A 57,671-nucleotide genomic window follows, 5' to 3' on the forward strand; every position below is an offset into this window, starting at 1 on the left:
AAAAGTTTTTTGGAATCCGAAAATTCCGACTCAATGAATTACTGAATTAACTTGTTATAGTCACTCAGTGCAACATTGATATATGAGATATCAATCCTGCGCGAGTGCCCACACAGATTGTCTGATTACATTTTTAAAGAGCGTTGCAACTTGAACCGTGGCTCCCGTTGCTGAGGCTGCGCATTCTACGCTTTCCTCGTTTCCCGTCAACCCTTTTTTTGAGTTTACTTTTTCTTAAAAAGTAGAGACTTAAGTAAAGGATTTTCCGAGTGTCGATGTTTTGCTCAACGTCCGTTTTGGAAACCGCTGTGCCCCGCCGACAGGAAGCGCATTATAGGGAGGTAATTTCTCAGCGCAAGAGATTATTTCAAAATAATGCCCAAGCGTCTTTTTTTTGACCAAAGGTAGGAAAGATTACGTAATTCGTGCTTAGATCACAGGCGAAGAGTCAAAAATCGGCTATTTATGATACATACCTCTACATCTTTGGTAACGAAACGTGGTTTTATTACGAAAACCAATTACCTCACTATGTAGTAACCATATTCGTAAATGATTAAAGGAAGAAGCCATGAGTTCTGTTTTTCACCTTGGTTTAGATAAAGAGATGCTGCAAGGCGCTAATGTTGCAATCGTTCCTGGCGACCCAGAGCGTGTTAAGCGTATTGCTGAGTTAATGGATAACCCAACCCCGCTGGCCAGCACTCGTGAATTTACCAGTTACTTGGGCTTTCTAGATGGTAAGCCAGTTGTCATCTGCTCTACCGGTATCGGTGGTCCTTCTACTTCTATCGCAGTAGAAGAGTTGGCACAGCTGGGTGTGAATACCTTCCTGCGTGTCGGCACTACTGGTGCAATTCAAGACTACGTGAATGTAGGCGACGTGATTGTTACCAGCGGCTCAGTTCGTCTGGACGGCGCTAGCCAGCACTTCGCCCCTCTGGAGTTCCCTGCTGTTGCTGACTTCGCCTGTACCACTGCATTGGTTAACGCAGCAAACGATCTGGGTCACCAGCCTCACGTTGGTGTAACCGCTTCTTCCGATACCTTCTACCCAGGTCAGGAGCGTTACGACACCGTATCTGGTCGCGTAACCCGCCGCTTCCAGGGCTCTATGAAAGAGTGGCAGGAGATGGGCGTTCTGAACTATGAGATGGAATCTGCAACTCTGCTGACCCAGTGTGCCAGCCAGAAGCTGTACGCAGGTTGTGTTGCTGGCGTTATTGTTAACCGTACCCAGCAAGAGATCCCTGACGAAGCCACCATGAAAGCCACCGAGACTTCTGCGGTATCCATCGTAGTTGAAGCGGCGCGCCGTATGGTTGCTGAAAGCTAATCGCATTTTCCCTGCGATATAAAAACGCCGGCAATCGCCGGCGTTTTTTATTGGTGATCTTATCTTGAACGGTTAACCCTGTACGGCCGCTTCAAGACTGGCCTTATGCTCTGCAACCCACTGTTTGTCGATTGGGCCCCAATTGGTTACTCGGTAATGGCCATCATTATGACGCACCCCATCTTCCACAAACTCCAAATCAACTCCTAACCCAGGAAGTGCTTTGATGATGTCTTGCAAGGTTCGCCGCGGCCATCCCAAGGATTTCATCAATTCAGGCACACTGGCTTTTTCATGATGCTCAATGGCATGGAGCAACAACAAACGTCGACTGAACGTCGGATTCAACATAGTGTGTCCTTTTATGCTTTGGCGTATTCAAATACAGCCTAACAAGATTTAATGCTCAAAAAACAGATAGTTTTGCCAGCTCTTCATTCTCAGCAAGATTTTTCGAATAACCGAAACGTGGGTGAAGCTATCGGAGTAAACGGCAATCTCTGCATTGGCACCGTCGGGTAATTGGTACTCGCTAATGTCTTCGAGTAGCTCCACAGTAACGAAAGCTCGGCCCCGCTGATTAAACTGCGCCGTGGTATAGAGTGCACCTTGCGCCTGTACTTGACCCTCACCAATGTTGGGAGTGACCTCTCTAACGCGAGCCTTAAATACTCGGCCAGGGATCGCTTCCATCATCACTTCGGCATCAAAGCCGCCGCGAATGCGCAGTAGCGATTTCTGGTTAAAGGCACCCACAAACATGGAGTCTTTACGATTGATGAACACCATCACGGGACGCAGTGGCAGAGGAACCGCCATCATCCCAGGACGCAGCGCTAACTGAGATACGTAACCATCGGTTGGCGCTCGCACCACGGTTTCCGACAAGTCGTACTCCGCCTGCTGAAGATCCGCTTTGGCAGCTTTAAGATTTGCCTCGGCCGCTAAGTAGAGCTGCTCCTTGGTATCCAGATCTGCTTTAGTAAAAGCGCCACCTTTGGCGTAACCGGCCTTGTATCGCTCAAAATCCCCTTGGGTTCGAACTCGCTCCGCAGTCGCGGTTGCCACCAACGCCTGCTTCTCATCCACCGACTGACGATAGCGAGTGTCATCAATACGGAACAACACATCGCCCTTTTTCATCATCTGGTTGGGCGTTGCCAGCACTTCGGTCACGGTACCTTTTACCGATGGAACAATTGGCGTAGTGATAAATACCTGACGCGCCAATGGCGTAAACGGATGGTTGTAGTTCATCAGCAACATTAGCGCACCGATGATCACCACACCGCCAAGCACCGCAGTAGGAACCGTCCACTTGGTGAGGGGAATCTTAAAGATCTTAAAGATGGCCACGCACAGGGCGGTGTAAGTCAGAATAAGCAGCAGATCCATTAGTGCTCTCCTCCCTGATTCTTAAGTTGTGCCAGCTGTCGCTCGAGTTCTGCGACACGCTGCTCTAAGGCGTGCTCGTCTCGTTCAACCTGTTCCAGCTTTTGCTTTTGCATTCCCCAGCCACGATCCGGGCGATACAGGGTGGCCCAGATCCAAAGAAATGGCCACAAGGCATGCAGGGTAAATAGGCTTACCCAGCCGGTGACATGGATGGCGTCTTGGTGGGGATGGTCGCGCTTTTTGGCGATTTCATAGGGGATATCGTGGATGGCGATAATGCCGTAAAACAGCACTAAACCGACGAAGCAAAGCAGGCCTAACGCCACATAATCTAGAAACATCTGCACTCCTTGCAGGCCTATGGTTTTTTAACCATATCACAAACGGGTGTCATCGCACTTGTGCAGGTGCAAGACCTGAGCTAAATAGCCTTGCCAAAATTTCCGAGACGGTTTAATAAATCTGTCTTGGAACGTCCATAAAACTGTATAACTGCCTCAGCTAAAAAGTGGGCAGCGCAACATTGATTAGATCAGAGAGAATGTTATGAACACAATTGAAGGATTTCAGCCTAGCCCGCGTTTCTTCGATGATACGCATTTTCCCCGCGGCTTCGCTCGCTCAGGGCACTTCAGCATCAGTGAAGTTAGTATTTTAGAGCAGTACGGCCGCCGCCTTAAAGCCCTTGCCGAAGGCAGTGCCCAGCCCTGCAGTGACGCCGAAACGCTGTTTGTGGCCATGGCCAAAGGTCAACGCCCGGCGGAGTCAAAGGTCGAACATGCCTGGACCAAGTACATCGCCAAAAGCCAACGCCGCAAGCTGTTTACCATGAGCTCCAAATGCGCCAGCACCAGCAAAGATGACGAGGATGAAGCCCCCGCAGACAGCGACGACCTCATCGAACTTGACTGAGTTTGCATAAAGAAAAAGCCAGCTGATGCTGGCTTTTCTGTTACTGACGTTAGCAAGGCATCAGATGATGCGCTGGCCTCGAGCAAGCTGACGGCGCAAGTAGGCGATCTGACCTTGGTGGTTAAGATCCTTCGGACAGGTGTCCTGACAGCCAAGTAGCGTCATGCAGCCAAAGGCGCCATCTTCATTGCCGATAATGTGGTAGAAATCTTCGATATCACGGGCATCGCGATCGTCTTTGGCAAAACGGGCGACTTTGTTAAACCCAACGGCTCCTACGAAGGTTTCCCGCATCTGAGCGGTGGCACACGCGGCTACGCAGCAGCCGCACTCAATGCAGCGTTCAGACTCGTAGATCTCATCCGCCAGCTCCGGCTCCATCTTGGCTTCGATGCTGTGCATGTCTTTGGCTTCGCCACTTGGGATCAACCAAGCCTGTACTCGCTCCGACAGTTCGCGCATGAACTTACCGGTGTTCACCGACAGATCGCCAATCAGTTCAAAGCCAGGCAGAGGCATCAAGGTGATGACACCGGATTCGAAGTTCTTAGTCAGAGTTCGGCAAGCCAGAGTTGGAACGCCATCGATCACCATGGCGCAGCTGCCACAGATGCCGGCCCGACAGACAAAATCGAACTGCAGACTTGGATCTTGCTTTTCACGCAATAGGTTTAGCGCAATGAACACCGTCATTCCCGGCGCTTCTTCCAACTGGTACTCCTGAACAAAAGGTTTTTTCTCCGGCACCTGTGGGTCATAACGAAAAATGCGGAAGGTTAACTGGCGACTCATGACTCTTCTCCAAGACGCTGGTTTTTAGGCTGTAGATTGGCTGGCAGTTCATAGCTCATCAACTGCTGCTGACGCTCAAAACGGTTTTCGAACTGCGCATTGGTTTGCTCCACCTGGGCCAAGCGAGCCTCGGTGTCAGGATGAGCGATGGCATTGTCCTCACCATAGCCTCGGTAGCCAGGAGGCAGTTCCATCTCGTTAACGTCGAGCTGTTCGTACTCAAGCTCGATGTCATCATTGCGCCAAAATGCCAGCGAACGCTTAAGCCAATCGCGATCATTACGCTGTGGATAATCTTCACGGGAATGAGCGCCGCGGCTTTCAGTGCGGGCTTCAGCCGCAACCGCCACCGACAGAGCCACTTTGAGCATCTTCTTAATGCGAATCGCCGCCACCAACTCTGGGTTAGCGTGACGTTTCTGGTTGGACACCTTGATGTTCTGCGCTCGCTGATTGAGTTCACGTAGCTCAGAGACTGCCAGTGCCAGTTCATCACCGGTGCGGAAAATCCCCACCTTATCCATCATGATCGCTTCCATCTGCTCTCGCAGTTCAAAGGCACTCTCGCCCTCACTGCGACTGAGCATGGCGTCAATGTCATCGCACTGCTCACCAATTTTGGCTTTGGCCAGTGTCACTTCTCCCATCGGGTATTGCTCACAGGCATCGGCGACGTACTCACCAACGATCATGCCCGCCACCACGGTTTCTGCCAGTGAGTTACCGCCGAGGCGGTTAAAGCCGTGCATGTCCCAACAGGCGGCTTCGCCCACCGAGAACAAGCCTTTGAGGTTCGGGGCTTCGCCTTGCTCGTTGGTGCGAACACCGCCCATGGAGTAGTGCTGAGTCGGGCGCACTGGAATCCACTCTTCGGCGGGGTCGATACCGAGGAAGTACTGACAGATCTCCTGCACTTCACGCAGGTTCTTTTCGATGTGTTCACGACCAAGCAGGGTGATGTCCAGCCACAGATGCGGACCATAAGGGCTATCCACCCCTTTGCCTTTGCGCATGTGTTCCGTCATGCGGCGCGACACCACGTCGCGAGAAGCCAGCTCTTTCTTCTCTGGCTCATAATCCGGCATAAAGCGGTGGCCATCTTTATCACGCAGCAAACCGCCATCACCACGACAGCCTTCAGTCGTCAAAATGCCCACAGGCACAATCGCCGTTGGGTGGAATTGAATCGCTTCTGGGTTACCCAGCGCTACTTTACCGGTTTCCAGAGCGATGCCCTGGCCAGTGCCTTCGCAGATAATGGCGTTGGTAGACACCGACCACAGTCGGCCATAACCGCCGGTCGCAATGGTGGTAGTGCGAGACAAATAGGCGACCAGCTCGCCAGTCACCAGATCTCGAACCACCGCGCCATGACAGCGTTCGCCATCTTCAATGAGGGCAATGGCTTCTTTGCGTTCATGAACCGGAATGCCCAAACTGATGGCTTTGTTATCCATGGCATACAGCATGGAGTGGCCAGTGCCATCGGCGGTGTAGCAGGTGCGCCACTTCTTGGTGCCGCCAAAGTCACGGGCGGTGATCAGGCCGTGCGCTTCTTTGGACTCGGTAATGGTGACAGTTTCAGCATTGACGATCGCCTTGCGATCCCCTTGCTTGACTCGGCTCCATGGCACGCCCCAGGCACTGGCCTGACGTACCGCTTTAGGTGCCACATGGGCAAACATGCGCGCCACTTTCTGATCGCAGCCCCAGTCGGAGCCCTTCACGGTATCTTGAAAGTGAACGTCTTCGTTGTCACCCATGCCTTTAATGCTGTTTCCCAAGCTGGCCTGCATGCCACCTTGGGCTGCAGCCGAGTGAGAACGTTTGGCTGGAATTAACGATAAAATTAGGGTGTCTAAGCCACGTTCTTTACAGGCAATGGCAACCCGCAAGCCAGCCAGCCCACCACCAATCACCAAGGCGTCGGTATAGATTGTTTTCATTATTATGGTTTCCTTTAGTTGGGGCTGTATGGCGTCATAGGCAGCGTCAGTGAGTTGCCGATCACCAACCACGCCACCAAGCTAGTTGCACCGATGATCAGTAACCAAACACCAACACCTAGGGCCACTTTCTGAGTCGATTCGCGATTGAACTTATCGCCAAACCACTTCATGCAAACGCGATACACCCCAATCACGGCGTGCAATACCACAGCGGGCAGCAACAGCAGGTAGAGCCAGCCAAAGCCTTGCTCAACGATGCGATACGCAGATTGATTCGGGCCAATGGCCGTCGGATCAAACAAAATGCCCAGCAGATGCACGGGTACAAGGAAGAACAGTGCAAAGCCGGTGATTAGCTGCACCAGCCACAAGCGCGTATCCAGATGCGGGTAACGCACCGCCTGATTGCGCAGCGCTTGCCACTGTTTATGTTGTTGTGGGAAACGACGGATGGCGGTGATGGCGTGGATCAGCAACAACGCAAACAGCGTCAATGCCACCAACACAGTTAGCCCGGGATAACCGTGCCCAGTTGGGTCAAGAAAACCCGCTTCAAGGAAACGAACAACGGCATAGAAGGCGTCTTTGCCAAACAGGATGCTGGACTCAAAATGGAGATGACAGAACAAAAATGCCGCCAGCGCCATGCCTGACAGCCCTTGCCAGCGGTCTAATCGAGCTGCTCGGCAGCCGCTTACACCTTTCGTGGACATAGTGGAACCTATAGTTATTGTAGGGGTAGAGGAGGTTTGTAAACATAAGGTTGAAAGTTAAAATCGTTAAGGGGCAAAACCGCAACTATTGATCAAGATCAACCTGCAAAATTCACCACCTGAGAGATCAATCACAAAACTCTCGAACCCCAAACGAATTCCAATCAATGGGTTAAGTAAATTAACCAATTGTATCCGCCGCAGGTGCAGCTTAATGCGGAGTCGCTTACAATAATCGCTATTCCTTAAGCTTCACTATTACCGAGCACACTATGCCTTGGATTCAAATCCGCATTAACACCACCGGCGAGCAGGCCGAAACCATTGGCGATCACCTCACCGAAACCGGTGCGGTTTCCGTTACCTTTGTCGACGCTCAGGACACCCCGGTTTTCGAACCACTGCCGGGGGAAACTCGTCTTTGGGGCGACACCGACGTGATAGGCCTGTATGACGCCATCACCGACATGAAGTTGATCGTTAACCTACTGGAAGCTCAGCCCGAACTTGGCCCTGGCTTCACCCATAAGGTGGAAGCTCTGGAAGACAAAGACTGGGAACGCGAGTGGATGGATAACTTCAAGCCGATGCAGTTTGGTAAGCGCTTGTGGATCTGCCCAAGCTGGCACGAAGCTCCTGAGCCGGAAGCGGTGAACGTCCTTCTGGATCCAGGTTTGGCATTCGGCACCGGCACCCACCCAACAACCGCCTTGTGCCTCGAATGGCTAGACAGCCTCGACATGAGCGAAAGCCAAGTAGTTGATTTTGGATGTGGCTCCGGCATCTTGGCGGTGGCAGCTTTAAAGCTAGGCGCCAAACACTGTGTGGGCATTGACATCGACCCACAAGCCCTGACCGCCAGCCGCGACAACGCCGGTCGCAATGGCATCGAAGAGAGCCGTTTCGAACTGTTCCTACCAAAGGATCAGCCTACCGACGTTCAAGCGGATGTACTGATTGCCAACATTCTGGCTGGACCTCTACGCGAACTGGCCCCGGTTATCGCCTCCTTAGTAAAACCCGGTGGTAAACTGGCTCTGTCTGGTCTGCTGCTGGAACAAAATGAGGAGCTGCGCGAAATCTACAGCCAATGGTTTGATCTAGACGACACTGCCACGATGGAAGATTGGTGCCGGATCACAGGCGTTAAGCGATAACGGTCAAATTTTCAGCAAAATAATGGCTTGAGGGAAAGGTGAGTACTCACTCACCTTGACTCGCCTGAATTCATTGGAGGTTAATGGCTGATGTCAAGCAAAAAAATTGCATCTCGGTCATTTATTAACCTTCCCACCACCAACAAAAAAGAGTAATATGCGCTCCCTCGTGAACGACGAGGAGATTATTAATCATGCACATTGGACCCTATCAACTGGATAACCAGCTGATCGTGGCGCCTATGGCAGGCGTTACTGATCTTCCCTTCCGCACCCTGTGCCTGCGTTTAGGCGCCGGTCTTGCGGTGTCAGAGATGTTGTCTTCCAATCCTAAGGTTTGGGATACCGATAAGTCTCGGGCTCGTATGGACCACAGCGGTGAAGATGGTATTCGTTCAGTACAGATTGCTGGCGCAGATCCTGAATTGATGGCTGAGGCCGCCCGCTTTAATGCGGAGCGTGGTGCTCAGATCATCGATATCAACATGGGCTGCCCAGCAAAAAAAGTGAATAAGAAGTTGGCTGGATCCGCGCTGATGCGGGAACCGGATAGAGTGAAACGGATTTTGGATGCCGTGGTGGAAGCCGTCGACATTCCTGTCACTCTGAAGATCCGCACCGGTTGGGATCCAGAGCATCGAAATGGCGTTGATATCGCTCGCATTGCCGAGCAACACGGTATTACGGCACTTGCTGTGCACGGTCGCACGCGACAATGCATGTACAAAGGCAATGCCGAATACGACACCATTGCTGCCATTAAGCAAGCGGTGTCGATACCTGTAATCGCCAATGGCGATATCGACAGTCCGGAGAAAGCGCGTCAAGTTTTGGACGCCACTGGAGCCGATGCGATCATGATTGGTCGTGCTGCTCAAGGGCGCCCTTGGCTGTTTCGAGAAGTTGACCACTTTCTACGTACCGGCACCCACATGGCCGCTCCGAGTCAGGAAGAAATACGGAGCATTATGTTGGAGCATTTGAACACCCTGCACCGTTTTTATGGCGACGAGCGTGGTCTTCGCATCGCCAGAAAACACGTAGGTTGGTATCTGACGCACCAGCAGCAGGATGCCGTACGTCGCGATTTCAATCGCTTAGAAAGTGCAGGACAACAGGTCGAAGCGCTGACGCGTTTTTTTGACCAGGTTTAACAAATTTATTTGAAGAGCAAGGCAGTATGTTTGATCAGCAGAACTCCCATCCAGAAGCCCAACTAACAGTAGGCCAAATCGAGACCCCTAACGGCACCGTTAAGCCTCAGCTGTTACGTGATTCCGTAAAGCGCGCCGTAAGCAACTACTTTGCGCAATTAGACGGTCAGGAAGCTTCTGAAGTGTATGAGATGGTATTGTGCGAAGTGGAGCAGCCTCTGCTGGACATCATCATGCAGTACACTCGCGGCAACCAAACCCGCGCAGCTAACATCATGGGCATCAACCGCGGTACCCTACGTAAGAAGCTGAAGAAGTACGGCATGAACTAAGAGCTCTGCTCTAAAGTGATTTTTCAAAAGCCTTTGAGCACCTTGTTCAAAGGCTTTTTTCGTATTTCCCCCTATACCTACCCCATTTTCCGTCCGCTTAGGTTTACATTTGCAAACCTATTGTCTTTGCCTAATTGACTGCAACCACTGGCGAATTCGTTACAATCTCGGCCCTCACAATTGGAAGTGACGTCACTCAAGTGACCGACAAGGAGAGTTTGCAATGACGGTGTATGCCACACTCTGTACTTTGGCCGCGGTGGCCATGTTGATCGCGTTTATCAACAGTAAAATTGGTCGAATGCAGATGACCATCGCCATTACCGCTGGCGCGCTGATGCTATCACTGTTGATGATTATCGCCGGTAAAGCGCAGTGGTTCTCTCTCAGTGAACGTGCCGCCGATGCCATCGAGCGCATCAATTTTGAAACCTTCCTACTCAATGGCATGCTTGGCTTTCTTCTCTTCGCCGGTGGTCTTGGCATTAAACTGCCAAACCTTAGGGCGCAAAAGTGGGAAATTGCCACGCTGGCGCTGCTGGGCACCTTAGTTTCCACGGCCATTATCGGCATTGCGCTGTGGCTGTTCTTCCAGCTTATCGGCATCGACTTTGCGCTGATCTACTGCCTATTGTTTGGCTCTCTTATCTCACCCACCGACCCCATAGCGGTGCTCGCCATCGTTAAAAAGATGAAGGCTCCCGAACAGATCAGCATTCAAATTGAAGGTGAATCCCTGTTTAACGACGGTTTCGGCTTGGTGCTGTTTGTCACTCTATTCGCCATCGCTTTTACCGGAGCTGAGCCCACCTTCATCGGCATCAGCTCCCTGTTTCTCCATGAAGCCATTGGCGGCATCATCTACGGTCTGGCCATGGGACTATTGTTTCACGGTCTCATCAGTGCCACCGACGATCACTCCATGGAACTGCTACTCACTTTGGGCATACCTACTGGCGGCTACGTGTTGGCCAGTGCCTTGGGCGTCTCTGGCCCACTGGCGATGGTGGTATCGGGCATCTTGATAGGTAACTGGACCCGGCACACCGGCATGTCACCGGAAACCAAAGACCACCTGGATAATTTCTGGGAGTTGGTGGATGAGTTCCTAAACAGCGTGCTATTCCTGCTTATCGGTTTGGTCATGCTGACGTTCTCTTTCCATCAAGAGGACTGGGTGCTAATGGTGGTTGCCATCCCCGTGGTATTAGCTGCCCGCTACCTGAGCGTGAAACTCTGCTATCTCGGCTTTAATCGCTTTCGTCACTACAACCCGATGTCGGTGAAGGTTCTGACATGGGGCGGACTGCGAGGCGGGCTGGCGCTGGCCATGGCGATGTCTATACCTTCCGGTGTCATGGTGGTCGCCAGCAAGGGCATAGACGTCAAAGAGATCATCTTAGTGATGACCTATTCGGTCGTGGTATTTTCCATCTTGGTTCAAGGCTCAACCATTACCCCGCTTCTTAATAAAGCCAACCGACTGGAACCGGAACAAAGCCCTGAATAGCCCCCAGTAACGAACAAGCCACCCGAAGGTGGCTTGTTGTCGTTCTGTGGTTCAATGGTAATCAGGACGCCACTTTTTGCCAGCTCTGATGCCAGCGCATCAGAGCGTCACAGGGTTTGGGCTTACACAGTAAAAACCCTTGCATCAACATATCGGGGTAATGCCGTTCTAGGTAATCCAGATCCGACATCTCTTCGATGCCCTCTGCCACTAAGATGATATCTAATGACTCGGCGATGGTTGCCAGCGAACGCACCACCACCTGACTAAACGAGTCTTGGCTGATGTTATTTATCAAACTGCGGTCTATTTTCACCTCGGTAAACGGAAGCGCTCTTAACTGATGCAAGTTGGTGTAACCGGTGCCAAAATCATCCATAGAGACACCAAAGCCATGAATGCGAAGTCGATTCAGTGCCTCCAACTGCTCGCAACTTTTCAGGGCAAACTCTTCAGTTATCTCAATCACCACTTGCTCAGTCTTAACGCCAAAGCTGGCCAGCAATGCTTCTATCTCCCTGACGTAGTGCACATTGGTAAGCTGACTCGGCGACAGGTTTACACTGAGCTTTAAATCAGAGCCAAATTGACTGCACAGCACAGGAAGATCTTCCAACGCGCGAGTCAGTAACTGTTTCGTCAGTTGATTGATCAAATTGCTATTGATCGCCGTAGGTATGAAGTGCCCAGGCAAAATGGTATCGGTTTTACCCGGCTCTGAGATACGAGCCAACACCTCAATAGAGCTCACCTTGGAATGCTGAGCGGAGACCTTTGGCTGGTAATAGGGGAAGATTCGATGTTCAGACAAGGCTTGCTCAAGCGCTTTTCGCGACATCGGCTTAAAGTGAGTGAAATTGCGCTCTTCCAGCTGCTGCAAACGCACAATGGCATGACGCAGCTTTTCACTGGTTATCGGCTTACTGATGTTGCCGATAAAGCAAACCTTGTGTTTTCTCGCCAACTCCGCCGCCAACTCTAAAACGCGTTGTTCCATCTCTGAAACCAAGCATACGCCCCCTCGATACCCCATCTGCCCCAACTCTCGAATCACATCCATACCATCAAAATCCGGCATGTTCAGATCCGTAAAGACAATTTCAGGTGATTCAGAAGCCTGCTTCAAATACTCCAGTGCTTGCCGAGGCTTTGAAAAACTCATCACTTGATGAAAGCCAAGCTCAGGCAGCAACAGCTCCATGGCCATCAAAATAGCCACAGAGTCATCAATCACAACGGCAACTCGTTTGCCCTTCATTGTTTGCCACTCCCTAGCAATACAACACAGTGGCAATAAGGGTAGTCACTGTATCCAGAGAGTCATTGCCCACAATTACGTAATTTGTCCCATCAATCAAAAACGAACTTCACTCGATAGAATCAAGGCTTGAACGGCAATGACTGAGCCCAAAAATACCGTCTTAGCAGCGCTTTTTGAAAAGCTCAGGCATCAAACCGCTATTAACGGATCGCTGATGACCAACACCACCACTGGCTGGCAGAGCAACGGGGAGATCACTGATTGTTTCTAGCCAAAGCGTCACCTAGTGTAGGTGGGGACACTCTGGCCTGACACCAATGATGACGCCAGACGACTTAACTTTGACACTCAAATGGACTTGATTATGACCAAAGTAAAATTTGCCCTACTCGGCTTAGGGTTAGCCCTCGGCCTATCAAGCGCTCAGGCTCGCATTCCCGCTCCTTGTGACTGCCAAGGGTGGCTGACTGAGCTCAATCGCTGCGAAGCGGGCCAATCCACCAACGTTTCCGATTGTCGCTTCTACTATGACGGCTGGCGTGATTGTCAAACCGACCCTTACTGCGAAAGCCGCTTCTAACAACAAACGGCCCGGGAAGCACATAAGCTCCCCACCTCATTAAGTTTACACTTGTCCCCGGCTCGGTAGGCGGTTCGCCGAGCTGTTCTTTTTTATCCACTCTTTTTGCTGCTAGCTATCACAGCCTACCTAGGTTTGCCGTTATAATAGGCGTCATCTTAATTTTTGGAATCCCGCCATGAGTGCCGAAATTCCTTTGATGGCCGGTTGCGACCACATCGAACTCTATAAAGTGCTTAAAGCCCAAGCGTGGGTTGGCTCAGGCAGTGACGCCAAGCTGATGATTGCCGAAGGTCTGGTTGAGGTAAATGGCGAAATAGAAACTCGCAAACGCCGCAAGCTGATTGTCGGTGATCAGGTAGACTTTAACGGTGAGTCCGTCACCGTTGCTGCCGCTGATGACAACGCCAGCCCAAAACCGAACAAACCCAAAGCGCCGAAGAAGAAGGCTCGCCCTTCGATTCAGTTTTAACATTACGAGTGTCTATTATGAGTTTTCCAAAAGATCCTACCGGTGAGCTGCTAGAGCTAATGCAAGGTGAAGGGATCGACCTGTCCCAGCCTTACATGCTGGACTTCTATGTACTTTTCAATGATGAGCAGCAGGGGCGCTTAGCTGCAGATCGCATCGCCAAAGAGTACCCAGACAGTGGCCTATTCCTGAATCAGGGCGAACAGAACCAATTATGGGAGCTGCGCTTGGTAAAAGAGATGGTGCCTGAACATGGCAGTATCACGGAAATTGAAACCACCCTGCAGGCCCTGAGCAAAAAATTCAAAGGTAAATTGGATGGCTGGGGCATGCTAGAGCCTGAAGACGACGATGTCGATGACGGTTTGGACCATCTACCTGGATAGTAATACCTATAAAAAAACGCGCCAATTAGGCGCGTTTTTTTATCTGGAATGGCAACAGATTAAGCGTCAGTTTTGGGCTTTTTCTTGCCAAAGGGAACATCACCCACATCTTTCAAAACAAAGGCGGTTTTCTTCACCTTTGCGGGCTTAGCTGGCTTCTTACGTAGGGACTTTTTGGCTGGCACTTTATTGGCGCTCTGCTTAGGTTTAGCCGCAGTTTTTGGCTTAAAGCCCTTAAACTTAGCTTCCATTCCCTCGATGGCATCGAAGCTCAGCTTACGACCAAGAAAGCCTTGAAGATCTTCAGCCGCTTTCCAGTCCTTAGGGCCCACGAGGGAGATCGCTTCGCCGGTTGCCCCAGCTCGTCCAGTTCGGCCAACTCGGTGGATGTATTCCTCGGAGTGCTTAGGCAGATCGAAATTAATCACCAATGACACCTGACTGATGTCCAAGCCGCGACTCGCCACATCGGTGGTGATCAACAGCTGCGCTTTGCCCGCAGCAAACTCCTCCATGATGCGATTTCGAGCCGCTTGGTTCAGATCGCCAGACAGCGCTAAGGTAGTAAAGCCTTTGTCCGCCAACAGTGTGGCTAAGCGCTCAGTATCGGCGCGAGTGGCCGTGAACAACATCGCTTGTTTGAACGCTTTGTTCTCAAGCAGATTCAGCAACTGCTCCTGCTTGTGATCCAGATGATCCGACAACATAAAGCTGTGGCTGATATTGTCATGCATCTGATGCTCAGCATCGATACGAACCCGAGCTGGCGCGCTCAGCAGATCTTGGCCAAACTCATTCACCATCGCGCTGTCCAAGGTGGCCGAGAACATCAGCGTCTGGCGACGGCGATGATCGGCTGCCTTATGAATTTTGGTTAGCTGCTCAGCAAAGCCCAGATCCAACATGCGATCGGCCTCATCCAGAATCAGCACCTCTAGTCCCTTCAGCTCCAAGTGACCATGTTCAAGGTGATCCGCTAGGCGCCCGGGGGTGGCAATCACAAACTGCGGATCTTTGTTCAAAGCTTTGCTTTGAACATTAAAATCTTCACCACCAAGGATCAACACGCCCTTGATGTTGGTGCCGGAGATCAAGCTTCTCAACTGACCATACACCTGTTTTGCCAGCTCACGGGTAGGCGACAACACCACCACGCGAGGATCACGTTTAGAAAACGCTTTTTGGCTCATCACCCTTTGCACTGCTGGCAACAGATACGCCAAGGTCTTTCCGGACCCCGTTTTCGAGGAAGCCAATAGATCTTTTCCGGCAATCACTACGGGAATCGCTTGCTGCTGAATATCCGTAGCTCCTTGGAATCCTTGATGATCCATTCGTTCCACTAAGCGCTTATCTAAGCCCAGTTCTTTAAATTGCAAAAGGGGTCTCTCCGACAGTAAATTTGAAAGGCCACAGTATACACTAATCCCGCAACCAATCAGGATTTGATCTGATTCGTGCATCGAGGTAATTGCCCTCCCCTAACGACCGAAAGCGGATCGACCTTGTTTCTCTACCTGAGCACTTCCGAGTACCAAACCAAGCTAAAGGATGTCGCTGTCATGAGGACAATTATTGCCGCCAAAAAGTTGCCACTTAAATTGCCCACTGATTTAAGTAATTAATAAATGTGACGCTTTCACTAGTGGCATTAGTTTTGCCTGACCTGAGTCGACATCTTGACAGCCGTAATCACCACAGGGGATTGTGGTATCGACTCAAATGGAGATGAGAGAGGATTTAGGATGCAGCTTAGCCAAGTAACCGTACTTTACTATGACTATGATCAGCCGCTATTTATGCGCCAAGCCACCATCGAAGCCAATCAGGAAGACAAAGGCTCTCGAGTTCACCTTCCTGGGGAGTTTGAACAGGGAAAGGTGATCATTGCCGTGATTCAAGGCGACGCCAAAATACTGAGCCACGCCGGTGAGCGGGTGCAACATTAAGAGGTGGGGCATGAATGCCCCAACCATTAAAGGCGAGTAACCTTAAATACCAGCTCGTCCAGAGACTCCACTCCGTTTTTAACAAACTTAGGGTTGTCTTCCAGCACCTGATGGCGCACTAAAAGTTCCACATCAAACAGCCCCTCCGATAGTGATTCCACTTCCGCTGCCGAAACGCTAAATGGAGGACCGGCCACCTGAGATTGCGGGTAATCTAAGGTAATCAATAAGCCTTGGGTACCGGAAGGAAGCAGCGATGCCAGATGGCGCCAGTACTGCTGACGCATCTCCGTTGGCAAGGCGATCAGCGCCGCGCGATCGTACACTGCAGCAACGGGGCCTACGGCCGCTTGATCGAGCTGAAAGAAATCCCCCTGCCACAATCGGAACTGCTCACCCACATAACTGGGCAGAGGTTTAGAGGCTTGTGGTTGTAGCGGCAGGTCATTTTCACGAATGAAATCCTGAAGCGCAGTGTCACTGAGCTCCGCCCCCACAATCTCATGGCCTTCGCCAGCCAACCACAGCATGTCTGACGACTTGCCACAAAGGGGAACCAACACGGTACCAGAGTGATGGCCGATCTGCTGCCAATGCTGCTGAAGATAGGGATTAACCTGAGGTTGATGGAACCCAATCAGATTGCGCTCCCACTTATCATGCCAAAAAGAGGCTTCCATATAGTGGCTGTCCATTGATGATTTTCGATGGCCGCCATGGTAGCACTTTTCACTCATTTTGTGATCGAGGTGGCAGTTGCCAAGCTGCCGCCATGATGGGAAACGATCAAATTGGGCGCGGTAAACGCGCCCAAATTAAGTTAAACCGTGAAGAGCAACTTAGCTCCACTCTTGATCCAGTACCTTACGAACCTTCTCAAGCCACTTGCAATTATCACAACTGCAGGCTCGGCGAGACAGGTGCGCCGGCGTCAGTTGAGCTTCCACGTAATCGCAGGCCAAGGTCAGCTCTCGACGAAAATCACGTAAAGGTTTGGCCTCGTTCGCTACTAACTCATCGTTGTGATTCAACCACTTACATTCCATCCCTTGATGGCAGTAGGTGCAACGCTCATCCACAGGGTTATAAAACGCTGCATGCGGACAAAAGCGAACATCCATATTATCCCGCATCTTATTGCGCGGATATTTTAGTAATTCGATAAGTTCGGCGACTTCAGGCACCGCTTCGGTTACGGCCATTAGAAGTACTCCCATGTTAAACTGCTAACCTGATCATCACATAACGGCCTGTAAATCCCTTGATTTAGATCAAAGAAACCTTGGCTTTAATGTGGCGGAAAAGCCAATTAAGTTTTGACCTGATCAGGCATTTGCAAATAGAAGGTTAAAAGCACGGATGCAATATGGGCAAACACGCTGAATTACAGCACTTTTATATCTCTGAGGAGCAATCGGTTTATCTGCTGAAGCAGGACGATGCTCAAAAGCTCAAACAGTGGCTGCGCCTGTGTGAAAAGCAGCTCTACCGTGTCGGCTATCGGCAAATCCGATTCATTGGCAAGGGAATGTATGGGTTTGTGTTTGCCGGTATCGACAGCCAGGGACACCCTCTGGTGTTTAAGTTCTCCCGAATTACTCTGCCAACTCACTTACAAGCCCGTTTAGAGGAGGAAGCTTGGATTCTGGGGAAACTCAATCACAGCAATATCCCGGGGCTTATCCGCTACCAACAGCTAAAACTGCAAGGGATCATGGTGATGGAGTTAGCACCGGGCCGAGACTTGGCACAGCTGTCTCTAAAATGCGGTCCACTGCCGATCAACTGGACCGTTGCCATCGCCAAGCAGCTGGCAGAGCTGCTGCGCTACCTGCGTCACGATCTTGCCCACCCCGTAGTCCACGGCGACATCAAACCCTCAAATCTGGTGTTTGACCCAATCTGCCACAAGCTGTCCTTGATCGATTGGGGCTCGGCGGTGTTTGCCCAATTGGACGCCAGCGGCGAGCCCATCGCCAATCACGGTTTGGGTGTTGGTGCCAAGCCTCTGGCCAGCAACGCTCGCATGGGGGATCTCTACTTCATTGGCGATGAGCAGCTTCAAGGGCAGCGCTCCTCGCCCCGTTTTGACGAACAAGGAGTTGCCGCCACCCTCTACGCACTGGCCTGCGGCGCGCCGAGTCGTTTCAGTCACCAAGCGATTCCCGCCGCCAGCCTGGGTTTACCCAAACCCCTTGCGGACACCTTGGATGCCATGCTCAGTAAGGATGTCCAAAGCCAGCATCAGGCCGGGCAGCACTTCATCAACGAACTGACCAAGCACCCGTGGCACCCCATCACGGCCCAAGCGCCCGCAACGACGTCCAGCTTACCCATCTGGGTGCATCAATACGGCATGGCCATCGATACCGTTGCCTACAGCTCCAGACGATCATTCCTAAAGCAACATCAGCAGCCAACGCCCTACGCCGCCCTTCAGGATCGACAAGCGGATCGCTATTATCGCGACGATCTCATCGGCATGGGAGACACCGAGAAAGCCTTTGTCATCGCGGTCAGTCGCCTCGGGGAGTTTCCAGTGCTTGGGGGGTTGGCGCTTCACTGGCACAACTTTGGGGTGGCCATCGACTCCAGCCTGAATCTATTTGATCCGACATTGAAAGGCCCCTTCACTCACGCCGTAAACAACTTGGTTAAATTGGCGCAAGCTCTGCCCCACAATGGCATTTTTAAAGCCTGCTTTTTTAATGCTCGCAGCACGCTTCATTTAGAGCGAGAAAACGCCAGCGTCGCTTTTGAGGTGCCACTGGGGCTGCCTTTGGATTTTGAGATGGCACCAACTCCAGAGATGGAGAATAAAAGCCGATTGCACAGTTATTTTGAAGATGGTGACGACCCAGATGAGTCCCTGAAGCTGCCGCAACCCATATTAGATGAACTGGCCAAACTCAACGACATTCACCACACCGGCTGCATCATCTTTGAGGTACTAGAGACGCACTTGAAGCTGCACAACTACCTGAGGTTATTAAACACCGACCGAGAGGCCGATTTTCAACAATGTCTCGACCGTATCGTCGGACACATTCCGAAGATTCGCGGGTTAGGGGTGTCTGGCTTTATGAAATTACCCTATAAAAATACCCGTCACTTTGCCTTTAAGGCCCGGCAAGATAAGTGTTATCTGACGCCGCCGAAACGGCGCCTACAACTCACTAAAGACCCAAGATGAAGGTGGCAAATCCAAAATAGATAAGTACCCCAGTGGCATCGACAATGGTGGTAACCAAAGGGCCAGAGGCGGTGGCTGGGTCAAGCTTTACTCGGCTCAAGATAAACGGCAGACACAGGCCAATCAAAGAGCCCGCCACTACTACGGAGATCATCGCTAGGGCCACGACGATGGCAATCTCAAAGCCGCCACGGAATAGCCCAAGGGCAAACACCGCCACCGCCATGGTGATCCCAAGGGCACCGGCCACCATGCATTCTCGACCCAATACCTTGGCCCAGTCCTTCATGGCCACCTCACCGGTGGCCAGAGCCCGAACCATCAGGGCCGCCGACTGAGACCCCGCATTACCGCCACTGCCCACCAGCAGAGGCATAAAGAACACCAGCGCCACGTACTTGGCGATGGTATCTTCAAAATAGGCGATACCGGCACCACTTAACAGGCTGCCGAATACCAACAATACCAACCAAAATACCCGCTTACGATACAACTCCCATCCGCTGACCTGGTTCATGGGCGCATCCAGTTTGGCAACCGAAGCACTCTTCTGAGCATCCTCTGTGGCCTCTTCAACGGCGGCATCCATGGCGTCATCGTAGGTCACAATGCCCACCAGTCGCTGTTCACTGTCCATCACCGGCAGCGCCAACAGATCGTAGTGGCGAATCTTTTTCGTCACCTCTTCCTGATCGTCATCCACCTTGGCGCTCACCACTTCGGTACGCATCAGGTCTTCAATCAGTCGATCGGGGTTGGCCAAGATCAGCTCTCGCAGCGACACCGTTCCTATCAGATGGCGATCACCATCAATCACATAGGTTTGGTAGATGGTCTCTTTATCCGGCGCTTCCAGACGCAGACGTTTCAGAGCCTTGCGCACCTCCCAATGGCCGCGCAGCGTAGCATAGTCTGAGGTCATTAGCGCGCCCGCAGTCTCTTCCGGATAGCTGGCCAATCGGCGCACGTCTTCGCGCTCGGCCTGGGCCAAGCCGGGTAGCAGGGCATGCTGATCTTCTTTGCTCAGGCGATTAAACAGATCGGCCCGTTCGTCGGCTTCCATCTGAGAAAACAGCGCTGCCAGATCATTACGGGTCATCACCCGAGCGATCTCAGCTTGGGCATTAGGTTCAAGATAACCAAACAGGTTGGCGTGATCGGGCAAGGACAACAACGACATGAATCGCACGGCTTGTTCAGCAGTGAACTCATGAATCGCTTGCGCAATGTCTGCGGCGTGGGCAATCTCTAAAGTGGCGCGTGCGGCTTGCTTATCGCCCGCAACAACGGCCTGCTCCAAAGTCGCAAAAAGGGTGGCTTTTTGCATGCTTCGTCTCCAATGTCGTCGGCGAAGCTGATGGAGGCAAAAGGCTTATCGCTGAGTGGCTTCGACGACGGTAAATCTAGTGTACGTTATGAGGTTCGTTTCGTCCCGCCTGGGACTACTCGGGTTGGGGTCCATATGAGATTACTCAATAAATTAGGCGCGCCGATTGTAGGTTTAAAACCCAACGACATCAAGAAAATAGACCGACTAAAATCGGTTGATTCCAACTCCCCTTCATTTGGCTGTATCGCAATGGCTCTCAGCCTAGCGTAACTCTCGAGTCAGCCAGCCATGAATTAGCTGTAACAACTGCTCGTTGCCGGAACGACTCTGGTAGCTAAGGTAATGTTTTACTTGACGATAATTGTTCTTATTGGCACGTTTTGCTTGCTGGCGACGCAGCAATCTGTCGGCTCTGGCCAGTGGATGATCCCAATCGGAAACCACCTCCAAAACTGGACAGGAAAACTGAGTGATAAATTCCGCCAAGCTTTGACCATTACGCTGATAGCCACCAATCAGAATGATGGCCTTGGGCATGGAAATGCGGTCTTGCTCCAGTAGGTCTTTGACTTGGGTGACGCTGTCTCCTTGCAGAAACCAGATCGAATCGCCGTTGAGCATCTGTTGCTCTTCTTCATTCAGCGTCGATAAGTCCAGTACCTGCCAACCGTAATCCGGCAGTTTTTGCTGCAGCTGTTCCGTCAGTGTGGGGTAAGTCTGAACACCACGGCTAATGGCAGCCACCTCCCCTAAGGTGCCCGGTTCATTGCTCGGATAAACCGTTGCCGCCCAGCTAAGGGGAGACAAACACAGCAGTAACAGCAATCTGATTAACATAGCGCCTTGAGGTATCAACAACAGTCGGCGACAGGGTAAGAAAATGTCTGAACCCTTGTCAAAGGGTCGATAAACAAACAGGGTGCTTGTCAAAGCCAAAGGGAGCTTTAAAATAACCATAGTGCGAGTCGATAAATTGGAATCGCCATCCCCCTAAGTTTGCTGACAAAAGGTCGCCCTATGAACAAATTCAGCGACGGAATTGCCGGCTGGCAACACCGTTTTCGCATCATCAAGCCTTCAGGATCGGGCTTGATCCTTCTGCTGTTGATGGTGCCGCTGCTGCTACTGATGTTGCCGTTAGTCTTGATTCTAAGCCTGTTGTTCTGGGCTCTGAATACCGCATGGCGTTATCAGCGCCCTGGCCGCACCCAATCCATGCGACCGACAGACAAAACGGATGGGGTGATCATTGAAGGGGAAGTGCTGGACTCCAAAAGCGAGTGATTCCACACAACCAACGAACCATAAAAATGGCGACCCTAGGGTCGCCATTTTTGCATTTCATTACGCTTACTCAGGAGTCACTACGATAAATCGTACTGCATCCAACTCCAATTGAGCTCGCTCTAAGTGAGCGCTGACCATGGAGATCTGTTCACGAATGGCATCCAGCTCAGAATCACGAATGTTCGGATTCACCGCTTTTAAGGCCTGAAGGCGTGCCAACTCACCACCAAGTTGCTGCTCCATCTCGGCTTTCGCCTGTGCCACGATGGCATCTCGCTGAGCCATGGCGACGTCATCACCCTGCTTCAGCAATGGGTGCAGCACGCTCTGGCTGGCATTCACCAACTTGCTGGCAGTATGACGGTTTACCGGCATCAACTGGCGGTTGAAACTATCGAAGGTGACGTTTGGCGCCAGATCCTTACCGGTCTTATCCATCAGCACTCGTACTGTGGTTGGCGGCAGGAAACGGCCCATCTGCACTTCCGCAGGTGCCAGCGCCTCAACGATGAAGATCATCTCAAGGAACATGGTGCCCGCAGGCAGCGCCTTATTCTTGAGTAGTGCGACCGAGGTGCTACCAGTATCGCCGCTGGTGATGAGGTCGATACCAGAGCTGACCAGCGGATGCGCTGGTGTCATGAACTGGAAATCTTCGCGGGACAGTGCGGTGCCGCGATCGAAGGTCACCGAGGCACCCTCTTCCGAAAGTCCTGGGTAGCTTGGGAACAGCATGTGCTCCGTTGGCTTAAGCACCACGGCGTTCTCGCCTTTGTCCTCTTGAGACACTCCAATTACGTCCCACAACTTCAGCATGAAACTGATGAAATCGGTGTCGTCATCGGCTTGCTCAAGCTCGGCAACCAGCTTATCTGCAGCCGCGCCGCCATTGGAGTTGATCTCCAGCAGCTTGTCACGGCCAGCTTCCGCTTTGGCGGTGTGCTCTGCATTGCGGGCTGCGGTCTCTTCGATGATTGCGTCTAGCTCACCCTCTTCCGCTTCACCAGCCAGCACAGTACGAATGCGCTCGCCAAACTCAGCGTGTAGCAGGTGACCCGATGGGCAGGTATCGGTGAAGGCGTTCATGCCATCGTGATACCAGCGCAGCAGCGGCTGCTGAGCGGTGTCTTCCAGAACCGGTACGTGAATCTGTACGGTTTGAGTCTGGCCAATACGGTCCAAACGACCAATTCGCTGCTCCAGCAGATCCGGATTCATCGGCAGATCGAACATGATCAGGTGATGGGCAAACTGGAAGTTACGACCTTCAGAACCGATCTCAGAACAGATCAGTACCTGAGCGCCGCCCTCTTGCTGAGCAAAGAATGCCGCCGCTTTGTCACGCTCCAGAATCGACATGCCCTCGTGGAACACCGATGCCAGAATGCCTTCGCGGGTGCGCAGCGCCTCTTCCAATTGCAGTGCGGTGTGAGCCTTAGAGGCGATCACCAACACCTTCTTACTGCGATGGGATTTTAAGAACTCCATCATCCAGTTCACCCGAGGGTCGAACTGCCACCAACTGGCGTTGCCGCTCTCACCTTCAAACTCTTGGTAGAGGTTTTCTGGGTAAAGCTGGTTCATCAGCTTCACATCTTGATTCTTACTGGTGCCCAGCATCGCATTTACGCGCATGGCAGTCGCGTACTGCTTCGGCATCGGCATCGGATAGGTGTTGAGTTCTCGGCCACAGAAACCGGACACACCGCTGCGGGTATTACGGAACAGCACTCGACCGGTGCCGTGGCGATCCAACAGCTCTTTCACCAAGGCCTGACAAGCAGCACTGCGAGCGTCGCTGTCATCGGCTTGAATATGAGCCAACTCGTTGCTGATGTCGCTCTCTGATAACAGCTCAGTCAGCGCCGTTTGCTCCTCACCACTGAGGCTACGCTCGGCCAGCAACGCATCGGCAGCAGCAGCCACACGTTGGTAGCTCTGCTCCTCTTCGAGGAAGGCGTTGTAATCGTAGAAACGGTCTGGGTCCAGCAGACGCAGACGGGCAAAGTGGCTCTGGTGGCCCAACTGATCCGGAGTCGCCGTTAGCAGCAATACCCCAGGAATCTCTTCCGCCAGTCCTTCAACCACCTGATAAGCACGACTTGGCGCATCTTCGCTCCACTCTAAGTGATGGGCTTCGTCCACCACCAGCAGATCCCAAGGGGCTTCTACCGCTTGCTCATAACGGCGCTTTTTACGCAGCAGATCCAGCGAGCAGATCACCAACTGTTCCGTCTCAAACGGATTATCACAATCGGCTAAGGCTTCGATGCAGCGCTCTTCATCGAACAGAGAGAAGCGCAGATTGAAGCGGCGCAGCATCTCAACCAACCACTGATGCTGCAGCGTTTCCGGCACCAGAATTAGGATGCGCTCCGCTTTGCCTGACAACAGCTGTTGGTGAATGATGTGACCGGCTTCGATGGTTTTCCCTAGGCCCACTTCGTCCGCCAGCAATACTCGCGGCGCATGGCGGTTACCCACCTCGTTCGCGATGTACAACTGGTGCGGAATCAATCCGGCACGAGGGCCCTGCAGGGCGCGCAGGGGATTTTTCTGCATGGCAAAACGCTGACGCTGACTTAGGAAGCGCGTAACGAAATACTCCATGCGATCAATTTGACCGGCAAACAAACGGTCTTGCGGCTTATTAAAACGGATCTGATGGTCCAGCATGGTTTCACGCAATATGCCCACCTCATTGGTGTCACTGCGTAGGCCTTCGTAGCTGACCAAACCGTCATTTTCATGAATCGATTCCACTTCCAAGGTCCAACCTTCATGGCTGGTGATGGTATCTCCTTGGTTGAAAATCACTCGGGTGAGCGGGGCGTCTTCGCGGGCGAAGAGGCGATTATCCCCAGTTGCAGGGAAAAGTACGGACACCATGCGGCCTTCAATGGCTACCACAGTCCCCAATCCAAGGTCAGATTCAGCATCGCTAATCCAACGTTGTCCGAGAGCAAAAGACATCGATTCAACGACTCCTAAATTCGGCAAGACGGCTCAAAAGGGGGCGTATATTACCGGAACTGACTCCTTGATTCACCCTGATTTTTTGCTGGATAAAGGTTAAGCGATCTGCCATGTTAGTGGAGAAGCATATCGCTGCGGTATAGCGAATGGCCTCACCTTTGAATCCCTAAAGCATAGTGGAGGTGCCATGGTTAAGGAGCAGAAAAAACGCTTCGTGCTGGATACCAACGTGTTATTACACGAACCCCTAGCCATCTACTCCTTTAAGGAACACGACGTGGTGATTCCCATGACGGTTCTGGAAGAGTTAGATCAGATCAAAGACCGCAAAAAAGACGTAAGTCGCGACGCCCGCGTCGCCATCCGCACCCTAGAAAACTGTGTCGGAGACGCCCCTCCTGACCTGCTACTTCAGGGAGTTCCGTTAAATCACCCCAACGCCCCGGATGAATCTTTAGGAAAACTGGCCATTTTCCCCGACCACCAAGTTACCTTCGCCAACCCCGTCAACCTTCCCGGTGACAACAACGACAACCGCATCATCAACGCCGCCCTTTATCTGCAACAGCAAAGTTCAGAACAGATCGTTTTGGTTACCAAAGACATCAACATGCGCCTCAAAGCCAAAGGCGCCGGTTTGGAAAAGGTGGAGGACTACCGAACCGATCAGTTGGTGGACGACATCCAGTTCCTCGCCAAGGGCTTTTGTGAGCTTGAAGGGGATATCTGGTCACAGGTCTCTAAAGTCAGCTCTGAAAAAGTGGGCCGCGACACCTACCACACCCTGATGCGAAATGAACTTGAAGAGGAGAGCTTCTACCAAAATCAATTCGTCATCGACCAAGGGGACGACTTTTGTGCCCAAGTAAAATCCGTTAACGATCGCCAGTTGGTGCTCAAAGATCTCAGTCGTGACCGATTGATGAGTTATCACGCCTGGGGCATTCACCCAAAAAACATCTATCAAGGCATGGCGATGCAAGCGTTGATGGATCCTGAAATCGATATGGTGATCCTCACCGGACCAGCGGGCTCTGGGAAAACGTTGCTGTCTCTGGCCGCCGCACTAGAGCAGGTGGTGGAACAGCGCTTGTACGACAAAGTCATCGTTACCCGTAACACCCCGGAAATTGCCGAGTCCATTGGTTTTCTCCCCGGCACCGAAGAGGAGAAGATGGCACCATGGTTGGCAGCGGTGACCGACACCCTCGAAGTGCTGCACAAGCAAGATGAGAGCCCAGCTGGCAGCCTGCAATACATCATGGACAAAGCCAACATTCAGTTTAAATCCATCAACTTCATGCGCGGGCGCTCCATCCAAAACGCCTTTGTGCTGCTGGATGAGTGTCAAAACCTCACCCCTTCGCAACTAAAAACCATCATCACTCGGATGGGCGAAGGCACCAAGCTGGTCTGCTCTGGCAACCTAGCGCAGATCGATTCCACCTACCTAACTGCGGTCACATCTGGCCTCACCTACATCGTTGAGCGTTTTAAAGAGTTCGATGGCAGCGCCAACGTTTACCTCAACGGCGTGGTGCGTTCACGCCTAGCGAAATTTGCCGAACAAGAGCTGTAATTTTCCACTGAACGCACTGGGATGAAGAAATCGAATTGAGAATCATTTCACACCATCCCAGTGCAAAGCTTAGCGACAGCCATCGCCTCTGGTACACTGTGCATTCGACCAAATAGCAGGCTGTTTTTGTGAAAGTTCCCATTCTCAATAATTACAACAAAGCGATCTTTTACACCTACCTGAGTGTGGTGGTGCTGGCCTTGATCACCTCAGCGGTGGCGTTTGATCGTCAAAAACAGCAGCTACTGGATCAAAAAGTTGGCCAAGTTCAGCGTCATGCCCAACAGGTTGAACTGCTGCTCGATGGCAGTATTCGTGCAGTTCAAGCACTCAAGCGCTACGCCGAGATTCAGCTTCGCAGCAGCAATGCCAATACCTTGGAACAACTGCCTTCAGCCAGCCAATACTCCACCAATGAACAGGGGTTTGGTCTACGCCCCGATTACCGAGTTGCGCGCCACAGCTTCGAGGAGACCGGCTACATCGCTGGGTTTGGCTCACTGGAAGGGCGTTCACCGCTGTTTTATCGGGAGCTGGATGCCCTGTACCAGATGTCGCTGAACTTCCCAGTGACTAAGCAGATGGCGCCGAAAAGCGCCAGCATCTACTACCTATCAACTCAAGGGATGATGTCGATCTTCCCTTGGCCCGGCCCCAATTTCCGCTTTGAGCCTCATCAACTCAAAGACCCTCTGTTTGCCATGGCACTGCCGGAAAACAACCCGGACCGCACCCTGTTTTGGTCAGACGCCCACCGCAACGAAAACAACAAACTGGCGACGACCCTTGGGGTACCTCTCTACATTGGAGATACCTTCTTAGCCGCCATCTACATGGAACTGCGGTTATCCACCCTGACCGAGCAAATTGAGCGCTATTTCGATCAACCCGGAACCGTGCTGCTGCTGGATCGCACCAACAACGTGCTCTCCTACCCAGACATGCACAAAGATGAGCTGCCTCACACCTATCACCTCAGTCAGCGGATTCCAGCCCAACTGCATAATGTGCCCATCGACCAGTTGCTCGACTCCAACCACTCTCGGCTGATCAACGGCTATTACGTTCGCGCCATCTCCTTGAGTAACGCCCCTTGGTCACTGCTGTATTTGCAGCCAGAACAAGAGGTGGTCGCCGATGCCTGGGAGAAGCTGGAGTCCACCTTCCTGATCGTCGTCATCGCCCTGTCGCTGCTGGTCACCATCGCCCACTGGCTAACTCGCCGCGCCTTTGTGAGCCCAGCATCCAAATTGCTGGCTCACCTTGAGAACTGCGCCAATGAACCCACTCCACCGCCAGCTGAGGTATCTGCGGGTTGGGAGGCTTGGTTTGAACTGATCTCTCGTACCTTTGAAGAGAACCGTCAGTACACCCAGCACTTAGCAGAACAAAACCGCCGCTTGGACAAATTGGTGGCCAGACGTACCGAACGCTTGCGAGAAGCCAACGATCGCCGCGAACGCGACTACGCCCTGATGCGATCGCTGATTGATGCCATGCCCGACGCCATCCTATTTAAAGATGTCGACGGTCGCCTATTAGGCTGTAACCGTGCCGCCGAAGAGATGCTGGGTCGCAAAGAGGCGGAGCTGATGTCTAAGACCGCTGCCAGCATGGCCGAGGACTTCCCCATCGATCAGGCCGACATCGACCGGCTGCAGTGGGAGGATATGCAGGTTCTGGAGAATCAGGAGCCCCTGCGTTACCAGCAAACCCAACACCTGCGGGGCGAAACTCTGCTGTTTAACGTGTTTAAGCTGCCGTTCTACAGCAGCCGCGGCGAACTGCTGGGCATGATCGCCGTATGGCGAGACATCACCCGAGAAGCGGAGCAGCAGAAGCTGATTCAATCGGAAGAGCGCTACCACCTGGCGATGGACTCGGTAGAAGATGGCGTCTGGGACTGGTATCTGGATGCCAACGAGCTCATCTGCAACCCAGCTTACTACACCATGCTCGGCTACAAAGCGAACGAGTTTCCGCTGCTGATCGAAACCTACTACCGGTTGATGCATCCAGACGATCGCCAGCGGGTGGAATCCTACATCGACTCCTACTTAGATGACGCCACCGCCACCTTCAACGTGGAGTTTCGCATGAAGGGCGATGACGGCCGCTACCGCTGGATTCTCTCCCGTGGCCGCTTGGTGGAACGGGACGACGACGGCGAACCGAAACGTCTGCTGGGCACTCACAAAGACATCACCCAACAGAAAGAGAACGAAGTCATTCTGCTGGAAGCTAAGCAAGATGCCGAGCTGGCCAACGTCACCAAGAGTGAATTTTTGGCCAACATGAGCCACGAGATCCGCACCCCGATGAACGCCATCATCGGCATGATGCATCTGGCGCTGCGCACCGAACTGAATCAGAAACAGCGAGACTACCTCGACAAGGCCAAATTCAGCGCCGAGTCACTGCTCCGAATCATCAACGACATCCTCGACTTCTCGAAAATTGAAGCCGGTAAGCTGGAGCTCGAGCAGACCCGTTACAGCCTGGATAAGGTGCTGGAACACGCGGTAAACCTCAACTCCATCTATGCGCAGGAGAAAAAGGTCGATCTGCAGCTGTACTCGTCAGCCAGCGCGAACTTGCACCTAATTGGTGACCCGTTGCGCCTAGGTCAGGTGCTCATCAACCTGCTCTCCAACGCGGTTAAGTTCACCGAAGAGGGTGAAGTGGAGCTGGGCTGTGAAGACCTGAAAGAGCACAACGGCCGAGTCCGGTTGAAATTCTGGGTTCGTGATACCGGCATCGGCATCGACGAAACCAAACAGCGCCACCTATTTGATGCCTTTAACCAGGCCGATGGTTCCACCACTCGCCGGTTTGGCGGCACCGGCTTAGGGCTGTCTATTAGTAAGCACTTGGTCAACCTAATGGGAGGTGACCTCAGGGTTGATAGCCGTCCAGGGGAAGGGGCCACGTTCAGCTTTATTATCGATGCCAAACGGGTGGAACAGCCGCCGGAAGACACCAAATTGACGCAGCTCAAAGAGCGTCAGTTGAGTGCACTGGTGGTGGACGACAACGACACCGCGCTGCAGATCTACTCCACCTATCTGCGTGACTTTAAATTTGACACCGACGTCGTGCAAAACGGCCAGCAGGCAATCATTAACATCGAGCAGCAACAGCCGGATCTGCTGCTTCTGGATTGGATGATGCCAGACATGGACGGCATCGAGGTGGTGAAAGCCATCGATCGCATGCTCAGCGAAGGCCGACTCAGCAAGCGGCCAGTGATCGTCATCATGACCGCCTATACCGGCAGCAGCCTATCCGAGTATGTCGACAACAACATGATCGATGCGCTACTGCAAAAGCCCTTTGATGCCTCACAGCTGTTTGACACTTTGGTCAGCAACTTTGAATCCACAGAGTGTGAGCCTTCTCAATGTGACGAAGCCGAGCCACAGCAGCCAGAAACCCCCGCCCACATCCTGTTGGTGGAAGACAACCTCATCAACCAACAGGTTGCCACTGAACTGCTTAAAAGTGCTGGCTATCAGGTTACCTTGGCGGAAAATGGCCAACTGGCCGTGGACATGGCTCGGGAACAGTCCTTTGATCTGGTGCTGATGGACATCCAGATGCCGGTGATGGACGGCCTAACCGCCAGCCAAAAGATCCGCGAGTTTGCCGATGCAGACACCTTGCCAATCATCGCCATGACCGCTCACGCCATGACTGGCGACAAAGAGAAAAGCATGGCTGCAGGCATGAACGATCACATCACCAAACCGATCATTCTGCCGGAACTATTTTCAACACTAAAACAGTGGTTAAGCGCCAATGAATCAACCTAAACGTCGTTCCACTCCGATGCGCTACCTATTAATCGGAATCGGTACCATTAGCGCTATCCTTGGCCTTATCGGTATGTTTTTACCGCTGCTGCCTACGGTGCCGTTCCTGCTGCTGTCCGCCGCCTGTTTCAGCCGCTCCTCGGCCCGAATGCAAGCCTGGCTGTTCAACCATCGTTTGCTGGGACCAGTACTTCGCAACTACCTAGAACGTCAAGGCTTAACCCGTCGGCAACTGATTGGCAGCCTCATCAGCATGTGGCTGGGCATGGGCATCGCCATCTACATTGCGCCGGTTATTGCCGTGAAGTGGTTACTGATTTTCATCGGCACCTGCGTGTCCATTCACCTAATCCGCATGCCTCGTCTGGCCGATGAATAGAGTTATTGAGGTGAACAGAAAAGCAGCATAGACTGGCTAAAAACGACATTAATAACAAGGAATCGTTATGCTGGCCGCTGCTTGCCGCGCACTTTGGGGATTGGTGCTGCTTGTCCCCTTGCTTACCACCCACGCCTTTGCCCAAGCCGACTCTCTGCTTACCCTGAGCCTAACCAACACCGGTGATCTCAAGGTGGCCACGCCGCCGTTGAACCAACCATTACTGCTGGTCACCAGCCTGCCCCAAGGACTGGGATCGAACGACATTGGTCTGGATCGAGGTCAACTGGGCAGCAAACGTTTGGTGCAATTTGAACAACACAACCAACACTGGGTTTTGCGGCAACTTAATACTCAGTACATCGCCAGCAGCAGTAATGCCCAAGAGCAGCAAGCGGCAGTAGACGCCTTTGCCAGCGCCATACTGTGGCGGGGAAAAATTGATGACGGCAGCGCCGATCTCACCCCATTGCTGTTTGAAGATCTGCAGCGGCTCACCAATCGCCTAAACCAAACCGAACAGGGCCAATACCGCCTCGACCCAAACACCAGTTTCATCCCTCAAGCCGGCCTAAAAACCTTCATCGACAACGCCGACGTGGATGTGCAGCTTAACCTGAGAGGCAATCACCCGGGTGATCAGGTTTGGCAGGTGGCCGCGGATCCGGAAAGACTGGCCTTAAAAGTGCGCTTTTCCTTTATCCGGTTGCCGAAACAGCCGATGACCCCGGTGCCCTATCACCCGCAATCCGGTTACATTGCGATGCAGTTCAGTGACTATGGCCAGCCCTTAGACAGACCGATTGAACGGCGCTGGCTGGTGAAACATCGCTTGGAGAAAACCCAACCCGGAACCGCGCCGTCGCCGGTGAAAAAGCCCATTGTCTATTATCTGGATAACGGCGTACCCGAGCCGATGCGCTCCGCCCTACTGGAAGGCGCCCGCTGGTGGGCCGATGCCTTTGAAGCCGCAGGCTTCATCGATGCCTATCGTGTCGAACTGCTGCCGGAAGGTGCCGATCCCCAGGACATGAGATACAACATGATTCAGTGGGTGCATCGTGCCACCCGAGGCTGGTCCTTCGGTGACGCCATTGTCGACCCTAGAAGCGGTGAGATTCTCAAAGGCCACGTCACCTTAGGCTCATTGCGGGTACGTCAGGATCACCTCATCGCCCGAGGCTTAACCAGCGGCTGGCAGGAGCGAGAGCAAGCCTTTGCGCAAGCCGAGCAGTTTGCCCTCAATCGCCTTAAACAGCTTTCCGCTCATGAGGTAGGCCATACACTGGGATTGGCCCACAACTTCGCGGCGTCGGCCATCGGTAATGGCTCGGTGATGGACTACCCTCACCCTCAGTTAACCCTCAACCAAGAACGTATCGAGATAAGCCCGGGCTACAACACCGGCATGGGCGATTGGGACAAATTTGCCATCGCCTTTGGCTACGGTGACCGCGACCAGCAGCCGCAACGCCTGCGAGATGCCAACCAGCAAAGGCTTAAGTTCATCAGTGATGCCGACGCTCGTCCCCAAGGCGGTTCACACCCCCAGGCGCACCTTTGGGACAATGGCGATTCGCCGACACAAGAGCTTAATAAACTGATGCAGATCCGCACATTGGCGCTGCAAACATTGTCTCCAAGCGCCCTTCTGGATAATGAGCCCCAAAGCCAGCTCAATGCCATGTTGGTTCCCATCTATCTGCTGACTCGCTACCAACTGGAAGCGGTCAGCAAGCTCATTGCCGGTCAGCAGTACCACTACGCCATTGGCGAAACCAGCCAGTCTGCTTGGGTCAGTGAACAGCAGCAAACAGAAGCCTTAAGCGCCCTGTTGGCACAGATAGATCCCGAGCAGCTGCAACTGCCTGAATCTGTTCAGAAGCAACTGCTGCCTCCGGCACAGGGCTACCGACCGACTCGGGAAAACTTCCAATCTCGATTGGGATTACAGCAGGATCCCTTAGGCATGGCTGAGGTGCTGTCTCGCCACACATTGGCGCTGTTGATGCACCCGCAACGCTTAAATCGATTACTGGAACAGCACTGGCAAGATGACGAGCTACCCGGACTTGAGCAGGTGCTGGAAGAGATCCAAGAAGCAACGCTGCTGGAGTCCCTCGACAGTGATGCCCGCGGCGCCATCGCCATGCGCGTGAACGCAGTAGTGGCGGATCAGTGGCTGGTGAGCCTACACCATCAAGACACTAGCCCAGAAGCCAAAGCACTGCTGGCCTCGATGCTGTCAGAGACCGTCACCAGCTTTGAAAAGCGCGCTCGCCGCAGCAATCGCCTGCACGCGGCCCACTACAAACTATTGGCACAAAGGTTAACCGACGGACTGACCGACCCCAAGGTGCGCGTCATCGACCATCCTTTGAAGATGCCTCCAGGCTCCCCCATCTAATACCATCCCGTATAATTATCTGGCCATTCAGCTGAAATTAATCGGCTCTCAGGTAAGGCAGTAAAACGAAGCTCTAGTGGCTCTAAAGTAAGATTTACTAACGCAGCATGAGAGCCGATTAAATCAGCCCTCCGGGAAGCGCTCTCAAGCGCTGACTCTGCGTTACAGTTGTTCGAAAGGGGCCCACCATTCCTTCTCAACTGTGCCTTGATTCAACACTTGGGAGTGCTTCTGAACTGAACAAATGATTATGCGGAATGGTATAACCCGCATTCGGATCAAAAAAGGGCGCTCCAATGAGCGCCCTTTTAACTTCTATTCACCCAGAGGATGCTTGGGCTTCACCACAATGCTGCGATTGGCCACCCGTACCTCATCCAGCACCACCTCAATCCGATCGCCCAGCTGGAACACCTGCTCGCCATCGTATTGGGCTCGGCCTACGTCGCCGGCCATGGTCAGTTTGGTTTTGTCTTTACTGAGCAGCGGCGCGGGCAAGAATACCGACGCCCCATTGTCCTGCAATCTCAGGCGCATGCCGCCGCGATTCAGATCCTGAATCTCGCCAGTGAAAGTGGGGCTCTGTTTCACCAACTTCGATAGGTAACGAGCATAGAGCCAATCCCCCACGTCGCGCTCACAGGCACGGTGCAGCTTGCGCATGGCGCTCAGGTGCTCAATGGTTTCCGCCGTTGGACGACTGACGTCCTTGCCGGTAATGGCCCCTTTGATCAAGCGGTGGTTAACCATGTCGCCATACTTACGGATTGGCGACGTCCAGGTCGCGTACCCAGTGAGCCCCATGCCAAAATGCGGCCCCGGCGTGGTGGCCATCTCAGAGAAGGCCTGCATCCGGCGCAGGCGAATGTCCAAGTATGGGGTTTCCTGTGCATCCAAGTGGCGACGCAGCTCGCAGTAGCCCTCCAGAGTTTTCAGGTTTTCACCGTCCAACACCAAAGCGTTCTCCGCCAGCATCTGCACCGCGTTGTCTACCCGCTCCGCATCCAGCCCAGCGTGAGTATTGAAGACCCCAAAGCCCAGCTTTTGCGCCAGCAGATCCGCAGCGGCGCTGTTGGCCAGAATCATCGACTCCTCAACCATGCGGTTGGCAATACGGCGGTGATCCACATGGATCTCAAGCACATTACCTGCATCGTCCACCTCGAAACGATAATCTGGGCGGTCCGGGAACACCAACGCATGGGTTTGGCGCCACTGAATGCGTGCCTGAGCCAGCTGATGCAGTTGTTGAATCTGCTCGGCAATCTGTTGCGATTCAGGCTGCCAGTCACCTTGGCCTTCCAGCAGGTTCGATACCTTGTCGTAGGCCAGCTTGGCTTTGGAGCACACGGTCGCCAGACAAAATTCAGCGCTGCCCGCTTCCCCTTCGGCACTCACCTCAATGGCCGCCACCACCGCCGGGCGCTGCTCACCTTGGTGCAGAGAGCACAGCTCATCCGCTAGCTGACGTGGCAACATCGGCACGTTGAAACCGGGAAGGTATTGAGTAAAGCCGCGCTTATAGGCTTCTTGGTCGACCTCATCACCTTCCGCCACGTAGGCCGTTGGGTCGGCAATGGCCACCCACAAACGCCAGCCGGATTCTAAGGTTTCCACGTACAAAGCGTCGTCCATGTCCTTAGTGGACTCGGCATCGATGGTCACAAAGGGCTTGTCCGTCAAGTCCTGACGCTGGTCCTGATCCTGCAGCTGCCAGCCGCTTGGGTCTTCAGGCTCGGTCTTGGCCAGATCGTGCTTAGCCAGAATCACCCACCAAGGTACATGAGGGTCATCCGCCGCCGCCACAAACTGAGTGATGGCCACCTGAAACTGATTTTCACCTTCACGCAGGGGATGCTTGAGCAGCTTGGCCACTACGTAATCCCCTTCATTCAGATCAGAGCCTTTCACCCCTTCCCCTTTGGCTCGCAGGGCATCACGCATCATCGGGTGATCCGGCACCACATTGAGTCGGTCCTTCACAAACTTTACCCGCGCAATAAAGCGATCCAGTCCTGGCTCAATCAGAGTCTCGGGCTCTGCTTGCGTCTTATCGTTCTCAGTACGAATCAGGGCAGAGACACGGTCACCGTGCACCACCTTTTTCATCTGCGCCGGTACAATAAAATGACTGTCGCCTTTATCGGTTTCTAAAAAACCAAAACCACGATCTGTGGCCTTAATGGTGCCCTCAACCGTAGGGAGGGTTTCGCGAATCTGTGCTTTTAGCTGCTGAAGTAGTGGATTGTCTTGAAACATCCTGGGGTTCCGTTTCCGGTGTATTGAAAGGCCAGCGCGGCCAAGTTGATTGCTGGCAGTGTACGAGATTCAGGGGCAGATCGCCATTTACACTCTATGACAATCTTTGCCCTCAATGAATGCGGCAAGGTTTTGCTCAGCAATGGCCATCAAGCGAGCACGCGCATCCACGGTTGCCCAAGCATTGTGAGGGGTAATGCTGCAATTGGGCGCCGCGAGTAACGGATTATCTGGCGCCGGTGGCTCCTCACTGAGTACGTCCAGCCCAGCACCGGCCAACTGACCAAGCTCCAGCGCCTTGGCCAGCGCGACCTCGTCCACCAAGCCGCCACGGGCGGTATTGATCAACATCGCCGTCGATTTCATCTTGGCCAGCGTCTGAGCGTTAATAAACTGCGAGTTTTGAGCGGTAAGCGGACAGTGCAAACTAACCACGTCTGACTGAGCCAGCAACTGCGCTAAAGGTAACCATTGACGGCCATTAGGCAGTTCATGTTTCTCGTTGGGTGTGTAAATCACCACCTGCATGCCAAATGCCTCGGCCATGGTGGCCACCGATTGGGCGATGGCACCGTAACCAACCAGCCCCATCACCTTGTTAGACAGCGCCGTCAAAGGAGCCAAAGTAAAACTGAAATCGCCCTGCCACTGGCCCTGATGGACTGCCGTATCGTGCAGAGCCACCCGATTACAGTGATGAAGTAGGTGCGCCATGGTCATCTGAGCCACAGAATCTGGCCCATAACCGGGCACGTTTGTCACTATGATGCCCCGAGCTTTAGCCGCCTCGACATCCACCACATTAACCCCGGTAGCAAGTACGCCGATGTACTTAAGTTTGGGCAACTTTGCCAAGGTCTCAGCAGTCAGTGGGGTCTTATTGGTCAGCAGCCAGTCGGCGTTCTCAGCCCGCTTGATGATCAGCTCATCTGGGGTGCGGTCATAGAGGGTTAACGCTCCAAATCGCCGCCACGCATCCCAGCTAAGATCCCCAGGATTTAAGGTATACCCATCCAGTACCACTAATGTATTCATTGTCTGCCCTTGTCGTCAGTTGTGGCGTCGATTGTGAGTCATTCTAAAAAATACATCCATAGCAAAACGGGGAGCCTAAGGCTCCCCGCGATAACTCGTTCCAATTAACGATTAGACGCTGGTATCCACTGCCACTGCTGGCTGAATGGTTGGCGGCTGATAACGGTCTCGGATAGGGTCACTATTGTTACTGGCGATGTTGTCCATCGCTTCAGCGCGGCGCATCTGCTCTGCCATCGCCATCGCTTGCTGCGCTGACATCCCGCCGTCGTCGTTATCACTATTTGCTGTGGCTGAGGTTACGTAGGCGTCCGCCACCGCCTGAGTCTGCTTATGAGACACCACTGCCAGCACCACCTCGGTGTTTTCGGTAACTTTTTGAGCCGGCGGCTGTGGACGCACCATGGCGGTGGCAGTTGGAGCGGAAGTTACATTCATCGTTGTGTCCTGATACCTGCTGAAGCGTTAGCCAAATTCTACCAAAACAAAGTTAACCAGAGCTGAATAAGGCCATTAACTTAAGCGTATCTGACCTCCAATCAGTGCAAGCATGAGCAACAAAGATCAACAGACCCTAGCGAATATTGCGCTCACGCCGGATCGCCTCCCATGCCGCCTGAATGTCTTGGCTCTTCTGTTGCGCCAACGACATCATCTCCTCAGGCAGACCCTGACTCGCGAGTTTATCTGGATGATGCTGCGCCATCAGCTTACGGTAAGCGCGTTTGATGGCGCGGTCGTCGTCGCCCTCACTGACGCCCAGCAATTGATACGCATCCGCCAAGGATGGCCCTTGATGACCACTGCGGTGGAAGCTGTGCTCCCCTTGGCGCATCGACAGCATCTGTTCGAGCTCTTGGGCAGTGAAACCCAGCTGCTTAGCAACTTGGGACAAAATACGACGCTCATTGGCATCGATGTCACCATCGGAAAGGGCAACCTGAATCTGAATCTCCAGGAACATTCGCGCCAGATCGCGGCGGAACGCCATCACCAGCTTAAGCTGTTTCAACCGCTCCTCTAGGGGGTAATCCGACGCTTTACCCTCACGAAAAGCCTCTTGGGCCTGTCGGCGAGCTTCCCCAGATAACCTCAGCTGATCCATCACCGCATTGGCCAGCGCGATGTCGGCCTGAGTGACCTGACCGGACGCCTTAGCCACATGCCCCATCACCGCAAAGGTGGTATGGAAGAACAGATTTTGCCGTGGTGTTACCTGAGGCGTTCGGCGCTTGTCCACTAACACGTGTCCTAACCAAACGCCTAAGATCATTCCAGCAAAGCGGCCAAAGAAAAACCCTAACAGGCCGCCAAAAACCTTACCCCAAATTTGCATCTAACTGTTGCTCCAACTGCTGTAATCGTTGTGGTGTGCCAACGTCGCACCATATTCCTTGATGCCATGTTGCACTGACGCGATCGTCGGCGATCGCCTGTCGTAATAATGGGGCTAAGGGAAATCGTCCGTGCTGACATCCCGCAAACAGCGCAGGGCGATACAGCCCAATGCCACTGAAGGTGGCATATTCTCGCCCTTCAGACACTAACCGATTCTGCTCAAAAGCAAAATCACCATTAGGATTGTGCTCTGGGTTATTGACCACCCACAGGTGAGCCAGTTCCTCATCCGCTAATTGTGGCAGGTCGCCAAAATCAATATCACAATAGAGATCGCCATTGAGCACCAGAAACGGCGCCTCTCCTAGCCACGGCAACGCTTTGAAAATACCGCCGCCGGTTTCCAGCGCTTCCTGCTCATGCTGATAGTGGATCGCCACTCCCCAGCGGCTGCCGTCCCCCAGAGATTGAGGAAATTGCTCCCCCAACCAGGCGGTATTAATGCACACCTCGGTCACGCCCGCCGCCGCAAGCTTTTCTAGGTGGTATTCAATCAAAGGCTTGCCCAGCAGCGGCAGCAACGGTTTCGGTGTGTGGTCAGTCAGTGGCCGCATCCGTTCGCCTCGGCCTGCCGCCAAAATCATCGCTTTCATCTATTTCGGTTCCAATTGCGCTTGCCAAGTTTTGGCAAACTCAGCCAAAACTTGGGTTTCTGGGTAACGAGCACTGGCATCGATCACGTAAGCCAACACACGAGGAAGGTCGTCCAGATAATGAGGCTTGGCATCGCGATGGCACAAACGGGCAAAGATGCCCAAGACTTTCAAGTGACGCTGCAGCCCCATCAAATCAAACCACTTGAGGAATGACTCAAACTCGATATCCGCAAACTGAGGTTGTTTCCTTAGCTGGGTAAAGTACCCCTCTAGCCAGCTCTCGACCTGCGCCCTAGGCCAACTGATGTAGCAGTCTTTCAGCAGCGAAACCGGATCGTAGGTGATGGGCCCCAACATGGCACCTTGATAGTCGATGATCGCCAGCTCGTCGCCAACCACCATCAGATTACGGCTGTGATAGTCGCGATGCATCCCGCCCTGAGGCTGCTGCTGGGCGCTATCGATAAGGTTCTGGCACAGCACCGGCCAATAAGCATCGAAGCCATCATGGTGCCAGTTTAAGTGGGTCTTAAGGAACCATTGCGGTAGCAGATCCAGCTCCTGCTGCAGCCACTTGTTGTCACAAACCGGCAGCGGCCCCAGTTCGGTCTCAGTGATTGCCAACACCGATGGCAGGTGCGCCAACGCTTTGGAATACCAATGGGATGCCGTCTCCCCAGTCAGCCGTTTTTGCAGATGGGTGTCACCAAGGTCACTCTGGCACATAAAGCCCAGCTCCAAGTCCACATGCACAAGCTCTGGAGCCGGTAGTTCAGCGTTGTGATACGCCTGAGTCATGGCCACAAACGGGCGGCTATCTTCCTTGTTTGGCGGCGCATCGGCAGCGATGTAGCTTTTTCCCTGATGTGAGAAGCGAAAATAGCGCCGAAAACTGGCATCACCAAAGATCAGTTTTAGATCCAAGATAGGTGAATCAAACTGGCTATCCAGCCACTGTTTTAGCTGTTTATGTCGCTGATCTTGTCCGCTCATTTCTTGATTAGCCCAAACTAAAAAATTGCTTTATCATACGTTTTTTGCGCCTGTGATTAACGAATTTCGTTAATGACGCCAATTATACTGAATTCAGATCCAACCGAATCCACTTACCTGGGTCGACTACACTCGTCTGCGCAGGCTGCTGTTTTTGTTTGAGACTAGCACGTTGAAGGCTGGAAGAATGGCTTGGACTTAACGCTATGTACAAGCCGTTGTAATTAATCCCAAAGGATAGAAATGCGTTATCAACTCGCTTTAGCATGTTGTTGCTTGCCCTTCGCGGCATGGAGCCAAGAGGGAGAGGTGGTCGTCCCTGAAAGCCAATGCACCATCGCACTGCCAGTTCCTTTGATGGTGGATCCCAACGCCCCCGCGGTCGATTCATCCACCGCCCCCGTAAATGTTCAGGCCGACACCAGTCGAGCCATCGCCGGCGAATCGGCCATTTTTAAAGGCAAAGTTAAGCTTACCCAAGGCAACCGTGCCGTTACCGCTGACACTGCGGAAGTGCAGCAACTGCAACAGCGAGTTACCGCTCAAGGCGATCTGGTATTCCAGGACCCGCAACTGACAATTACTGCCGACTCGCTGGAGGCGGACACCGCCAACTCCCAAGCCACATTGACCAACAGCAAATATTGGCTGCACGGTCAGCAAGTGCATGGCGATGCCGAACAGTTGGAGCTAACGCCAGATAACGACATCATTCTGTCAAAAGGCACCTTCACGACCTGCCCGGGAGAAGAGCCAGATTGGGAGCTTAAGGCCGACAAGATCATCATCGACTCCGAAGAGGAGTGGGGCAAAATTTATGACGCTCAAGTGCGCGTCTTTAACACTCCGGTGTTCTACTTGCCCTACATGACGGTGCCCGTTTCCGACAAACGCAAAACCGGCTTCCTGTTCCCTGCTTTTAGTACCAGCACCAAAAATGGTGTGGATCTGAAAGCACCGTTTTACTGGAACATCGCCCCAAACTACGATCTGACCCTAACTCCGCAAATGATGAGTGCCCGAGGGGTGTGGTTGGCAGCGGAAGGGCGCTATCTCCACGAAACCAATGCTGGCCAGTTGAATCTCGAGTACATCAACAACGATCGTCTCGACAGTCTGCTGAAAAATGACAATCGCTACGCCTACGCCTGGCAGCACACCAGCTATTTAGAGAGTGGTTGGCGACTGCATGTGAATTACTCCGACATCAGCGACGACAACTACTTCAACGACTTTGACTCTGCCATCAGCGCCAGCACCGACAATCAGCTGTCTCGATTCGGCGAAGCCTCCTACTTCCAGGACAACTGGAACGTGGCGGTCAAAGTTCAAGACATCAAGGTGCTCGGTGACGCCCAAGACCCGTTCCGAGTGATGCCTCAGGTAAACTACCAGTATCACCTGCCGTCATTTTATGGTGCAGCCGACTTCCAGTTCGATACCGAGCTGACCCACTTCTCCCATGAAGACAGCAACGAGCTCAAGGCAACCCGTTGGCACATGGAGCCAACTCTGACCCTGCCTTACCAAACTCCGGCGGGTGGCCTGACCGCCGAACTGAAACTGATGCAGACCCTGTATCAACAGGATATTCCGACCAACAATCCTAACTATGACCAGTTAGACAGCTTTGTTAGTCGTACCTTGCCCCAGGTACGTTTGCACGGCCAGATCAACTTTGAACGTGAAACCTCATTCTGGAGTAACAGCTACCGCCAAACTCTCGAACCGCAGATTCAATACCTGTACGTCCCGTATGACGATCAGGACGATATCGGCGTTTACGACACGGCTCTGTTGCAGGATGACTACGACGGCCTGTTCCGAGATCGTCGCTTCTCCGGCTTAGATCGAATTGCTGACGCCAACCAATTCACTCTCGGTGTGGCAACTCGTTATTTTGATAGCCGCAATGAGGAGCTGCTGCGTCTGTCCGTAGGTCAGATCTTCTATTTGGCAGACAGCGACGTAACCCTGCCAAACCAGAGCAACCAGATTCAACAGTCGAGCTCCGCGATGGCCGCCGAGCTCGACATGAAGATCCAGGATGACTGGTTCTTCACCGGCTCACTGCAATTTGATACTGACGGTGGCAATACCAACAAATCAGAAGTGTCTGTGGATTACCGCCCAGGCCGCGACAAGTTGCTGCAGTTGTCCCACCGCTACGTACCCGAGTTGGCGATCAACGAGACCACCGGTGAAGTTACCGACATCAACCAGTTCGGTTTCCGTACCACTTGGCCCGTGGCTAAAGACACCTATTTCGTAGGTAACTACTATTACGATGGCAACCTCAGCCGCACCATCGAGACCTTTGCTGGAATTCAGTGGGAATCCTGCTGCTGGGCGGTACGCCTGACCTACGATCGCCACTTAAACACCAACTACAACGACTCCGGCTTTACTGACATCGGCCAACGTGACAGTTACGACACCAGCTGGTCCCTGACCTTTGAGCTGAAAGGACTGGGATCCTCAGGCCCATTAGGAGTCAGCGACATGCAGAACGAAGGCTTGTTTAACTACCGACAGCCCTACTATCTGCGCAACTAATGAAACAAATATGTTACCGTGCAGGAACCGTTGCCAGCCTCAAGGCTCTAAGCGGTAACTGCACCACATAATAAATGGATGAATAATGACGCTTCGTAATCTCTTTTTCAGCGCTATGGCAGGTTTGGTCATGGCAGGATCAGCGGTCGCTGAACCACAACCTCTCGATCGCATCGCCGTGCTGGTGAATGACGGTGTCGTGCTGGAGAGTGAAATCACTAGCCGCATGGCGAACATCAAAGCTTCGGCCATCAAATCTGGCCAAGCGCTTCCTTCTGATGCCGCCCTGCGTGTTCAGATTACAGACCGTTTGATCAACGAAAGCCTGCAACTGCAGATGGCTGAGCGAATGGGTATGGTGATCAGCGACATCCAGCTGGACCAAACTCTGGAAAATATGGCTCGTGAACAAAACATCACTCTGGCAGATCTAAAAGCTAAGGTCGAAGCTGACGGCGAGAACTACGCTCAGTACCGAGAGTCCGTTCGCCGTGAAATCATCCTAGGTCAAGTTCAACGAGTTCAAGTACAGCGCCGTATTCAAGTCTCGCCACAAGAGATCGAAACTCTGGTGAAGATGATTGAAGATCAGGGCCTAAAAGAAGCGGAATTCAAAATTGGTCACATCCTGATCGAAGTAACCAACAACGACGCCAAGAGTGTGGAAAAAGCCCGAGGTCAGGCAGAGAAAGTTCTCGGCCTGCTTGAAGGCGGTGCCGATTTCGCCAAAACCGCCATCTCGGCATCTGCAGGTCCAAAAGCCCTTGAAGGCGGTGACTGGGGTTGGATGAACATCAACGCCATGCCGACTCTGTTTGCGGAGCTGGTAAGAAGCGGTAAGAAAGGCGACATCATCGGCCCAGTGAAAAGCGCCGCAGGCTTCCACATCATCAAAGTGGAAGATACTCGTGGCCAACAAACCCAAGAGGTCCAAGAGCTTCACTCCCGCCACATTCTGCTAAAACCGTCACCAATCCTAAGCGAAGACATGGCACAGAAGATGTTGGCAGACTGGATGGCTCAGGTACGCAGTGGCGATGCTGACTTTGCCGAACTGGCTAAGGAGCACTCCGATGACCCTGGCAGCGCCATCAAAGGTGGTGACCTAGGCTGGGCGGATCCAAGCATCTACGTTCCTGCATTCGAAAGCGCCTTAGCGAATCTCAAGCCCGGTGAATACAGCCAACCGTTCCGCTCAACCCACGGTTGGCACGTAGTGCAGTTGCTTGAGCGACGCACCACCGACACCACACAGCAGATGAATTCTGATCGTGCTTACCAACTGATCTTCCGTCGTAAGTTCAACGAACAGGCGACCGCTTGGCAGCAAGAGATGCGCGCCAAGGCATACATCGAGATGGTGGAATAATGACAACGGTACGGATTGCCATCACCCCAGGTGAACCCGCAGGAATTGGCCCAGATCTCGTGGTGCAGCTGGCTCAACGGGCATGGCCTGCGGAGCTAGTGATCTGTGCCGATCCGTCGCTCATTACTGAGCGTGCCAAAATGTTGGGGCTGCCGATCAAACTGCAGCCCTATCAACCAGGCAAACCGCCTCAGCCTCAAGCGCAAGGTACGCTGACCATCGCCCCATTCTCAGTCAATGCTCCCGTGGTTTGCGGCGAGCTAAACGACAAGAACAGCGCCTATGTGGTCGATACCCTTAAGTTTGCCAGCGATGGCAACATGGACGGCTCTTTTGCCGCGGTTGTCACCGGACCCGTTCATAAGGGAATCATCAATCAAGCGGGCATCCCCTTCTCCGGCCATACCGAGTATTTCGCTCAGCAAGCAAACTGCCAAGATGTAGTGATGATGCTGGCCACCGAAGGCCTGCAAGTTGCACTCGTGACGACTCACATTCCGCTGGCCTACGTTTCCAAGGCGATCACGCCCCAGCGCCTTGACCAGGTCACCCGCATCCTGCACGCCGACATGAAAGAGAAGTTTGGGCTTCCAAACCCGCGAATCTTAGTTTGCGGTCTCAATCCTCATGCCGGTGAAGGTGGTCATTTGGGCAAGGAGGAGATCGAGGTGATCGAACCTACCTTGAATCAGCTCCGCGCCGAAGGCATGGATCTAGTCGGTCCACTGCCCGCTGACACCCTATTTCAGGATAAATACTTAGAAAATTGCGATGTGGTGCTCGCGATGTATCACGATCAGGGCTTACCGGTGCTAAAATACAAAGGTTTCGGCAAGTCTTTGAACATCACCTTAGGCTTGCCCTTTATCCGCACCTCCGTTGACCATGGCACCGCGCTGGATTTGGCAGGCAAAGGCGTTGCCGATCCAGGTAGCTTCATGGTCGCTCTAAACAAAGCAATTGAATTAACAAGTAAACAGAATCGATGAGCAACAATGTTCATATGGGCCACCGTGCCCGTAAGCGCTTCGGCCAAAACTTCCTTCACGACATGTCGGTCATCGATCGCATCGTGGCGGCCATTCACCCAACCAACGACCACACTCTGGTTGAGATCGGCCCAGGTCTAGGCGCCCTGACTCAACCTGTTGCTGAACAGGTCGATTGCCTTAATGTCGTTGAGCTTGACCGCGATCTGGCCGCTCGACTGACCGAGCAACCGGGTTGGGGTACCAAACTTAAGATCAACCAAGGGGATGCACTTAAGTTTGATTTTCAGACCCTGATCGAGCCGGGCAAAAAGATGAAGGTCTTTGGCAACCTGCCATACAACATTTCAACCCCGCTGATGTTCCACCTATTTGAGTTTGCTGAGCATATTGAAAACATGCACTTCATGCTGCAAAAAGAGGTGGTACAACGCCTGTGCGCCGGCCCGGGCCATAAAAACTACGGCCGCTTAACGGTAATGGCACAGTACTACTGTAAAACCGTGCCGGTATTGGAAGTGGGCCCAGGTGCCTTTACGCCACCGCCTAAAGTGGATTCTGCGGTAGTACGCTTAGTACCTCATGCTAAAAAACCACACCCAGTGGACAGCGTCGATGTACTCAGCAAGGTGTGTTTAACCGCCTTCAACCAACGCCGTAAGACGCTGCGCAACAGCTTCAAAGGCCAGTTGGATGATGAGGCCTTTGCGAGCCTAAACATCGATCCGACTCTGCGTCCTGAGCAACTGCCTGTGTCAGGCTTTGTGGCTATTGCCAACCATATCTGCCGTAATAAGTAACTCATGTCTGACCGACTACCTCCGCTTCAAATCCAGGTAGACAGTGAATACGTTGAGGCTCAATCTGAGCCTCAAACGGATCACTATCTGTTTAAATACACGGTACTGATGGAAAATCGCAGTGAGCAGTTCCTCACGCTAACCCATCGCCACTGGAAAATTACCGACGGCCACGGCAAAACCAGCGAAGTCAGCGGTGAAGGGGTGGTAGGTCAAACTCCAAAACTGGCTCCAGGCGAGATCTTTCAATACAGCAGTTCGGTTGCTTTATCCACGCCCATTGGTAGCATGCAAGGCTTCTATACGCTGTTAAGCGATGACGGTCAGGTACTGCAAAGTCCAATCGCCCGCTTCCGTCTACTCAACCCTCGGAGCTTGCACTGATATGGCCAACTACTTTGTTGGCGATATTCAAGGATGTTACGACGAACTGTGCCGCTTGATGGAGCAAGTCAAGTTTGATCCGAGCGTTGACGTACTTTGGTCTACCGGTGATCTGGTATCTCGAGGCCCAGGCTCTCTACAGGTACTGCAGCTATTTCGCCAACTCGGCGATGCCGGTAAAACCGTTCTGGGAAATCATGACCTGCATCTGTTTGCAGTTCATGGTGGCTTTAAACGCACCCGCCCTAAAGACCGCCAACAGGAGATGCTGGAATCCCCAGAACTGGATGATCTGATCCTCTGGTTAAGAAAGCAGCCGCTCTATTATCACTTTCCCGAACACAAGCTCCTGATGACCCATGCGGGTGTCCATCCTAACTGGAGCCTAGAGCAAGTCATCACCCAAGGGGACGACCTAAGCGCGAGACTGCAGCAACCAGATTACATGGATTTCATCAAGCAGATGTATGGCACTAAGCCTGATCGCTGGGATCCAAACGGCGATCGCAACCACCGCAATACCTACACGGTGAACAGCTTAACCCGCATGCGGTTGCTGCATCCAAATCTGGATATGGACTTTCTTTCCAAGTGTGGCGGCATCAAAGGTGACGGTGAATTGATGCCCTGGTTTAGCTTTGATCACCCGCTGCTCGACGAGTACCGCATCGTTTTTGGTCACTGGGCAGCACTCATGGGGCGAACCACTCACCCCAATGCCATCGCCTTGGATACCGGCGTTTGCTGGGGCAATTGGCTGACTTTCTGGCGATTGGAAGACAATTGTCGCTTTGTCCATCACGCGGACAGAGTTTGGGGCTAAATCTAAGTTAATTAGCATTTTAGCAACAAGATAACTAACTACTGCAAAATCACACAGGTGTTGATATTATGGCGACACTGGGGGCGTTACACGTTAAGGATAAAAACAATTATGAACATCACCGTCTCGCTGAGGGTATTAGGCGGCTTTACCATAGTCACACTGCTGTTGTTGGTGATTGGTGGCCTATCACTTACCAGCATCAATACCGTAGAAACCCACACCCGGGTGTTTCAAAGCTTCTCCGTACCAGCTAAAGATTCACTCAATACCCTAACTCTTAACCTCAGCAATCAGTTCATCAACGTTCAGTCGGCCTACACCACCGCCTCCGACAATCAACTGAACCAGCTTGAAGCCGAGCTTAATGATCAAGGCTCCGCATTCCAGCAACAGACCAACTCACTGAAGCAGTTACTCTCCTCTCGAGATGATTTTCAGATAAACCCTCAAAGCCTCTCCGAATACCAACAGTTCACCGCCTCTTGGCAAGATTTGCTAAGTCATAAACGAGACCTTAACCGCAATCGCGACTCTCTAAAGGAGTCTCTCACCGCCATAGAAGATGCCGGTGATGATGCGGGCAGCATCCTGCTGGACATCATGGATCTTGAGCTCTCCGAAAATCGTACCGAACAGATGATGGCTGGCGAAGCCAACAATATGGATACCGAAGTCGCCAACGCCGTGGCCATCGCCATGGAGCTTTCCGGCGTAAGTAGCATCAAAGAACTCAATGTAATTCAGCAAGAGTCTGATTTCCTGCTTCGCAGCATCCGCTTCCGCCTTGAAGACCTGTCTAAAAAGGCAGTCGAAGTTGGCCAACAAGATCTTATCGATGAGCTGAGCAGCTACCTAACGCCACTGCTGGATCAGTTTGAAGGCAGCAATGGCCTAATCCAAAAGCAGCAGCAAGCGATCACTCTGCAGCAGCAGATCGATCAAGCCTTTACTACCAGTAAGCAAAGCTATGGCTTAATCATCGAAGGCAACAATACGCTGCAACAGCAGCTGGCAACACTGAATACCGAGACTGGAAATCTGGCCATCAGCTCTCTGGATTCCACTCGAACCCAAACCTGGGCAGTGATGCTGGCATCGGTTCTGTTTGCCACCTTCATCAGCGTGGTCACTCGCCGCTCTATCACTCAGCCACTGGACCACATCAATGAAGGGCTGTCGATTCTTGCCCAGGGCGACCTCACTCAACGGCTAACTTTGAATAATCGCGATGAGTTTGGCCGCGTCGCCAAGAACATTAACGCGCTGTCCGATAGCCTTCGTACCCTGATCGCCTCCATTTTGGAACGCGCAGATCAGCTGGCTGCCGCCGCGGAAGAGACCTCCGCCGTTACCGCCCAAACCACCTCAGGCATTCAGGAACAGTCCAGCCAGATTGAGCAGGTGGCTAATGCCACCACCGAGCTGTCCAGCTCCGCCAATGAGGTAGCGACCAACGCCAACGACGCCTTAGGTGAAACTCAACAGGCCAATGAAGAAACTCAGCAGGCCAAAGCACTGTCGGAAAACAATGGCCTGTTGATCCAAACTCTGGCTCAAGAGGTGGAACGTGCCGCTCAAGTGATCAACAAACTGAATAGTGACACCGCAGCTATCGGCGGCATTCTGGATGTGATTCGTGGCGTAGCAGAGCAAACCAATCTGCTGGCGCTAAACGCAGCCATTGAGGCAGCACGAGCCGGCGAGCAAGGTCGTGGCTTTGCGGTGGTTGCCGATGAGGTACGCTCTCTGGCTTCCCGTACTCAGCAATCCACTACTGAAATTCAGCAGATGATCGAGATGGTGCAAGCCAGCGCCAAAGAGGCTGAGCAGGTGATGCAGAACAGCCAAGAGCAAGCTCAGCGCAGCGTAACCACCACAGAAGAAGCGAACCAAGCCCTGGAAGCGATCACCCAGTCGGTGGCACAGGTGGTGTCAGCAGCCAACCAGATCTCTCAGGCGGCCAGCGAGCAGAATCGGGTATCGCAGACCATCTCCGAGAACCTAGAGCAAATTGCGACCATCTCCGAGCAAACCTCGTCCGGTGCTGTGCAGACCGCATCCTCGAGCCAGCAGGTAGCTCAACTGGCTGAAGAGCTCCAACATCAGGTTCGTGAGTTCAAGGTGTAGCGCTAGCTACAAGATAAAGAAAAGGCGCCGAAAGGCGCCTTTTTTATGCTGAACTCAATCAGATTGAAGTATCAGTTACCAATTATCCGCCAATACGCTTTTGAATCTCACCTGCGGTTGCGCTGGCGCCATGGCCATTGGCACTGGCCCACTCCAGCAAACTCATGCCATCACCTTCCTTCTCTTGCAGTTGCGTAACGGACAGTTTCTTAACCAAGAAAACGCCCACGCCATCGGCATTATTGGTCATGGCTGAACGCACCATGGATTCGCCGTTGCACTTCACGCCGCTATAGATGGCGCGAACTTTAACTCGAGATTCTTTTAGCTTTTTACGTAACCGGCTTTTGTTGTCTGCCTGAACGTACTGGCAGATATTTGCAATTAACTGTTCGTTTGCGTTAACGGGCTGGCTGAAAATCGCTCCCATTACCAATGCTACCGCTGCGGCTGAACAGATCATTCCCTTCATTTGGCTACTCCTTGTCGCACTTAGTTGTTGTTATTTTTAGTTAACCTTTACCTAACAGCGACAGGATACAGCATGACCTAAAGTTTTTAAAACCTAGAACAGGCCTGCAACATGATTGTAATCAATTCTATTTATCGACCTTGACGTTGGAGGGTAACAAAGGTGAGCTCACAGCTATTACCATCGCCGATGGCAAGGGTTTCTCGCTCTAATTCCTGCCATTGATACTGACTGTAATCGGGAAATTGAGTGTCACCGGCAACGTGCAGGTCTGCCAAGGTCAAATAGAGACGATCTGCATGGGGCAGCATCGCTTGGTACAACTGACCACCACCGATGATCATCACCTCAGCTTCGTCAGCCAGCAGCGCCAATGCAGCATCAATGCTGGTTACCACTGACACACCTTCAATCTGAAGATCGGGCTGACGACTGATCACCACATTGTGACGTCCAGGAAGTGGCCGACCAATGGATTCATAGGTTTTCCGTCCCATCACCACAGGTTTGCCCATGGTCACCGCTTTAAAGTGCTTCAGATCCGCCGGCAGATGCCAAGGCATCTGATTACCTTGACCAATAATTCGATTGTGTGCCATACAGGCAATCAGTGATAGACGCATGTCCCTATAACCTAAATAACTGAACGGGTTCGAAATAATAACAAGCTTGGCATCGCCAAACCCACACTCAAGGCACCAAGAATAAAGATGGTCTTCAAGCCGTTGTAGATAACCGGCTGCAGTGTTTCAAAGGTCACTCCGACCACGCTCATCTCCACCAAACCGATCACGGTATTGAAGGCGAAGGTACCGGGGATCATGGGAATGATCGCGGCCACCCCAAACAGCAGCATTGGCGCCAGCGAGCGCCTAGCCCAATAGGTCGACAACGATCCCACGAGCACCGCCGCGGCAAACGTCGCCCACTCAATGGGCAATCCCATCTTTAAACAGAGCGCACGGCAAATATAGCCGCAGGCCCCAGCCAACCCACAGCGCCACAGAAAGCGACCGGGAATATTGAACACCATGGCAAAACCGATGGCTGGAATGGCGGCGATTACGCCCTTAAACAACATCAACATCATAACCAGCCCAGCCCCGTTAACTGCATCGCCATGGTGATCCCGATGGCCGCAGCCACCGTCATCAAGGTTGCCTGTCCCCAGCGAGCCAAGCCCACGTTATAGTGGCCTTTCACCATGTCGGTAATGGCATTGAGTAGCGGAAAGCCCGGCACCAACATCAGCACCGCAGCCGCCATGGCGATATCAGCATGGGGAGTTGGCCAAGCCATGGCGCAAAATCGCGCCACCAAGGTGGTAACAAAGGCGGTGGCCGTCCAATTAAGGAGTACATTGAAATGGCGCTGCGCCAGCTGTTGACGCAAGATCATGCCGGTACTGGCGGCAATGGCGGCGATCAAGACCGAAAATAGATCGGCACCAAGCAGGTAAGCGAAACTGCCACAGGAAGGGCCAATCATCGCCACCACTTTCCAGTTATCCCAGCGCCAAGGCTTCAACTTATCAAGGCGAGCTTTCAGACCTTGCTGATCAATCAGCCCTTTCTCAAGCATCACGCACAAACGCAACACCTCGCACACCATGGACATATTGATGCCATGATCGCGAATGCGCCTAGTGGTGGTGACACAGCGATCGCCATGTCTGGTGGAAAGAACCAAAGAATTTGAGGAGATAGACAGCTCGACACTGTCAGCACCTAGGGCTTGACCGAATCGCTGCCCGACGTCTTCAACCATCTCACTGTCGGCCCCCCAGGCCAACATGAGCTGCGCTCCCGTTACGGCAATTCGGGTAATACCATGTTGTTCGCTGAGCTCCATGACCCTATTCCCACAATAGAAAAAAGGGGCAAAAAGCCCCTCTATTTATCTCTTTGTTATCTTTGGTAGATGATCTCGACGTCGTAATCGTCGTCGTCCCAATCATCCCAGTCGTCGTCATCGTCTTCAACGACCGCTTGTTCCATTTGCTGCTTGTGGTGATGCTCCCACTTAAAGGACACCTCATCTTCAGCAACCTGCTCTTCCTCTTCTTGAGGCAGAGCATTAATCATCTCCATCAACTCTTGAACCAGAGGGCCGGTTCCATCACGAGAGATGGCGCTGATTGTACGAACTTCGCCTTCCCAGCCTAACCCATCTACGATGGATTTCACCAGCGCTTCTCGCTCCTCTTCCAGTACCAAATCCAATTTATTCAGTACCAGTACACGAGGCTTCTCAGCCAGCTTTGGAGAATATTGCTCAAGCTCACCGATGATCGCTTTCGCGCCTTCCACAGGATCGCTCTCATCAATTGGCGCCACATCGATCAGATGCACCAATACACGACAACGTTCAAGGTGCTTAAGGAAGCGAACACCCAAGCCAGCCCCATCCGCAGCACCTTCGATCAGGCCTGGAATATCGGCAATCACAAAGCTCTCGGAAGCGTTTGCACGAACCACACCCAGATTCGGAACCAGAGTGGTAAACGGATAATCAGCCACTTTTGGCTTGGCAGCAGAAACAGCGCGAATAAAAGTAGATTTGCCAGCGTTTGGCAGACCCAACATACCCACATCAGCCAGCAGCATCAGCTCAAGCTTTAGCTCACGGTGCTCACCAGGTGTGCCGAGAGTTTTCTGACGCGGAGTACGGTTTACTGAGCTCTTAAAACGGGTATTACCAAGGCCGTGATAACCACCTTTACCTACCAATAGCTTCTGACCGTGTTTGGTCAAATCGCCAATCAGCTCATCGGTCTCGGCATCACGAGCTCGGGTTCCCACCGGCACAGACAACACTTTGTCTTCACCACGGCGACCAGTACAGTTAGCGCTCTTACCATTAGTACCGCGCTCGGCACGGTGACAACGCTCAAAGCGATAATCGATAAGGGTATTCAAGTTCTCATCGGCAATCAGAAATACGTCACCGCCATCGCCACCGTCACCGCCATCAGGACCACCCTTTGGGATGTACTTCTCACGGCGAAAACTCACGACGCCGCTGCCGCCGTCACCGGCTTCAACCCGGATCTTCACCTCATCTACAAATTTCATCGCTTTTACCCGCTCGGAAAAACTGTGCTCTAGTATACCAAGGGATCGACCGCCTAGCCCAAAATTGGCAACGACCTATGCCTTGGTACACTTTCTCATTTTGTGCGCCTCTCTGACGCAAAAAGCCCCGCCATTGGCGGGGCTTCGTATTCGATCGGTTTCGAATTACTCGGCTTCGATGCTTACGAACTTACGGTTCTGCTTGCCTTTCACTTCGAACTTCACTTTACCGTCTGCAGTAGCAAACAGAGTGTGATCTTTACCGATGCCTACGTTGGTACCCGCGTGGAACTTAGTACCACGTTGACGAACGATGATGTTACCTGCTAGTACAGATTCACCACCGAAACGCTTAACACCAAGACGTTTGCTTTCTGAATCGCGGCCGTTACGAGTAGAACCGCCAGCTTTTTTGTGTGCCATTTCTCAGTAACTCCTGATTAAGCGTTGATGCCAGTGATTTTAACTTCAGTGAACCACTGACGGTGGCCCATCTGCTTACGATGGTGCTTACGACGACGGAACTTAACGATTTTAACTTTATCGCCACGACCGTGAGTCACAACTTCAGCAACAACTTTGCTGCCATCAACGTAAGGAACACCAACCTTTACGTCTTCGCCGTTAGCTACCAGAAGAACTTTATCAAATTCGATGGTGCTGCCGGTTTCAACGTCTAGCTTCTCCAGACGTAGAGTCTGGCCTTCGCTAACACGGTGCTGCTTACCACCGCTTTGGAATACCGCGTACATAGTAAAACTCCGCTTCACACGCCGACCGCGCCTTTGGGGTCAGGGTGTGGCTTAAAACTTGTTGACAATGGCCGGGCATTCTACGCCAAGGACACAAAACAGGCAAGTACTAGTATTAAAAAGATCGCAAAAGGATCGGGGTATTCTGAATATCCCCTTAATCAATCTATAAATGCTGCTGTTATGACAGTGAAATTTGGGTAGAATTCGCTTCCATACTGACCACATTATACTTGTTGCTGACCATTATGGGCAGCCTAGAATCGGATTAATTATGGACCTTAATGCCATCCGCCAGTTAGCCGACGCTGATATGAAGCTGGTAAACCAGACCATTTATGAGCAATTGCACTCAGACGTGGTGCTGATCAACCAGCTGTCGTTTTACATCATCAACGGCGGCGGCAAACGCATGCGCCCTCTGCTGACATTACTGGCAGCACAGGCTTTGGGCTACCAAGGGGACAACCACATCCGCCTGGCAGCCATCATCGAGTTCATCCATACCTCGACCTTGCTACACGATGACGTTGTGGATGAGTCCACCATGCGCCGTGGTCGTGAAACCGCCAACGCCCTGTTTGGCAACCAAGCGTCGGTACTGGTTGGTGACTTCCTCTATACCCGCTCTTTCCAGATGATGACTGAGCTAAAAAGCCAGAAAGTCCTAGAGGGCCTAGCGGAAGCCACTAACGTGTTGGCCGAAGGGGAAGTGATGCAGTTGATGAACTGCAACGATCCCGACACCAGCGAAGAAGACTACATGCAGGTGATCTACTGTAAGACCGCCAAGCTGTTCGAAGCCGCAACCGGCCTAACCGCCGTAGTGGCTGAGCAGGACGACGCCACCATTGCCGCCCTAAGCGATTATGGCCGTTATCTGGGCACCGCGTTCCAGTTGGTGGATGACGTACTGGATTACACCGCCGAAGCCGCCGAGTTGGGTAAAAACATCGGTGACGATCTGGCCGAAGGTAAGCCAACACTGCCGCTTATCTACACCATGGCCAAAGGGAACGACGAAGAGAAAGCGATGATTCGCGCCGCCATCGAAAACGGCGGCACTGAAGAGATTGAGCCAATCCTCAAAGCGCTGAACCATTGTGGAGCCTTGGATTACACCATGGATCGCGCCAACGAAGAGGCCGACAAAGCCATCGCCGCACTGGCTCCTCTGGCAGACAGCCCAGCGAAAACGGCATTGGAGTCGCTGGCTCGCATCGCCGTGGATCGCACTCACTAAAGGATCCAACAGGATCAAAAAAGGCCTCATTCGAGGCCTTTTTTATTGGCTAGAGAGGAACGACTTACGCGTTCACAAACTCCTCACCTTTAGTGATGTCACCAATCAGGGTGTCCATCATGTCGGCAACCGCCTGCTTCTCAAATGCGCTCAGCTCACCGTAGGACTGAACTTCGGCCACGCCCTCTTTGCCCAGCAGCACTGGCTGTGCGAAGAAACGGCTGTGCTCGCCATCGCCTTCCACGTAAGCGCACTCAACCACACCCTGCTCACCCTGAAGGCCACGAACCAGCGCAGTACCAAAACGGCACGCCGCTTGAGCCATAGACAGAGTTGCACTGCCGCCACCAGCTTTAGCTTCAACCACTTCGGTACCGGCGTTTTGAATGCGGTGAGTCAGGCTAGTAACCTCTTCGTCGGTGAAGGTAACATCTTCAACCTGTGACAGCAGCGGCAAAATGGTTACGCCACTGTGGCCGCCAATCACGTTGATCTTCACTTCATCAGTCTGCAAGCCTTTGGCTTCGGCGATGAAAGTCTCAGAACGGATAACGTCCAGAGTAGTAACACCGAACAAACGGCGCTTGTCATAAACACCGGCGTTCTTCAGCACTTCGGCTGCGATAGCAACGGTGGTATTAACTGGGTTAGTGATCACGCCAATGCAAGCGGTAGGGCACACTTGTGCACATTTGCCCACTAGATTACGAATGATACCCGCGTTGATGTTAAACAGATCAGAGCGGTCCATACCCGGCTTACGCGCTACGCCAGCAGAGATCAGCACTACGTCAGCCCCTTCCAACGCAGGGGTTGGATCTTCGCCGGCAAAACCGGTGGCTTTAACGCCAGTAGGGATGTGACTGATGTCAGCGGCAACGCCTGGGGTCACTGGGGCAATGTCATACAGTGCCAGATCGCTACCTTTAGGCAGGTTCAACTTCAACAACAACGCCAGGGCTTGTCCAATACCCCCGGCCGCACCGAGTACAGCTACTTTCATGGTGTTCTCCATCTATCCTTGGATGTGACTTGGATCTCATTTGGAATTCGTGCCCACAATACCGAAATCACATTTTTAAAGCAATTTTACCAATGGCTTATTAAGCACCACGATTTGCCTGTTTGAGCTCAGTTAGGCAAAATAACTGCATCTGTTTCTAGAAAGAGCAATCCGATGAAGTCGAGCCGCAACCAGGATGAGTTGATCCGCGTATTTAAATCCCTGTTGAAAGAGGAACGTTTTGGTTCCCAAGGGGAGATTGTGACCGCACTGCAAAATGCGGGCTTTAGCAGCATCAACCAATCCAAGGTCTCGCGGATGCTCAGCAAATTTGGCGCAGTACGTACCCGCAATGCCAAACAGGAGATGGTCTACTGCCTACCCGCAGAACTTGGGGTTCCCACCGCCACCAGCCCACTGAAAAACCTCGTTTTGGATGTGGATCATAACGGCGCCATGATCGTGGTGAAAGCCAGCCCAGGTGCTGCGCAGCTGATTGCCCGTTTGCTGGACTCCATCGGCAAGCCAGAAGGGATCTTAGGCACCATCGCCGGCGATGACACCATCTTCATCGCACCGACTAAGGCCGACAACATCGAGCACGCACTGGAAACCGTCAAAGACCTGTTTAACTACAAAGGTTAAACAATACCCACAGCCCCAGCGCTGTGCAGGCGTTGTGGTTTTCTGATAACAAAACGGCCCGCAGTTTGCGGGCCGTTTTATTAAGTCAGTTTTGACGCCATTAACCAGCGGCGTTTTCCATGTAATCCAGTGATGGCGCAAAGTACGCGGAACCGGTTACCGCTTGAGTGAAGTCAAGCAGATGATCGTAATGGCCATGACCATCGCCGAAGATCATCGACTTCAATTGTGCCTCAAAGTGAGCCGGGGTTTTGCAGCAGCTGATGAAGAACAAGCCTTGCTCATTCATGTCACCATAAGGCATCGACTGGCGCAGAATCTCCATCGATTTGCCATCGGCATCCTTAAGGTTGGTGCGCTTAATATGGCAGGTCAGCGGTTTGTCTTCGCTGGCGTACTCGATGTTCTCAATCTTAGTACGACCAATGGTGTCTTCCTGCTGCTTCTGGCTGATCTTAGCCCAGCGCTGCATCTGGTGCTGATAACGCTGGGTATGGATGTAGCTACCGCCAATAAACAGCTCATCCTCGGCGCCCACCAACGCCACTTCTCGGCGATGGCTGCCCTGAGGGTTCTCGGTACCATCGACGAAGCCGGTCAGATCGCGGTTATCCAGATAACGGAAACTGCGCACCTCTTCCACCAGCTGCACTAGGCCCGTCAGTCGCTGACACACTTCCATGGCGGCGATGTGGTTGATGTCCAAACGGTCAGAGCGAATATGAACGAAGATATCCACCGGCTGTACTGGCGCGGTACGATCTTCGCTTTCAAAGGCAGGGAAAGGACGTAACTGCGCTGGGCGAGAGTCTGGGTAGAGCTCATCCCAATAGTTAGCACCAATGGCCACGAAGCCATTGAAGGCGCAATCGGCATTCTGATCCACGGAGGCCTGAAGCCAAGCCGCAATTTCAGCCAGCACTTTACGCAAGGTCGGCTCTGCCTGCTCCTCGGCGTTAAACATCAGATAAAGACCGTGCAGGTTCCCCTCTGCACATACACCGGCTTGCTCCCGCGGCATGACCTTCCCTTTTTCCATCATAATTTCATCCAACTCACTTAAGATGCATAAAGATTTCGGTATTTTGCAATAGTCGACGTCATTTAGTTTTGTCCTACTTCATAAAACACCAACGCCAGAGTACAAAAATTCAAAAAAAAGCGCCCCTAATAAGGGGCGCTTCGTGTCTTAACGACTTTAGAAATCAGTTCGTGCCCTTCACAGTGACAAACTCAGGATAGGCATCAATGCCACAATCTGCGATGTCCATGCCGCGGTACTCTTCCTCTTCGGTCACGCGGATGCCCATGGTGACCTTAAGGATGAACCAAACCGCGAGGCTGGTTGTGAATACCCAACCGAAGATGATGGCCGCGCCCAGCGCCTGAGTACCAAAGCTCGCATCGCCGTTCGACAGCGGCACCGCCATCAAACCAAACAGCCCACATACACCATGTACGGAGATGGCACCCACTGGATCATCCAACTTCACTTTGTCCATGGCAACGATGGAGAACACCACCAAACCACCACTCACTAGGCCAATCACGCCAGCTAACATCAGCGACGGTGACAGAGGATCCGCAGTGATCGCCACCAAACCAGCCAAGGCGCCGTTTAGAATCATGGTTAGGTCGGCCTTGCCCCACATCAACTTACACACAATCAGCGCGGCAATGGCACCAAAGGCAGCGGCGGAGTTGGTATTCACAAAGATCTTAGCCACCGCAGAGGCATTTTCTGCATCGGAAACCAGAAGCTGCGAGCCACCGTTAAAGCCGAACCAGCCCAGCCACAGGATAAAGGTACCCAAGGTCGCCATCGGCATGTTGGAGCCTGGGATAGGATTGACGCTGCCATCGGCACCGTATTTGCCCTTACGGGCACCAAGGAGGAGCACTCCGGCGATTGCTGCAGCCGCACCGGCCATGTGAACGATGCCAGAACCAGCAAAGTCAACAAAACCCAATTCAGAAACAAAGCCACCCCCCCAGGTCCAATATCCCTCAACTGGATAGATAAAGCCGGTAAGGACAACAGCAAACGCCAAGAACGCCCATAACTTCATACGCTCAGCCACAGCACCGGAGACGATGGACATCGCCGTTGCCACAAACACCACCTGGAAGAAGAAATCCGATTCCAAGGCATGGTCTGCATCCGCAGCTTGAGTGCCAATAAGACTGCCAAAGCTTGGCAAAAAGCCCGCTTCCGCGTTGTCTACGTACATGATGTTGTATCCCACCAGTAGGTACATCACACAGGCGATGGCATACAAACAGATGTTT

Annotated in this window: 53 protein-coding genes and 1 pseudogene (1 of these 54 running past the window's edge); 25 read left to right on the top strand and 29 right to left on the bottom strand. The window is 52.7% G+C overall.

Features of this window, described 5'->3' with window-relative positions:
• Nucleotides 1–571: 571 nt before the first annotated feature.
• A complete protein-coding gene (gene udp, locus FCL42_RS17965; RefSeq protein ID WP_136864817.1) occupies nt 572–1,336 on the top strand; it encodes a uridine phosphorylase in 765 nt (254 codons plus the stop codon).
• Nucleotides 1,337–1,408: 72 nt separating this feature from the next.
• Here udp and FCL42_RS17970 read toward each other — a convergent pair whose 3' ends face one another.
• From FCL42_RS17970 to FCL42_RS17980, 3 genes are read right to left on the bottom strand one after another with little or no spacing between them, the layout of a single operon-like run.
• On the bottom strand, nt 1,409–1,687 hold the full coding sequence (locus FCL42_RS17970) for a helix-turn-helix domain-containing protein (protein WP_136864818.1): 279 nt from the start codon (nt 1,685–1,687) through the stop codon (nt 1,409–1,411).
• Between the two features lie 48 nt (nt 1,688–1,735).
• Nucleotides 1,736–2,731, bottom strand: coding sequence for an efflux RND transporter periplasmic adaptor subunit (locus FCL42_RS17975; RefSeq protein WP_136864819.1), 996 nt, complete (start codon nt 2,729–2,731; stop codon nt 1,736–1,738).
• Entirely contained in the window at nt 2,731–3,072 is a 342-nt protein-coding gene (locus tag FCL42_RS17980) for a DUF3302 domain-containing protein (protein WP_136864820.1), read from the bottom strand. The genes FCL42_RS17975 and FCL42_RS17980 overlap by 1 nt, the downstream gene beginning before the upstream one ends.
• A 205-nt stretch (nt 3,073–3,277) precedes the next feature.
• Between FCL42_RS17980 and maoP the strand changes: the two genes are divergently transcribed.
• The gene (maoP, locus tag FCL42_RS17985) at nt 3,278–3,643 is read left to right on the top strand and encodes a DUF413 domain-containing protein (protein ID WP_136864821.1); all 366 of its coding nucleotides are present in this window, start codon (nt 3,278–3,280) and stop codon (nt 3,641–3,643) included.
• A 60-nt stretch (nt 3,644–3,703) separates the two neighbouring features.
• Here the strand turns inward: maoP and FCL42_RS17990 are convergent, their stop codons facing one another.
• Genes FCL42_RS17990 through FCL42_RS18000 form a run of 3 tightly spaced genes read right to left on the bottom strand, consistent with a single transcriptional unit; the run spans nt 3,704 to nt 7,097 of the window.
• Entirely contained in the window at nt 3,704–4,435 is a 732-nt protein-coding gene (locus FCL42_RS17990) for a fumarate reductase iron-sulfur subunit (RefSeq protein WP_136864822.1), read from the bottom strand.
• Nucleotides 4,432–6,381 (bottom strand): fumarate reductase flavoprotein subunit, encoded by a 1,950-nt coding sequence (locus tag FCL42_RS17995; protein ID WP_136864823.1) that lies wholly within the window; start codon nt 6,379–6,381, stop codon nt 4,432–4,434. Before FCL42_RS17995 ends, FCL42_RS17990 begins: the two co-directional genes overlap by 4 nt.
• A gap of 14 nt (nt 6,382–6,395) precedes the next feature.
• On the bottom strand, nt 6,396–7,097 hold the full coding sequence (locus tag FCL42_RS18000; protein ID WP_136864824.1) for a fumarate reductase cytochrome b subunit: 702 nt from the start codon (nt 7,095–7,097) through the stop codon (nt 6,396–6,398).
• Between the two features lie 272 nt (nt 7,098–7,369).
• Between FCL42_RS18000 and prmA the strand changes: the two genes are divergently transcribed.
• From prmA to FCL42_RS18020, 4 genes are all read left to right on the top strand, one after another.
• The gene (gene prmA, locus FCL42_RS18005; RefSeq protein WP_136864825.1) at nt 7,370–8,254 is read left to right on the top strand and encodes a 50S ribosomal protein L11 methyltransferase; all 885 of its coding nucleotides are present in this window, start codon (nt 7,370–7,372) and stop codon (nt 8,252–8,254) included.
• 194 nt (nt 8,255–8,448) lie between these two features.
• Nucleotides 8,449–9,408: a tRNA dihydrouridine synthase DusB gene (gene dusB, locus FCL42_RS18010; RefSeq protein ID WP_136864826.1), complete on the top strand. Its 960-nt coding sequence runs from the start codon at nt 8,449–8,451 to the stop codon at nt 9,406–9,408.
• A gap of 26 nt (nt 9,409–9,434) precedes the next feature.
• Nucleotides 9,435–9,740 carry a DNA-binding transcriptional regulator Fis gene (fis, locus tag FCL42_RS18015; RefSeq protein WP_028109733.1) on the top strand — a complete coding sequence of 102 codons (306 nt, stop codon included), beginning with the start codon at nt 9,435–9,437 and terminating at the stop codon, nt 9,738–9,740.
• A gap of 223 nt (nt 9,741–9,963) precedes the next feature.
• A complete protein-coding gene (locus tag FCL42_RS18020; protein ID WP_136864827.1) occupies nt 9,964–11,250 on the top strand; it encodes a cation:proton antiporter in 1,287 nt (428 codons plus the stop codon).
• A gap of 61 nt (nt 11,251–11,311) precedes the next feature.
• Here the strand turns inward: FCL42_RS18020 and FCL42_RS18025 are convergent, their stop codons facing one another.
• A complete protein-coding gene (locus tag FCL42_RS18025) occupies nt 11,312–12,508 on the bottom strand; it encodes an EAL domain-containing response regulator (RefSeq protein ID WP_136864828.1) in 1,197 nt (398 codons plus the stop codon).
• Nucleotides 12,509–12,875: 367 nt separating this feature from the next.
• On the opposite strand from FCL42_RS18025, the gene FCL42_RS18030 reads away from it, so the two are divergent.
• The 3 genes and pseudogenes from FCL42_RS18030 to FCL42_RS18040 all read left to right on the top strand — a co-directional run bounded on the left by FCL42_RS18030 (nt 12,876) and on the right by FCL42_RS18040 (nt 13,949).
• A complete protein-coding gene (locus FCL42_RS18030) occupies nt 12,876–13,091 on the top strand; it encodes a hypothetical protein (RefSeq protein WP_136864829.1) in 216 nt (71 codons plus the stop codon).
• A 178-nt stretch (nt 13,092–13,269) separates the two neighbouring features.
• Nucleotides 13,270–13,491 (top strand): annotated as a pseudogene (locus FCL42_RS18035) (RNA-binding S4 domain-containing protein); the annotation flags it as partial.
• A gap of 89 nt (nt 13,492–13,580) precedes the next feature.
• On the top strand, nt 13,581–13,949 hold the full coding sequence (locus tag FCL42_RS18040) for a ribonuclease E inhibitor RraB (protein ID WP_136864831.1): 369 nt from the start codon (nt 13,581–13,583) through the stop codon (nt 13,947–13,949).
• A gap of 59 nt (nt 13,950–14,008) precedes the next feature.
• Here the strand turns inward: FCL42_RS18040 and FCL42_RS18045 are convergent, their stop codons facing one another.
• Entirely contained in the window at nt 14,009–15,328 is a 1,320-nt protein-coding gene (locus FCL42_RS18045) for a DEAD/DEAH box helicase (protein ID WP_136864832.1), read from the bottom strand.
• 366 nt (nt 15,329–15,694) lie between these two features.
• On the opposite strand from FCL42_RS18045, the gene FCL42_RS18050 reads away from it, so the two are divergent.
• Nucleotides 15,695–15,898, top strand: coding sequence for a DUF2375 family protein (locus tag FCL42_RS18050; RefSeq protein WP_136864833.1), 204 nt, complete (start codon nt 15,695–15,697; stop codon nt 15,896–15,898).
• Nucleotides 15,899–15,924: 26 nt separating this feature from the next.
• On the opposite strand, the gene FCL42_RS18055 is transcribed toward FCL42_RS18050, so the two are convergent.
• Both FCL42_RS18055 and FCL42_RS18060 read right to left on the bottom strand, forming a co-directional pair.
• Nucleotides 15,925–16,578, bottom strand: coding sequence for a thiopurine S-methyltransferase (locus FCL42_RS18055; RefSeq protein WP_136864834.1), 654 nt, complete (start codon nt 16,576–16,578; stop codon nt 15,925–15,927).
• A 159-nt stretch (nt 16,579–16,737) separates the two neighbouring features.
• On the bottom strand, nt 16,738–17,100 hold the full coding sequence (locus tag FCL42_RS18060; RefSeq protein WP_136864835.1) for a hypothetical protein: 363 nt from the start codon (nt 17,098–17,100) through the stop codon (nt 16,738–16,740).
• A gap of 164 nt (nt 17,101–17,264) precedes the next feature.
• On the opposite strand from FCL42_RS18060, the gene FCL42_RS18065 reads away from it, so the two are divergent.
• The gene (locus tag FCL42_RS18065; protein WP_136864836.1) at nt 17,265–19,091 is read left to right on the top strand and encodes a protein kinase domain-containing protein; all 1,827 of its coding nucleotides are present in this window, start codon (nt 17,265–17,267) and stop codon (nt 19,089–19,091) included.
• Here FCL42_RS18065 and mgtE read toward each other — a convergent pair.
• On the bottom strand, nt 19,075–20,418 hold the full coding sequence (gene mgtE, locus FCL42_RS18070; protein WP_136864837.1) for a magnesium transporter: 1,344 nt from the start codon (nt 20,416–20,418) through the stop codon (nt 19,075–19,077). The genes FCL42_RS18065 and mgtE overlap by 17 nt on opposite strands.
• A gap of 264 nt (nt 20,419–20,682) precedes the next feature.
• Nucleotides 20,683–21,258 carry a DUF3530 family protein gene (locus FCL42_RS18075; RefSeq protein ID WP_169308447.1) on the bottom strand — a complete coding sequence of 192 codons (576 nt, stop codon included), beginning with the start codon at nt 21,256–21,258 and terminating at the stop codon, nt 20,683–20,685.
• A 180-nt stretch (nt 21,259–21,438) separates the two neighbouring features.
• Between FCL42_RS18075 and FCL42_RS18080 the strand changes: the two genes are divergently transcribed.
• A complete protein-coding gene (locus FCL42_RS18080; protein WP_136864839.1) occupies nt 21,439–21,705 on the top strand; it encodes a hypothetical protein in 267 nt (88 codons plus the stop codon).
• 66 nt (nt 21,706–21,771) lie between these two features.
• On the opposite strand, the gene rapA is transcribed toward FCL42_RS18080, so the two are convergent.
• Nucleotides 21,772–24,681 (bottom strand): RNA polymerase-associated protein RapA, encoded by a 2,910-nt coding sequence (gene rapA, locus FCL42_RS18085; RefSeq protein ID WP_136864840.1) that lies wholly within the window; start codon nt 24,679–24,681, stop codon nt 21,772–21,774.
• Between the two features lie 190 nt (nt 24,682–24,871).
• On the opposite strand from rapA, the gene FCL42_RS18090 reads away from it, so the two are divergent.
• From FCL42_RS18090 to FCL42_RS18105, 4 genes are all read left to right on the top strand, one after another.
• Entirely contained in the window at nt 24,872–26,263 is a 1,392-nt protein-coding gene (locus tag FCL42_RS18090; protein ID WP_136864841.1) for a PhoH family protein, read from the top strand.
• Nucleotides 26,264–26,391: 128 nt separating this feature from the next.
• On the top strand, nt 26,392–30,075 hold the full coding sequence (locus tag FCL42_RS18095) for a response regulator (RefSeq protein ID WP_136864842.1): 3,684 nt from the start codon (nt 26,392–26,394) through the stop codon (nt 30,073–30,075).
• A complete protein-coding gene (locus tag FCL42_RS18100) occupies nt 30,062–30,454 on the top strand; it encodes a YbaN family protein (protein WP_136864843.1) in 393 nt (130 codons plus the stop codon). Before FCL42_RS18095 ends, FCL42_RS18100 begins: the two co-directional genes overlap by 14 nt.
• Nucleotides 30,455–30,521: 67 nt before the next feature.
• Nucleotides 30,522–32,861: a zinc-dependent metalloprotease gene (locus tag FCL42_RS18105; protein ID WP_229359907.1), complete on the top strand. Its 2,340-nt coding sequence runs from the start codon at nt 30,522–30,524 to the stop codon at nt 32,859–32,861.
• Between the two features lie 315 nt (nt 32,862–33,176).
• On the opposite strand, the gene FCL42_RS18110 is transcribed toward FCL42_RS18105, so the two are convergent.
• The 6 genes from FCL42_RS18110 to FCL42_RS18135 form a co-directional block, all read right to left on the bottom strand.
• Nucleotides 33,177–35,120, bottom strand: a complete 1,944-nt coding sequence (locus FCL42_RS18110; protein ID WP_136864844.1) for an exoribonuclease II — start codon at nt 35,118–35,120, stop codon at nt 33,177–33,179.
• 87 nt (nt 35,121–35,207) lie between these two features.
• Complete coding sequence (locus FCL42_RS18115; protein WP_136864845.1) at nt 35,208–36,155, bottom strand: D-2-hydroxyacid dehydrogenase; 948 nt, start codon at nt 36,153–36,155, stop codon at nt 35,208–35,210.
• Between the two features lie 111 nt (nt 36,156–36,266).
• Nucleotides 36,267–36,593 (bottom strand): hypothetical protein, encoded by a 327-nt coding sequence (locus tag FCL42_RS18120; RefSeq protein WP_136864846.1) that lies wholly within the window; start codon nt 36,591–36,593, stop codon nt 36,267–36,269.
• Between the two features lie 136 nt (nt 36,594–36,729).
• Nucleotides 36,730–37,491, bottom strand: coding sequence for a co-chaperone DjlA (gene djlA, locus FCL42_RS18125; protein ID WP_136864847.1), 762 nt, complete (start codon nt 37,489–37,491; stop codon nt 36,730–36,732).
• Nucleotides 37,475–38,146, bottom strand: coding sequence for an N-acetylmuramate alpha-1-phosphate uridylyltransferase MurU (gene murU / locus FCL42_RS18130; RefSeq protein WP_136864848.1), 672 nt, complete (start codon nt 38,144–38,146; stop codon nt 37,475–37,477). Before murU ends, djlA begins: the two co-directional genes overlap by 17 nt.
• Nucleotides 38,147–39,142, bottom strand: coding sequence for an aminoglycoside phosphotransferase family protein (locus FCL42_RS18135; RefSeq protein ID WP_136864849.1), 996 nt, complete (start codon nt 39,140–39,142; stop codon nt 38,147–38,149).
• Nucleotides 39,143–39,379: 237 nt separating this feature from the next.
• On the opposite strand from FCL42_RS18135, the gene lptD reads away from it, so the two are divergent.
• The 7 genes from lptD to FCL42_RS18170 all read left to right on the top strand — a co-directional run bounded on the left by lptD (nt 39,380) and on the right by FCL42_RS18170 (nt 48,193).
• Nucleotides 39,380–41,698, top strand: a complete 2,319-nt coding sequence (lptD, locus tag FCL42_RS18140; RefSeq protein ID WP_407644381.1) for an LPS assembly protein LptD — start codon at nt 39,380–39,382, stop codon at nt 41,696–41,698.
• A gap of 82 nt (nt 41,699–41,780) precedes the next feature.
• Nucleotides 41,781–43,067: a peptidylprolyl isomerase SurA gene (gene surA, locus FCL42_RS18145; RefSeq protein ID WP_169308450.1), complete on the top strand. Its 1,287-nt coding sequence runs from the start codon at nt 41,781–41,783 to the stop codon at nt 43,065–43,067.
• Entirely contained in the window at nt 43,067–44,056 is a 990-nt protein-coding gene (gene pdxA, locus FCL42_RS18150; RefSeq protein ID WP_136864852.1) for a 4-hydroxythreonine-4-phosphate dehydrogenase PdxA, read from the top strand. Before surA ends, pdxA begins: the two co-directional genes overlap by 1 nt.
• A complete protein-coding gene (gene rsmA / locus FCL42_RS18155; protein WP_136864853.1) occupies nt 44,053–44,856 on the top strand; it encodes a 16S rRNA (adenine(1518)-N(6)/adenine(1519)-N(6))-dimethyltransferase RsmA in 804 nt (267 codons plus the stop codon). The genes pdxA and rsmA overlap by 4 nt, the downstream gene beginning before the upstream one ends.
• Before the next feature lie 3 nt (nt 44,857–44,859).
• The gene (apaG, locus tag FCL42_RS18160; protein WP_136864854.1) at nt 44,860–45,240 is read left to right on the top strand and encodes a Co2+/Mg2+ efflux protein ApaG; all 381 of its coding nucleotides are present in this window, start codon (nt 44,860–44,862) and stop codon (nt 45,238–45,240) included.
• A 1-nt stretch (nt 45,241) separates the two neighbouring features.
• Complete coding sequence (locus FCL42_RS18165) at nt 45,242–46,063, top strand: symmetrical bis(5'-nucleosyl)-tetraphosphatase (protein WP_136864855.1); 822 nt, start codon at nt 45,242–45,244, stop codon at nt 46,061–46,063.
• A 111-nt stretch (nt 46,064–46,174) separates the two neighbouring features.
• Nucleotides 46,175–48,193, top strand: coding sequence for a methyl-accepting chemotaxis protein (locus FCL42_RS18170; RefSeq protein ID WP_136864856.1), 2,019 nt, complete (start codon nt 46,175–46,177; stop codon nt 48,191–48,193).
• Between the two features lie 82 nt (nt 48,194–48,275).
• Here the strand turns inward: FCL42_RS18170 and FCL42_RS18175 are convergent, their stop codons facing one another.
• The 7 genes from FCL42_RS18175 to rplU form a co-directional block, all read right to left on the bottom strand.
• Nucleotides 48,276–48,665, bottom strand: a complete 390-nt coding sequence (locus tag FCL42_RS18175; protein WP_136864857.1) for a DUF3718 domain-containing protein — start codon at nt 48,663–48,665, stop codon at nt 48,276–48,278.
• 131 nt (nt 48,666–48,796) lie between these two features.
• Nucleotides 48,797–49,288 carry a type 3 dihydrofolate reductase gene (gene folA, locus FCL42_RS18180; RefSeq protein ID WP_136864858.1) on the bottom strand — a complete coding sequence of 164 codons (492 nt, stop codon included), beginning with the start codon at nt 49,286–49,288 and terminating at the stop codon, nt 48,797–48,799.
• Nucleotides 49,289–49,299: 11 nt separating this feature from the next.
• Nucleotides 49,300–49,755 carry a threonine/serine exporter family protein gene (locus FCL42_RS18185; protein WP_136864859.1) on the bottom strand — a complete coding sequence of 152 codons (456 nt, stop codon included), beginning with the start codon at nt 49,753–49,755 and terminating at the stop codon, nt 49,300–49,302.
• Nucleotides 49,752–50,516, bottom strand: coding sequence for a threonine/serine exporter family protein (locus FCL42_RS18190; RefSeq protein ID WP_136864860.1), 765 nt, complete (start codon nt 50,514–50,516; stop codon nt 49,752–49,754). The genes FCL42_RS18185 and FCL42_RS18190 overlap by 4 nt, the downstream gene beginning before the upstream one ends.
• A gap of 56 nt (nt 50,517–50,572) precedes the next feature.
• The gene (cgtA, locus tag FCL42_RS18195) at nt 50,573–51,739 is read right to left on the bottom strand and encodes an Obg family GTPase CgtA (RefSeq protein ID WP_136864861.1); all 1,167 of its coding nucleotides are present in this window, start codon (nt 51,737–51,739) and stop codon (nt 50,573–50,575) included.
• 165 nt (nt 51,740–51,904) lie between these two features.
• Nucleotides 51,905–52,162: a 50S ribosomal protein L27 gene (gene rpmA, locus FCL42_RS18200; protein WP_028112845.1), complete on the bottom strand. Its 258-nt coding sequence runs from the start codon at nt 52,160–52,162 to the stop codon at nt 51,905–51,907.
• Between the two features lie 17 nt (nt 52,163–52,179).
• On the bottom strand, nt 52,180–52,491 hold the full coding sequence (rplU, locus tag FCL42_RS18205; protein ID WP_136864862.1) for a 50S ribosomal protein L21: 312 nt from the start codon (nt 52,489–52,491) through the stop codon (nt 52,180–52,182).
• A 274-nt stretch (nt 52,492–52,765) separates the two neighbouring features.
• Here rplU and ispB point away from each other — a divergent pair, with 274 nt between their 5' ends.
• Nucleotides 52,766–53,734 carry an octaprenyl diphosphate synthase gene (gene ispB, locus FCL42_RS18210; RefSeq protein WP_136864863.1) on the top strand — a complete coding sequence of 323 codons (969 nt, stop codon included), beginning with the start codon at nt 52,766–52,768 and terminating at the stop codon, nt 53,732–53,734.
• Between the two features lie 64 nt (nt 53,735–53,798).
• On the opposite strand, the gene mdh is transcribed toward ispB, so the two are convergent.
• Nucleotides 53,799–54,737 (bottom strand): malate dehydrogenase, encoded by a 939-nt coding sequence (gene mdh / locus FCL42_RS18215; protein WP_136864864.1) that lies wholly within the window; start codon nt 54,735–54,737, stop codon nt 53,799–53,801.
• A 174-nt stretch (nt 54,738–54,911) separates the two neighbouring features.
• Here mdh and argR point away from each other — a divergent pair, with 174 nt between their 5' ends.
• Nucleotides 54,912–55,382, top strand: coding sequence for a transcriptional regulator ArgR (argR, locus tag FCL42_RS18220; RefSeq protein ID WP_136864865.1), 471 nt, complete (start codon nt 54,912–54,914; stop codon nt 55,380–55,382).
• 100 nt (nt 55,383–55,482) lie between these two features.
• Here argR and FCL42_RS18225 read toward each other — a convergent pair whose 3' ends face one another.
• On the bottom strand, nt 55,483–56,424 hold the full coding sequence (locus tag FCL42_RS18225; protein WP_229359909.1) for a Dyp-type peroxidase: 942 nt from the start codon (nt 56,422–56,424) through the stop codon (nt 55,483–55,485).
• 163 nt (nt 56,425–56,587) lie between these two features.
• Nucleotides 56,588–57,671: the 3' portion of an ammonium transporter gene (locus FCL42_RS18230; protein WP_136864866.1), read on the bottom strand. The gene runs 167 nt beyond the window's last position; only the last 1,084 of its 1,251 coding nucleotides appear in the window; the start codon falls outside the window, past its right edge — the gene reads right to left on this strand; the stop codon is at nt 56,588–56,590.

Origin of the sequence: Ferrimonas aestuarii (assembly GCF_005116665.1) — a bacterium.
Lineage (GTDB): Bacteria > Pseudomonadota > Gammaproteobacteria > Enterobacterales > Shewanellaceae > Ferrimonas > Ferrimonas aestuarii.

Coding starts and splice junctions, on each gene's coding strand:
- prmA (WP_136864825.1), top strand. CDS start 7,370: ATGCCTTGGATTCAAATCCGCATTAACACCACCGGCGAGCAGGCCGAA.
- FCL42_RS18080 (WP_136864839.1), top strand. CDS start 21,439: ATGAACAAATTCAGCGACGGAATTGCCGGCTGGCAACACCGTTTTCGC.
- FCL42_RS17975 (WP_136864819.1), bottom strand. CDS start 2,731: ATGGATCTGCTGCTTATTCTGACTTACACCGCCCTGTGCGTGGCCATC.
- rpmA (WP_028112845.1), bottom strand. CDS start 52,162: ATGGCACACAAAAAAGCTGGCGGTTCTACTCGTAACGGCCGCGATTCA.
- FCL42_RS18030 (WP_136864829.1), top strand. CDS start 12,876: ATGACCAAAGTAAAATTTGCCCTACTCGGCTTAGGGTTAGCCCTCGGC.
- FCL42_RS18185 (WP_136864859.1), bottom strand. CDS start 49,755: ATGATGTTGATGTTGTTTAAGGGCGTAATCGCCGCCATTCCAGCCATC.
- FCL42_RS17980 (WP_136864820.1), bottom strand. CDS start 3,072: ATGTTTCTAGATTATGTGGCGTTAGGCCTGCTTTGCTTCGTCGGTTTA.
- FCL42_RS18120 (WP_136864846.1), bottom strand. CDS start 36,593: ATGAATGTAACTTCCGCTCCAACTGCCACCGCCATGGTGCGTCCACAG.
- apaG (WP_136864854.1), top strand. CDS start 44,860: ATGTCTGACCGACTACCTCCGCTTCAAATCCAGGTAGACAGTGAATAC.
- FCL42_RS18115 (WP_136864845.1), bottom strand. CDS start 36,155: ATGAATACATTAGTGGTACTGGATGGGTATACCTTAAATCCTGGGGAT.
- FCL42_RS18060 (WP_136864835.1), bottom strand. CDS start 17,100: ATGGCCGTAACCGAAGCGGTGCCTGAAGTCGCCGAACTTATCGAATTA.
- FCL42_RS18175 (WP_136864857.1), bottom strand. CDS start 48,665: ATGAAGGGAATGATCTGTTCAGCCGCAGCGGTAGCATTGGTAATGGGA.
- FCL42_RS18050 (WP_136864833.1), top strand. CDS start 15,695: ATGCAGCTTAGCCAAGTAACCGTACTTTACTATGACTATGATCAGCCG.
- rsmA (WP_136864853.1), top strand. CDS start 44,053: ATGAGCAACAATGTTCATATGGGCCACCGTGCCCGTAAGCGCTTCGGC.
- FCL42_RS18075 (WP_169308447.1), bottom strand. CDS start 21,258: ATGTTAATCAGATTGCTGTTACTGCTGTGTTTGTCTCCCCTTAGCTGG.
- FCL42_RS18020 (WP_136864827.1), top strand. CDS start 9,964: ATGACGGTGTATGCCACACTCTGTACTTTGGCCGCGGTGGCCATGTTG.
- FCL42_RS18135 (WP_136864849.1), bottom strand. CDS start 39,142: ATGAGCGGACAAGATCAGCGACATAAACAGCTAAAACAGTGGCTGGAT.
- dusB (WP_136864826.1), top strand. CDS start 8,449: ATGCACATTGGACCCTATCAACTGGATAACCAGCTGATCGTGGCGCCT.
- cgtA (WP_136864861.1), bottom strand. CDS start 51,739: ATGAAATTTGTAGATGAGGTGAAGATCCGGGTTGAAGCCGGTGACGGC.
- folA (WP_136864858.1), bottom strand. CDS start 49,288: ATGCGTCTATCACTGATTGCCTGTATGGCACACAATCGAATTATTGGT.
- FCL42_RS18065 (WP_136864836.1), top strand. CDS start 17,265: ATGGGCAAACACGCTGAATTACAGCACTTTTATATCTCTGAGGAGCAA.
- FCL42_RS18040 (WP_136864831.1), top strand. CDS start 13,581: ATGAGTTTTCCAAAAGATCCTACCGGTGAGCTGCTAGAGCTAATGCAA.
- murU (WP_136864848.1), bottom strand. CDS start 38,146: ATGAAAGCGATGATTTTGGCGGCAGGCCGAGGCGAACGGATGCGGCCA.
- FCL42_RS18190 (WP_136864860.1), bottom strand. CDS start 50,516: ATGGAGCTCAGCGAACAACATGGTATTACCCGAATTGCCGTAACGGGA.
- udp (WP_136864817.1), top strand. CDS start 572: ATGAGTTCTGTTTTTCACCTTGGTTTAGATAAAGAGATGCTGCAAGGC.
- argR (WP_136864865.1), top strand. CDS start 54,912: ATGAAGTCGAGCCGCAACCAGGATGAGTTGATCCGCGTATTTAAATCC.
- ispB (WP_136864863.1), top strand. CDS start 52,766: ATGGACCTTAATGCCATCCGCCAGTTAGCCGACGCTGATATGAAGCTG.
- FCL42_RS18025 (WP_136864828.1), bottom strand. CDS start 12,508: ATGAAGGGCAAACGAGTTGCCGTTGTGATTGATGACTCTGTGGCTATT.
- FCL42_RS18000 (WP_136864824.1), bottom strand. CDS start 7,097: ATGTCCACGAAAGGTGTAAGCGGCTGCCGAGCAGCTCGATTAGACCGC.
- FCL42_RS18105 (WP_229359907.1), top strand. CDS start 30,522: ATGCTGGCCGCTGCTTGCCGCGCACTTTGGGGATTGGTGCTGCTTGTC.
- rapA (WP_136864840.1), bottom strand. CDS start 24,681: ATGTCTTTTGCTCTCGGACAACGTTGGATTAGCGATGCTGAATCTGAC.
- mgtE (WP_136864837.1), bottom strand. CDS start 20,418: ATGCAAAAAGCCACCCTTTTTGCGACTTTGGAGCAGGCCGTTGTTGCG.
- FCL42_RS18165 (WP_136864855.1), top strand. CDS start 45,242: ATGGCCAACTACTTTGTTGGCGATATTCAAGGATGTTACGACGAACTG.
- fis (WP_028109733.1), top strand. CDS start 9,435: ATGTTTGATCAGCAGAACTCCCATCCAGAAGCCCAACTAACAGTAGGC.
- FCL42_RS17970 (WP_136864818.1), bottom strand. CDS start 1,687: ATGTTGAATCCGACGTTCAGTCGACGTTTGTTGTTGCTCCATGCCATT.
- FCL42_RS18170 (WP_136864856.1), top strand. CDS start 46,175: ATGAACATCACCGTCTCGCTGAGGGTATTAGGCGGCTTTACCATAGTC.
- FCL42_RS18090 (WP_136864841.1), top strand. CDS start 24,872: ATGGTTAAGGAGCAGAAAAAACGCTTCGTGCTGGATACCAACGTGTTA.
- FCL42_RS18100 (WP_136864843.1), top strand. CDS start 30,062: ATGAATCAACCTAAACGTCGTTCCACTCCGATGCGCTACCTATTAATC.
- maoP (WP_136864821.1), top strand. CDS start 3,278: ATGAACACAATTGAAGGATTTCAGCCTAGCCCGCGTTTCTTCGATGAT.
- FCL42_RS18055 (WP_136864834.1), bottom strand. CDS start 16,578: ATGGAAGCCTCTTTTTGGCATGATAAGTGGGAGCGCAATCTGATTGGG.
- FCL42_RS18110 (WP_136864844.1), bottom strand. CDS start 35,120: ATGTTTCAAGACAATCCACTACTTCAGCAGCTAAAAGCACAGATTCGC.
- FCL42_RS17995 (WP_136864823.1), bottom strand. CDS start 6,381: ATGAAAACAATCTATACCGACGCCTTGGTGATTGGTGGTGGGCTGGCT.
- rplU (WP_136864862.1), bottom strand. CDS start 52,491: ATGTACGCGGTATTCCAAAGCGGTGGTAAGCAGCACCGTGTTAGCGAA.
- FCL42_RS17990 (WP_136864822.1), bottom strand. CDS start 4,435: ATGAGTCGCCAGTTAACCTTCCGCATTTTTCGTTATGACCCACAGGTG.
- FCL42_RS18225 (WP_229359909.1), bottom strand. CDS start 56,424: ATGATGGAAAAAGGGAAGGTCATGCCGCGGGAGCAAGCCGGTGTATGT.
- pdxA (WP_136864852.1), top strand. CDS start 43,067: ATGACAACGGTACGGATTGCCATCACCCCAGGTGAACCCGCAGGAATT.
- mdh (WP_136864864.1), bottom strand. CDS start 54,737: ATGAAAGTAGCTGTACTCGGTGCGGCCGGGGGTATTGGACAAGCCCTG.
- djlA (WP_136864847.1), bottom strand. CDS start 37,491: ATGCAAATTTGGGGTAAGGTTTTTGGCGGCCTGTTAGGGTTTTTCTTT.